Origin of the sequence: Mesorhizobium sp. B2-1-3A, from assembly GCF_006442655.1 — a bacterium.
GTDB lineage: Bacteria > Pseudomonadota > Alphaproteobacteria > Rhizobiales > Rhizobiaceae > Mesorhizobium.
The window spans coordinates 517,226-574,896 of sequence record NZ_VFWK01000006.1 but is presented as its reverse complement, the minus strand read 5'-3'; the positions used below and the strand labels follow the sequence as shown (position 1 = coordinate 574,896).

Below are 57,671 nucleotides of genomic sequence, written 5' to 3'. Positions count from 1 at the left end.
CGCGCCACCGACTGCGAGCAAGACGTCGCTTTCCGCGCCAGAGCCGTCAAAGCCTGCCGCGGAAACGGCAAAGCCGCTCCCGGCCGACAAGATCGCGAACGCCCCGGAACCGGCAAAGCCGGTTCCGCCCGCGCAGCCGCAAGCCAGCGTAGCGCCGGCTGAAAATCAGCCGGCGGCGGAGGGGCCTCAGAAGCCACAGCCGGCCAAGCCCGCGGAAGCGCCCTCGCCGGCCGAGGCCCCGCCGAAGCCGCCGGCAATGGCGGCGCAACCGCAAACAGAAGCGAGCACGCCGTCGGCCGAAAACCAGACAGATGCCAAGCCGGTGCAAGCGCCGGAGCCGGCGAAGCCCACAGCCCCGCAAGCAGCGAAGCCCCTGGAGCCTTCGGCAACGAACGCGCAGCCAGAGACATCGCCGGCAATCCAGCCGGATACGATGGCCAGCAACAGCCAAATGTCGGCCCCAGCATCCGAGACGACAGCTCCAACGCCGCCAACCGAAAAGGTCGCAGCGCCGCCGCCGGCCCAGCCAGAGGCCGTGCAGATCCAAAAGCCCGAGTCACAGATCAGCCAGCCGGAAGCACCCAAGGCGGTCGTGCCGGCACCCAAACCCATCGTGAGCCAGACAGACGCCGCGAACCCCGAGGGCCAAAACACCTCGTTGCCGCCAACCAAACAGCCGGACCAAGCTGTCGTCGCGTTGAACGTGCCCAAACCCGCGATCCCCCCGGCCGTCGACGACAGCGCGCAACGAGTCTCCTGGGTTCGCGACTTCAGCGGCGGCGACTGTTTCTATGCGACCATGACATCGTCGGCCGACAAGGCCCCCGCGATCGAAGGATTTGGCACGGCTGTCCAGCCATTCGAACAGATGCTGGGCGCTTTTCAGGCAAAATTCCATGTCGAGCCGGACATCAGCGTCCGCCTCATTGAGCCGAGCCAATGCGAAGTCACCAACTTTCTGCGCTTTCTGGGGCAGACCGCGGCCGACAGACCGCAGCTTGTTCTCGACCGGACATCGGTGCCGAACGGTACGCCGATCCGCGGCACGCTGGTGACCCATGGCGGGCTCATTTCCAGTGTGCTGCTGATCGACCACAAGGGCATGGTGTTCAACCTCGACGACCGCATCGTCGTGCAATCGGACAAGGCTACCTTCAGCATCCCGATTGGGCTGGGCGCCGCCGACAAAGCCGCAGGAAAGGCCGTGCCTCAGATCATAATGGTGATCACGGGCCCGCAGGATATTCAGGCGGCTGCCTTCTCCGCGCCAACGCCAGCCTCGGTGCTGCTGCCCAAAATTCTCGAGGAGATCGAAACCGACGGATCTCAGTTTTCAGCCACTGCCAAGTATTTCCGGCTCGGCGGATAGCATGGGCGCCCGATGGAACTCAGCCGCGCGTGTCTGCCCCCTGCCGGCCTGCCCATAGAGCAGCGTGATCCGGCTCCAACCGTGCCCGCCCTGACGGGCCGCATCAAGCTTGCGATCATGGCTGGAGCGGCACTGCTGGCCGTGCTGGCATCCAGCGAAGCGCGCGCCGAATTCACGGTCTGCAACCAGACGCTCGACGTCGTCAATCTGGCGGTCGGCCAGAAGGTCGACAATGCGGACCAGACCGACGGCTGGTGGACCATCGGCGCAAATCAATGCGTGAATGTCATCCGCGAGGAACTGACGAACCGCTACATCTACATCTACGCAACGGACGTGTTTGGCCATGCGATCCTGACAGGGTCGACGGAAATGTGCATCGAGCGCCGGCGTTTCTCAATCCGCGGCATCGACGACTGTTGGCAGCGTGGCCATATCGCGGCGCAATTTCTCGAGGTCGATACGCTGGAACAGGTGCGATGGACCTTCTTCCTGACCGGAAGCAGTCCGTGACGCACAGTATCGACACCAGCTTCAAGCAGAAGAAGCAGGCGCGCGCCGCGCTGCGCAGGCGCACGCTTTGGCGCAGGCTCATTGCCGGTTTCGCCGTCATGGTCCTGCTGTCCATCGCCGCCGGTTTCTACTTCACCGCGGACTATTGGTCGTTCGGCGACGAAGACGAGGAATTGCACGCGGTCGAAGGTGCGGACGATGTGCCGGCCGATGCCTCCGTCTACGTGCCTGCCATCATCGACTTGGCGGGAGATCCGATGTGGATCACCCTTGCGCCCGATGCCGACACGGCAAGCAAGGGCCATACGGTGGCGCGCCCGGCCGAACTCGACAGTTCCGGCGCCTCACCGCAAATCGAGATCCTCTCCGACGTGATGCTTAGCGCCAGCGAAAAGTTCATGACGACGATCCCGTCGACGCAGGAGGACTTCGCGTTCTTCCAGGCGCAGCGGCGGACTGCTCCGGCATCTCCGGCTGCCGCACCCACTGAGCAGGCCGCTCCACCTGCCCCCGCGGCGGCCCCGGACGACCAGCAGGGCGACCTGAATAATGACCTTCAGGCGGCACCCGACGCGAGCGGGCCCCCAGCCAGTTCGGTGCCCAAGCAGGATGCCGACGACCCGGAGGCCGGCTGGGGAGAGACCGTCAATCAGGGCGAGGCAGCGCTGCCCGCCTTCACGAAGACCCAGATCGAGAACAATACGACCGTCGCAACCGTGACCAGCGAGTACCAGCGCTTCGAGGCGACCGAAGACACGTTCGTAAAGATCCTCAACGACCGCAGCCTGGACAGCGTTGCGCTCGATGCACATTTCTCCGCCGACGACGCCAAGCTGGCGGGCGAAGCGCTGAAGGCGCTCTTCAACCGGGACGGGCTGGAACCGGGTTATGTCGTCGCCATGCGCGGTTTCCGGCCGAACCGCGGGACGACCACGATGTCGCTCATGCAGGTTTCGATCTACGCCAAGAATGTCTTTGTCGGCACGCTGACACGCAACGCCGCGGGCGCCTTCGTGTCGGGTGTCGACCCCTGGGTGCGCGAGGACCTGTTCAACTATTCCGGTACCGATCAAGGCGGGCCCAAGCGGCAATACCGCCTGCTCGACGCGATCTATTCGACGGCCGCGCGCAACAAGGTTCCGACCGGCGTCATCGGCGAAGCGATCATGTACCTGTCACGAGGACAGGACCTCGACGCCTTCGCCAGCGAGGACCAGCGGCTGGTGCTGATCTATTCGCAGACGCCGCGCGGCAAGGACGAGACGTCCGGGCGGGTGCTGTATGTCGGCGTCCAGGGCGGTGAGAAGACCATCGACTGCTTCGTCTTCCAGCAGAGCGACGGCCAGTTCGCCTGCGTCACGGGCAATGACGAGGTGCGCTCGCTGACTGTTGCCAACGGCATGGTCACGCCGGTGAACGGGGTCATGACCTCGACCTTCGGCCCGCGCAAACACCCGATCCTCGGCGTCGTTCGCATCCACAAGGGTGTCGATTGGGCAGCCCCTGTCGGCACGCCGGTCGAGGCGGCCTTCGACGGCGAGATCAGTTTCCAGGGCGATGGCGGCAGCTATGGCAATCTGGTGAAGATCTCGCATGCGAACGGGCGCGAGACGCGCTACGCGCATATGCAAAAATTCGCCATTGCGAGCGGCGCCGGCACCAAGGTGAAGGCCGGCGACGTCATTGGCTATATCGGCACCACCGGGCTTTCGACCGGCCCGCACCTGCATTTCGAGCTCTACCAGAATGGCGAGGCGATCGATCCGCTGGGGACCGCCACCACGGTCGCCACCTATGATGCCGGCAATTCTGGTGACGTCGCCGTTGAAACGTTGACCGAGCGGATCGTTCATGTCGAAAGCGGCGGCAGCGCCCGTGCCAAGAACCCGAACTCCTCGGCGACCGGCGCCGGCCAGTTCATAACCAAGACCTGGATCCGGATGATGAATACCTATCGTCCGGAACTCGCGCGCACGCTGTCGACCGCCGACCTGCTCGCTCTGCGCTACGACGCCACGATCTCGCGTGAGATGGTGCGCAATCTGGCGCGCGAAGGCGAGGCCTATCTGCGGGCACGCGGTCACCAGATCACCGCCGGCCGACTCTATCTCTGTCATTTCCTGGGAATGGAAGGCGCGCATCAGGTGCTGTCGGCGCCAGCTTCGGCGCAACTGAGCGCCGTGCTGGGATCGGCCGTCATCCAGGCCAACCCGTTTCTCACCGGCAAGACAGCCAGCTATGTGGTGGACTGGGCCGAAAGGAAAATGGGCCAAAAGCTGAGCCGTGTCGCCACCGACGCCAACCCGCAGACAACGACAACGGAAATCCGACAGACATCGCCGGAGTTCGAAAAATACAAGCAGGCTGTCACCGCCCTCATAAGTTCGATTGAGAATACGCTTTGAGGCCGCCCGTCATGGCATTGCGGTCCAGATCACAAACGCCCAGCAGGTCGTTGAGAAGTGGCGCAACCGCGGCTGTGCGCCGGGATGATCCTCCGCCACCCCGGCGCAACAACGACTTACTGCCAAAGGCACTGACCTTCGGCGCCGGTGTGACCGTGGGTGGCGCGCTCAACCGATGACCGGTGCGCGCTACTGCGTCTTTATCCGCATTTCCACGCGGCGGTTGACCGGATCGTACGGGTTGGGGCTGCGTGGGTTCTTTTCGCCCATGCCGATCGCGTCGATGCGGGCCGCCTCAATACCCTTGGCCGTCAGGAAGGCTGCCACCGATTGCGCTCGTCGTTGCGACAAGCCTTCGTTGTAATGCACCGTGCCGGTGGCGTCGGTGTAGCCTTCGACGACGAAGCTGAAAGTGCTAAGCCTGCTGTCCTTGAGTGCTTTGGCGAACTCGTCGAGTTCAGCGCGCGCGGTGGTGTCGAGCGCGGCCGAATCCAATCCGAAATTGATCAGCATATCGAGGCTGGATTTTTCGGCCGGCCCTTCCTTTGCCTTGCTCTTGCTTTTGCACTCCTCCTCGGTGCCGACACAAATTCCGCGCGACTTGCCAAGATCGGCCGCGCCGGCAAAAAACTTCACGATGTCTTCTGATTTCTGAACGGGGTCGGCGGAAGCGTGGGTCGAGAAAAACACGACCGCCAACACAAAGGCTGTACTGCCCCACTGCATAGCGGTTACTCCTGTTTGAGCATCCGATTTCGACGACCGTGATGATATCAAATTGCAAGGCGATTGTCTGTCGATAAACGCTGGAGCACTATAGTGCCGACGGGTCCCGCGGCGTCACAGGTTCAGACTTGACCCGCGCCGCGCCTGAGGCTTGAGTGGCCAAGGCTTCTCGATGAAAGCGTGGCAGTCATGGCCAATGGGCTCCGATTCAAGACGGCACGGGATCTTTTCATGGCTTGTCCCGCCATTGCCAGGGACATGGGAACCCTTCCAACCGAACAGAACTCGATCGCGTTTTGCCGCGACCTCCTTGCCGGGCGCGTTCCCGAGGAAGCGATTACCTTTTGTGCCTACCTGCTTCCCGAGCGGGCCGCGGTCTGGTGGGCGCATGAATGCCTGAGCCACCTGACCGAGCTGTTCGATGGGACCGATCAAGAGCTGCTTGCGCATGTTCGCGACTGGGTGGGTGAACCGGACAATCCCCGTTACCGGGCAGCTGTCGGCACAGCTGCGGCGGCACCACCGACAACGCCGGTCGGCTGGATTGCTCTGGCCGCCGGATGGCGTGACAACGGCTCGGCCATGGCCACGACCGAGGTAGCGGCCTTGCAACCGTTTCCTGCCGCCCATGCAGTCAATGCCGGAATACTGGCCGGACTGGCCCGTGTCGCCCTCACGGACCGGTTTGCCGTTCTTTCGGCATTTGTCGACATGGGCATCCAGATGGCCGAGATCGAGGCGTTGCGCCAATCGGCGGATGCCTATTAGGGCCGCCATCCCGACGGAATCGGCTGGAGCCGCCACCTTCCTGCCTATTTGCAGCCGCCCTGCGCCCATTTGGCAAGCGCCACCTTGAAGCGTGTGCCCAGCGGATGTTGCAGGCGCAGCACCGAGACATCGTTGGCGGCAAAATTCTTCGCCTGATCACACAGCCGGGCCTCGTTCCATTCGTGGCAGCCGTCGCAGTGCTTGCCCTCCCAGACCGACTTGTCCAACCCCTCCACGGGGCTGAACAGCGGCTTGCCCTTGATCAGTTCGGCGATGCTCTTGCCGTCGATCGCCGCATCGCCGAAGTCGATCGGATGGTCGAAAAGGATCGGGGCATCCGACGCCAGTTTGGGGATTTTCTGACGCAGCAAATCGAGCGCAAGCTGGTCATCGCCCTGGCTCGCCGCCGCGCCGGTGTTGCGCGCTTCGGAGCCGCTTTCCGCCTGAGGCGCGCTCGCCTCGCCAACGATCAATGGCGCATTGAGATCGACCTTGTGCAGGACAACCTCCGTGGTCAGCGAAACGTTGATCCAGGGGCGCTGCTTGCCGGCGGTTGCCTTGAAGACGTCGCTGGTGACCCTGTTCATGGCCTCGGTGATGGAGACGTTGGATTCGCCGATGTGCTGAAGCAACGCCGCGGTGAAGGGCGAGTGCTCGCCCGACCCGTCATAGGCGAGTTGATTGGGGCTGGCGGCGAAAGCGACGAGCGTGCCGGCGCCTCCATTCTCGATCGGAATCTCGGCCAGGCCGCTGCTCGCGCCGTTGACGCCCGCGGTCTTGGCCAGCGCCTCGGCGAGAGGATTGTCGCGGCAGGCGTCGAGAAACACCAGCCTGATGCTGGTCTCCCGCGACATCTGTCGCAAAACGAAATCAGCCGACACAGCCTCGAAGTCGAGAGAGGTCTCGTCCTCCAGCGCGGCGTCGACCGGAAGCAGGTAGTTCTTGCCGGAAACCTGCAAGCCGTGGCCGGCGTAGAAAAAGAGCGCGATGTCGGCACCACGCACCTGTTTTGCGAACTGGGCAATCGTCGCCTGCGTCTGCAATTTGGTCTCATCGAAGCCGGAAACCACCTCGAAGTCGAGCTTCTTCAAGCGTTCGGCCATGGCCTGGGCGTCGCGCACCGGATTGGCGAGCGCCGCCGCGTGCTGGTACTGGGCGTTGCCCAGGACAAGCGCCACGCGGCGCTCGGCGCTGGCGCCCGTCAAAGTCAACAGCAAGGCGAGCACCGCAAGACAGGCGGCGCGAAAGAAGCCACCGCAAAGGGCCATCGGATCGGACTTCACCGCAACCTCAAAGCTTGGTAGCGGAAAACTCGATCCGCCGATTGAGCGCCTTGTTCTTGGGGGTATCGTTGGCGGCAACCGGCCGCTCCTCGCCATAGCCCGCGGAACTGACCTGGTTGCGTGGGATGCCGGCGGCAACCAACGCATCCGCAACCGCTTGGGCCCGGCGCTCCGACAACAGCTTGTTCGCCTCCGGCGATCCGTCTGAATCGGTATAACCGGAGACCTCGACCTTCAGGCTCGGGCATTTTCCGACGACGCCTTCAACCTCGGTCAGCAAGGGGCGGCTTTTCGCATCGAGCCGCGCACTGGCGGGCCGGAAATAGATGGCGCCGGTGCGCGAGAGCACGGCGAACCTGTTCAGGCATTCCTCGTCGCTGAAGTTCGCCTTGGCGGCATCCGTTGCAACCGGACCCACATCGGCCGAACTCGCCGCGGCGACCTGGGTGGCGGCCGGCTTGCTGCCATCCGCGGTAAAGACGAAATCGAACGATACCGACGCGGTGGGCACGATGTTGGTGACGTTGGCGGCCTGCTGCAGCTTGTCGATGTTCGGCAACAGGCCGAAATCCTCGACATGGACCGCGACCGGAGCTTCCGACGCAACCGACACCATGGTGTCGCTGATCATGGTGACGACGACGCTGGCCTCGAGGTCCTTGTCGACGCCGTGCATATTGAGGCGGAATGGTAGCGTTGCCTTCACCCTGCGCTTCGTCGCGAGGTCGGCGAATGCGGCAGGATCCACCTTCGCCGTAAGCTCGGCGGTCGGGTACTTGAATGTCTCGAAGAACAGGAAGCGCATGCGAACGTTGCGCAGATCGACACCGGTATCGACCGAATTGAGATCGAACGTGACCTTGGCATCACCCGCCGAGCTAAGCGAGCCGGTGATGTTCCTGATCTTGTTGGTCTCGACGATCGTGTTCTTCTTGACCGACTGGTAGGTGATCACCGAAGCGGTGGGATCGAGCGTCCAGTTCGGCGCGGCTCCCGCTTGCGATCCGAACAGCAGCAGCCCGGAGAAAGCGACGATCAGGCCAAGAGCCCTTATGGTGAGGTTGCCAAACCCCGTTTTCCACCGGAATGCGACGACTTCGAACATGGAACGCCCCTGCCCAGGACAACCGTATCGACACGACACCAAGCGGGAGCATAGAGCACTTGCGACTGGTTGGCGAGCAGTTGCTGAAGTCCGAAGAATGCCGAAGCTTTGCGCTCCTGTCTCTCTGCTTGGCCACATCACAAACTCCAACCCGGCAAGCTCATCACCAGCTGTGGCCTCCGGCTGAGCCACCGCCGCTACCGCCGCTGCCGCTGCCGCCAAGAGCCGGAATGACAGGTGGCTTTTCAGGTTCAGAGGCTTCCTCTGCCGGTGCTACCACTTTCTTGGCGTTCACCTTGTTGACGATCCCCTTCTTGCGCTTGGCTACTTTTGTCGGAGGCGTCGTCCGAACGACCTTCCGATGCTTTGTTGGCTCTGGCGTTGGCTCAATTTTGGGTGGGAGCGAGTTGCAGCCCACGAGCCCGGTCAGTATGCTGGTCAGAACCAATCCGATAAATGCCTGCTTCGCTGCCCTGCCCACCATTGCCTCCTCGCTGATTAGAACAAATCCCGACGCGGATTGGCTTGCTCCCAGACCGTCCTAGCCACCTTGACGAGTTGGTCGTCCAGCGAGCCGTTCACCGCGATCTTCGACTTGAGTTCGCCGCGCAATTGCTTGAGCGCCAACGTTTTTGCTTTCGTGCCGAATTTTGCCAGGCTGGTAGGGGCGCCCGGGAGTTCCTTGCGAAGATCAAGTGCGACCGCGAAGGCCAGATAACGCACCGCTATCGCCTGGTCGGCCTTGTCGCCCTTCTGCATTTCGAGCGCGGCGCGATCATATGCGCCGGATTGATCGCCGCGAGCGGTGGCCAGCTCGAACAGTCTTTGCGCTTCATCGAGGTTTTGTCCCACGCCAACACCATCGCGATACATGCGGGCGAGGCTAGCCGGAGCGTAAGGTTGGCCGAGATCCATGGCCCTCTGGAAAAGCCCTTGCGCCTGCCTGGGATCCTTGTCGACGCCCACGCCGGCCAAGTAGTTACGGCCGAGCAGGTTCATCGAATACATGTCCTGTCGCTCCACACCAGCCTTCAGAAAGGCCACGGCACGGGCCGGATCGGCGGGCACGCCATTGAGACCCTCAGTGAAAATCGCGGCCAACTCGTTCATGGCATAGGTGTGCCCAAGCGCAGCCGCTTTAAGCAGCAGGTCGAGACCCTTGCCGGTATCAGGCTTGACCTCATAGCCATTGAACAAGGCGCGCCCCCAGGCCATCATCCCGTAGGGATCGCCCTTGTCGGATGCCGCCGCGTAGAAGGTATTGGCCTGCTTGCGGTCGATGGGCATTCCCGTTCCCGTCGCGTTGAGGTAGCCGAGCTCGAACACGGCGCGAACGTGGCCTTTGTCGGCTGCCACCTGGATCGCTTTCTTGGCGTCCTCGACCTTGCCGGCCGCAAGCAGTGCCCGGCCCAGTTCGTAACGGAAGCGGGCGACATCGGGATAGGCCTTCACCGCCGCCTCGCAGGCCTTGACCGCCTCGGCGCCGATTTCGTTCGGCAGCAGGCCGGGAACCACGCCTTGCAGATCGAGAGGCTCGCCGGCGGCCTGGTCGCATGGATCGACGCTTGGCGACAGTTTCATCGTGGCAGGCTTTGAGGAGCTGCTGTCGGCCCGGATCTCGAAGCCGACCTCGATAGGACCGGCGGCACCGATCTGGGGCTCGTAGCGCAGCTGGTCGACCTCATCCGCCATCAGGCTCGACTCTGGCGACAGGGCACGATCCGGCAGGGACAGGGTTCCCGTTGCCGGATAGCTCGCGAGTTTCAGGCTGACCGCGGGATCCCGAGTCGGGAAGTCCAGCTTCAGCGGAACCGGGCCGACACCGACCGGAACGCTGATCTCACGGTCTTCGATCGCCTCGGCGGCGCCGGTGATGTGGATGCCCCGCTCCAGCACCTCCTGCTTCTGCTCCGTCTCGAGCGAGGCCACAATCTGTTCGCCTTCAGCGCCCTGACCGTCCTTGACGCGGAACACCATGATGCCCTGGGCCTGGCCGCCCCAATTGTCATGCGTGGCGTAGGCCAGCATGTCGACCTCTTCGGGCGCACCGACGCCCTTGGGTACATCCATCTTCAGGCGCGGCAGGTCCTTGCCCTCGATCTGTTCGCCGACCGCGACCGCCTTGCCGTCCAGCAGCAGGCGCCCAAGCGCGGGTGGCCTTTCGATGCTGACGGTGATCGATCCGCCATCGACATCGACCGGTTCCGGCAGGTCCAGGGCAACAGGTCCGATACCCGAGGGCACGACTTTTTCAAGGACCGGCGGCAGCGAAGGCCGGCTGGCGCGGCGCATCAGGACAACCTCGTCGATGAGCGACGAATTTTCCCAGGGAACCTGCTTGCCGTCGGTGGCTTCGACCACATCGCGGCGCACCGCGGCCATGACCGTGCGTATCTCCTGGTTCGGCGCCAGCGCGCGACGCGAGAATGCGGATGAAAACGGGCTGAGGTCTCCCGCTCCATCATAAGCGACCGCTCCCGGCTCGGTGGCAAAGGCAATCAGCGTGTTGAGCGAGCTTTTGACCTGCGCAAGACCGGTGTTGCCCGCAGTGATCAGCTGGTCCCTCAACCAATAATCCTTGCGCGGAAACGGGTTGTTGCGACAGGCATCGAGGATGATCACCTGGATCTTCGATTTCGCGCGCAATTGCTGCAGGACATCGTTCAGCTTGACCGCCTGGACCTCTATGTCGGCCGCATTCTTCAGCGAAGCATCGACGGGGATCAGGAAATTCTCGCCGCCGATCTGAAAGCCATGGCCGGAATAGTAGACGACGGACAGATCGGCCCCATCCGCCGCCGCGAGGTAGTTGCGGAACTGCTCCTCGAACTGCAACTTTGTGAGATCCTTGGCGACGAACACTTCGAAGCCGGCCAGCCGAAACGTCTTGGATACGTCCTCGGCATCCTTGTCGGGATTCTTGAGAGCAGGGATTTCCCGGTACTGGGAATTGCCGATCACCAGGGCGACCCTTCGATCGGCCGACGCATCGAAACTCGTAAGGGCCGCGACAAGGAAGATCGCGATCAATCCGCAAAGCCGGAGCATGGCAACTGCCTCAACCGCCGCGACCTGACGACCACAAGCTCCCAAGATTGTGGCATCAAGATCTGTTGAAGAACTCACAATCGGCCGCGACAGGAACGGAAACAAGACCGAAACCCATCGCGGAAGCTGGCACCTTCCTCATTCGAATGTGTAAACTACCTCACAGCCGAACCGTCCGCAATGAGTGTCGAACCGTCCGGCCAGCTGTTCGGCTCCGGGGCACACCTTTTTTTGAAACAGAAGGATACGGCTGGTAATCGTGTAGCAGCCACCTGCTACCAACGAAGTGAATTTCGGCGCTACCTATTGTGAATGGCGCATCTGGCGATGGCAGTGTAGGGTTCGCCGCACATAAGAATGACCGTACCTGCGGCACCGCCAAGCTGACGAATCTGGGAGGATTCATGGTCGAGATCATCTCCAAGCGGGACGGCCCGCGTCGTGAGGATGTTCAGGTCAAGCGGCTGATCGAGCAGAACCGCTCGACGATCGTTCGACTTGCCGACCAGATCAGCGGCGGCGGCTATTCGGCTTCCAGGAAGCCACGCCAGCAACCCAAGGCCGAGGGCCTGATCATCCACGTTGGCGGCAGCGCGGCCACCGTGACCGAGGCCAAGCCGTCCATCCGCGTCACCATGAATGGCCGTGTGATCTCCAAGGATCAGAATACCGGCCGCCAGCTTCATCATATCGGCGATATCCGCAATCGTGATGGAGAGCAGATCTTCGTTCTGGGAACAAAGCAGAACGGCTTTTTCTCGCCGGTCGACGAAGCCATCGGTGAGGCGCTCACCGAGTTGGACGGGTCCCGGCTGACCGCGACTTACACCGAGGAGCAGCTTGCAGCCGACATCGGCGCGAAACTCGGCATCGACTGACGGCAGGCTGTTGGGCGTCGCTGAGCATGCCCAGTCCGCGACAGCATACAGAAATGGCATACCTCAAAAGGTACTGTGATGACTGAATGAGACACGCGAGCGGCCCCGATCAGATGAAGACAAAGGCTATTCCGTCGCGTGCGTCGATGGCCACCGGACAGTTGGTTCTGGACAACATCGACTATGACGAGCGCGCCACCATGCGCGCTTGGGAAAGTTTTCTGGCTGACGCGCCGAAGTGCGCCCGCGATCCGGTCCATGTCCGCTCGCTGATCCACGATTCCTGGTACCGCAGCGCCACCGGCGGCATCAACGCTCAAGGCATCGAGGCGCCGCTCAACAGCGACCGTGACGAGATCGAATATCTGACCCGCGCCAACGCCGAGCTGCTTTCGGCGGCGCGGCGATCGTTTGCGTCCCTTGGTCCGTTGCTGGAGGGGACGGGAGCCATGCTGGTGCTCGCCGACAGCGACGGCGTGCTCATCGACGCGATCGGTGACAAGAAGACCCTGCATAACGGCCAGGACATTCATCTGGGCATCGGTGGCAAATGGAACGAGGATGCCGTTGGAACCAACGGCATCGGCACCGCGCTGTGGACTGGAGAGCCGATTTTCGTCCATGCCGCCGAACATTTCTGCGCTGGCATCAAGTCCTGGACCTGCGCCGGCGCGCCGATCCGCGATCCCCTGGACGGCAAGATCATCGGCGTTGTCGACCTGTCGGGCTATTCGCCGATCTTCCGGCCGCACAACACCGCGCTGGTCGCGGCCACCGCCAGACAGATCGAAAAGGCCCTGGCCGAACAACAGCAGGAACAGCGCACGCGCCTGCTCGAAGCCTTCATTTCCTCGGCACCCAGCTACCGCCGCAAAGATGGGTTGGTGATCGTCGATCATCGCGGCCGCGCGATCTTCTGCAACAACGTGCCTAATGGCGACACAACAGAGATGATGGACGGCCCGATGGAACCGGGGCGTGGCCGATGGCTGATGAACCTGCCGGCCTCCGGCTCCGACACCGATCTCGCCAACGCGCTGCCGGCGCATCTGCGATCCTGCCATGTCACGCCGCTGAAGCTTGACGGCGATCTTCGCGGCGCGGCTCTGGTGTTTCCATCGGTGCCGGCCGTCTCGACCATGACGGTGATCCGCCGAGAGGAAAACAAGCACCTGCGGACAGCCGCGGCGATGATCGTCGGCGAAAGCGAAAAATTGCTGGCTGCCGTCGATGTCGCCTCCCGGGTGGCCGGCTCGAACGGTGTCACCTCGTTGCTGATAGAAGGCGAAACGGGCGTCGGAAAAGAACTGTTTGCCCGGCTTGTCCATGCCGGCAGCCGACGCACCGAAAACGATCCTTTCATTGCCATGAACTGTGGCGCGATCACCAAGGAACTGTTCGGCAGCGAATTGTTCGGCCACGTCGGCGGCGCCTTCACCGGAGCTTCGCGCGAAGGCAAGCCGGGCATCTTCGAACTCGCCAATGGCGGCGTGCTCAGCCTTGACGAAATCGGTGAGTTGCCGCTCGAAATCCAGCCCTTCCTGTTGCGTGTCCTGGAGGAGCGTGTCGTCCACCGCATCGGCGATTCAAGAGGCCGGCCGGTGGATGTGCGGCTGGTCGCCTCGACCAACCGCGACCTCAAGCAGGAAGTGGCGGCCGGGCGCTTCCGCAGCGATCTCTATTACCGCATCGGGGCTGTCTCGATCCATGTCCCGGCGTTGCGTGAACGCGGCGACGACGTGCTGCTGCTGGTCGAGCATTTCAACCGGAAGATCGCGAAGCTGGCCGGCAACGACCCGCTGGAGTTTTCAAACGACGCCCTCGACGCGCTGCTGGCCTATCGCTGGCCGGGAAATGTGCGCGAATTGAAGAACCTGGTCGAGCGCCTGCATATACTGGCGCGCGGCGGCACGATCGACCTCCAGGACCTTCCCGGGGAAATCAGCGCGGGCAATCGCGACACCATGGCCATGCACGGCGACCATCCCGCGACCATGCTCGAAGCGCCCGTATGCACCTTCGAGGATGCCGAACGCCAGGCGATCAAGAATGCGCTTGTCGCGGAGAGCGGCAATCTCAGCAAGGTCGCGCTGAGGCTCGGCATTTCGCGGCCGACGCTCTATCGCAAGCTCGGCCAGTACGGCATCCGGCGCGGGTTCCTCTGACACGCAGCAAAAAAGAACCCCACGGCATTCGCGCCATGGGGTTGGGGGAATTGCGGCCGATGGATCGGACTGGCGACCGGCCTACGCCTGCATTCCGGCCGGGCGTCAGGGAACGATGACGCCACGCCCGGTGAACCGCCGGTTCTTGAAATCGTCGAGTGCGGTGTTGATGCTGGCGAGATTGTATTCGGTGTAGTGCATCTTGACCTTGCCGTCGGCGTTGAGTTCCATCAGTTCGACAAGCTCGGTGAAATTGCCGACCAGGCTGCCGCCGATGTTGATCTCCTCGATGACGAGATGCGCGGTCGGCACATTGATGTTGCCGCCATAGCCGACGACGAACAATTGCCCGCCCTTGCGCACCATCTTCCAGCAGATGTTCTCGACGCCGAGTTCGCCGACGAAGTCGATGACCACATGCGCGCCGCCGCCGGTGATCTGGCTGACCTCCTCGACGACGTTCGGCCCGCCATCAAGGATGAAGTCGGCACCCAGATCCTTGGCCAGCACCCGCGCAGCCGGTTCGCGATCGACGGCGATGATGCGGCAACCAGAGATCGCGTGCAGCGATTGCAACGCGATGTGGCCGAGCCCGCCTATGCCGAGCAGTACGCAATAACTCCCCGGCCGCAGCAGCTTGGCGGCGCGTTTGGCGGCGCGGTAGGCGGTGATGCCGGCATCGGCCAGCGGCGCCACCTCGATCGGCGTGATGTTGGCGTTGAGCTTGATCAGCGAGCGTTCGCTGGTGATGAAGTATTCTGCGAAGCCGCCATTCATGCCAAGGCCGGGGAACTGGCCGTTGTCGCAATACATGTCCTCGCCATGGCGGCAGTTGAGGCAGATGCCGCATGAGCGGAAGGGATGGCAGATCACCGCGTCGCCGCGCTTGACCGATTTGACGCCGCTGCCGACCTCTTCGACCCAGCCGGCATTTTCGTGACCCATGATGTAGGGCAAAAGCGTGCCCTCGGGATCCATGGTCGGCTTCCAAACGCCCTCGATGATGTGCAGGTCAGTGCGACAGAGGCCGGCAGCGCCGACCCGTACGATCACCTCGTCGGGTGCGGTGATTGTCGGCGCCTTGACCTCCTCGATCTTGAGCTGGACGTTCATCTTCGGGTCGTATTCGTAGAGTCTGGCAGCTTTCATGGTCGTATCCTTCAACGTCGGGATTGTCTGGATTGCTTCAGGCGCGGCCGAGTTTTTCCGAGCCGCCGCCGCGCGCCGGACCAGCCGTCGGATCCTCATCCTCGGCGAGGTCGCCAATCAGCGTTTCGGTGGTCAGGATCAGCGTCGCCACCGACGCCGCGTTGGCGAGCGCGGTGTAGGTGACACGAACCGGATCGATGATCCCTGCCTCGAACATGTTCTGGTAGGCGCCGGTCGATGCGTTGTAGCCATAGCCGCCGTTGATGCGGGTGACCTCGACCACCACGGCTTCGGGGTCGGCGCCGGCATTTGCGGCGATGCGCCAGAGCGGTCGCGTCAGGACCGAGCGCACTAGGCGCACGCCCTCGGCGACGTCGCCGTCGACCCCGGCCGCCACCTTGTCGAGCAACGGGGCGATCTGTGCGAGTGCCGAGCCGCCGCCGGCGACCACGCCCTCTTCGGATGCGGCGCGCACCGCGTTCAAGGAATCCTCGATCAGCTGGATGGTCCGCTTCTGCTCGACCGGCGTGACGCCGCCGGCATAGAGGATCGCGGTGCCACCCGAGAGCTTGGCCAGGCGTTCGCGCAGCTTGTCCTGGTCGATGTTCGGCTGCGAGGCCTCATACTGCCGCTGAACCTGGGCGCGGCGCGAGGCGATCGCCGCATGGTCGCCGCCGCCGCGAATGATCGAGGTGTAGGACGAACTGGTCTTCACCCGGTCGGCGGTGCCGAGATCCTCGGCGGTGACATCCTCGAGCCGGCCGCCAAGATCGCGCGCGATCACCTTGCCGCCGGTGATGATGGCCAGATCCTCCATCATCGCCTTGCGCCAATGGCCGTATTCCGGCGGATGAACGACGAGGTATCGTCCCGGCCCCTGCTTGCCGAGCAGCGTCACCACCACTTCCGGCGACATCTCCTCGGATACGATCAGCAACGGCCGGCCATTCTCGTCGGCAATGCGGCGAACCGCATCGAGCTGTCCCGGCTCCTTGATCTTGAGGTCGGTCATCAGGATGTAGGGCCGTTCGAGAACCGCCTCCATCTTCTCCTGGTCGGTCACCATGTGATGCGAGAGATAGCCGCGTTCGAAGGACATGCCCTCGACGACGTCGAGCGTGGTCTCGGTGGTGACGCTGAAATCGGTGGTGATGACCCCTTCGGCACCCACGCGCTGATGCGCCTCCGCCACCAGGGCGCCAAGCTTTGCGTTGGTCGCCGCGATGTTGGCGACCGACGCCAGGATGCCATTGCCCTTGGCGGGTTTGGCGGAAGTCTTGAGCGCGGCCACGACCGCCGCCACGGCAAGGTCGATGCCCTTGCACAGATCGACGGATTTCACCCCGCGCTCGTTCGCTTCGACACCGCCCTGGATCAGCGCGTTGGCGAGCACGATGGCCGTCGTGGTGCCATCGCCGGCGACCTCGTTGGTCTGCATCGATACTTCGCGGACGACTTGCGCGCCCATGTTTTCGAAGCGGTCGTGCAGCTCGATCTCGGAGGCGATGCTGACACCGTCGCGGGTCACCATCGGCGTACCGATCGGCCGGTCGATCATGGCGTTCATGCCTTTAGGGCCGAGCGTCGGCTCGACGGCGGCGGCGAGCCGGAAGACGCCACGGGCGAGAGCGCGGCGAGCTTCGGATTTATGAAGCATTATCTTGGGCATGGTTCCTCCTTCCGCCTTACGGGCGGGTTGTTGGTTAGGGGCCTCGTGCAAGGGAGGCCGTTGCTGTCGGTTCTGCTTCAGGCGGTTGGTGCGACTCGCACCGGCACGCGGTCCATGATGAAATCGACCAACGTCGGTTCGCCGTCGACCACATCCAGTTCCTTGTATCTGGTCTGCTTGAGTCCCCGGCACAGCGCGCCGTTGAATTCCATGTTGATGCGCACGCCGCGCAATTCGGCGAGGTAGGCGCTGAGTGCGGCAGGCGGTACGGGTTGCCCTTCCCAGGTCACGAAGACGGGTTCGTCCGCCCTGCGGCCCGGAAAACGCTCGAGCAGGGCCGCCCGGTATCTCGGCTTCTGTTTGGCTGCCTCGCCCGGCTCGAAACGCGCGACGTCATATGCCGGCAGGTCCATGCCGAGGATTTCGCGATCGGTGAGACCGTGCGCCTTGAGGCCGCGCAAAAGTGCCTCCTGTCGCCGCTTGAAGGCCTTCATCGCGAAGGTTTCGCGCAAGGCGCCGAGATCCTGATCCTCGGCAAGCACGGCGAAGATGTCGCCGAACGCCTTGCCGGCCTCCATGCCGCGATTGACCTCTTCGGCAAACATGTGATCGTGCAGCTTGACGCGATAGGCCGGTGACCAGGAGAGCTGGTCGAGCGCCTTGCGCACGCCATCCAGCATCAGGAACGCGAAGTTGGGCGAGCACCAGTAGGTCGGCAGCCGGAAATCTATCTCCACGCTGCCATCGCCTTTCACCTCGCCCCGCTCGACGAAACCCATCTCGGTGACGGGCTCATCGAGTTCAGGGTCATTGACCTCACCAAGGCGCCGCCAGAGTTCCTTCTGGCGATCGCCGGAAACGGTGGCGGTTGCCATGGCCCCTACTCCGCCGCGATGCTGAAGGGCGCGTTGGCGAGCGCCTTCTTCTTGGCTTCGATATCGATGTTGTAGAGGCGCGCCGCATTGAGGCCGAGGATCTTCTCCTTGATCTCGTCGGTCAGTTGCACACCCCGCTCGGCGGCGATGTCCTGCGGGATCTGGTAGGCCCAGAATTTCTCGACCAGCCAGCGCGGCGTCCAGATCGCGTAGTCTGAACCGAACAGGATCTTCTCCGGCCCAAGCCAGAACAGAAGCTCGGCGATGACCTCGCCGAAATAGCGCGGGCGAGCGTGGATAAAGGGCAGTGCCACCGCCAAGCCGCCATAGACGTTGGTTTCCTGCGTCGCGATCCAGCAGAAATCGTCGAGGCGCGGCAGGCCGCAGTGCTCGATGATCCAGTTGAGGCCCTGGAAATCCGTCGCCGCGTGGTCGACGTCATGCACGTCGAACGCATCCTTCGAGAGCGGCAGGATCGTCGGGCCCTTGTGGACGTGAATGTTCCTGATGCCGAGCTTGTCGCAGAGCTCGAAGCATTTGTAGGCATCGGGATCGGTGAGTTTCCAGCCCTTGGAGGCGCCGTTCCACTCGGCCGTGTACATCTTCACGCCCTTGACGTTGTAGGTCTCCTTGAGGAAGTGGATGTATTCCAGCGCCTTCTCGCCATCGCGCGGATCGAAGGCGCCGTTCACGATGAAACGCTCGGGATAGCGCTTGGCCACCTCGGCATTGCGCTCGATCGTGTTGAAGCCGTTCTTGTAGAAGTCCTTGAGATAGGTCGACTGGACGATCGCCACATCGTCGGGACCGTCAATGAACAGGTCGCGATAGAGGTCGTCGGCGCTGTACTTCTCGAACTTGCTCTTCTCCCACAGCTGTTCCTTGGGGCTCAGGCCCGTGTGGTAGGCATAGAAGCACTCGATGAACTGCTTGCCGTGGATGTTCTTCTGGTTTTCCGGGCTGCCGTCCCAGAAATGGGTGTGGCCGTCGACTATGAAGATGTCCTTGCCTTCCGGTGTTCTGTACATGTTTTCCTCCACGCGAATGGGTTGCTTTGAATGGCTGCGGATCAGATTGTGATTGCGACCTTGAGGACGCCGTCGCGCTGGTTTGCGAACAGCTCATAAGCGTCCTCGATCTGGTCGAGTTTGAAGCGGTGCGTGACCAGGCCGCCGAGATCGACCCGGCCTGCCGAGATCACTCCCAGCATTCTGCGCATCCGCTCCTTGCCTCCGGGGCAAAGGGACGTCCGGATGGATTTGTCGCCCAGGCCCGCGGCAAATGCATCGAGCGGAATCTTGAGATCGGAGGAGTAGACGCCGAGGCTGGACAGCACGCCGCCCGGACGCAAGACACGCAGGGCGGACTCGAACGTTGCCTGTGTGCCCAATGCTTCGATCGCGACATCGACGCCGCGCCCGTCCGTCAACCTCATAATGGCGTCGACGGGGTTCTCCTTCTTGAAGTCGACGACGATATCAGCGCCCATCCGGCGGGCCATTTCCAGGCGAGCCGGCACAGTGTCGACGGCGATGATCGTGGTTGCGCCCATGAGCTTTGCGCCAGCGGTCGCGCAGAGACCGATCGGTCCCTGGGCAAATACCGCGACGGTGTCGCCAATCCGGATGCCCCCGGTTTCGGCACCGGCGAAGCCGGTCGACATGATATCCGGGCACATCAGCACCTGCTCGTCGGTGACACCGTCGTCAACCGGCGCCAGATTGGCCATTGCGTCCGGCACGCGGACATATTCGGCCTGGCAGCCGTCAATGGTATTGCCGAACTTCCAGCCGCCGATCGCCTGCCAGCCGTGCTTGGTGCCGGCACCATCCTGAGAACCACAACCGCACAGGCAGGCATGGCTCCAGCCGGAAGGGGTGATCGCGCCGGCGATGACACGCTGACCCTCCTTGAAGCCGCTGACGCCTGATCCGAGCTTCTCGATGATGCCAACGGGCTCGTGGCCAATTGTCAGACCTTTGGCGACCGGATATTCGCCTTTGAGGATATGGACATCGGTTCCGCAAATGGTCGTGGTGGTTACGCGAATAAGCGCGTCCTGAGGGCCGATATCGGGAATTGGCTTGTCCTCAAGGACAATGCGCCCTTTCTCGACAAACACCGCGGCTTTCATTTTCGAAGACATTCGTATTTCCTCTGTGGTCCGGCAACTCTCAATCACCTTGCGTAGGCCAGTGCCGGAAAAGCATCCGCTTTTCCGGCACTGGCCTTGGCGGCTATTCGATGTATTCGAACATCTCGTCCATGTTGCCGAACAGGATCACGGTGTTGTCGTCGACACGAACCATGCGGCCGTAATGGGTGGAGGTGTTGACCTCGAAGGTCTCGGCCGACATCTCGCGGCCGAGATATTCGCCGATCGCGTCCATCTTGAAGATCAGCTTGCCGTCGCCGTCGATGCGGATCAGTGCCGGCTGATAGGTGATGGTCACCCCAGGCTTCTGGCCCATGAATTCGGCGATGGCACGTGCCTCGACCGAGTCGTTCATGGTGACGCCGCACTGATGCGAAATCGTCTGCTCGAAGGTGATGTCCTTCATCGCCTTGAAGATGTTGGAATGCGTTGCGTCGCGTGCAGATAGTGACATGACGATTTTCTCCTGTTTCAGCGCTTGAGGCCGAGTTCGCCGAGGATCTGGCCAATCCGTTCCTCGGATTTGGCACGGACATCGACGAATGCGACGGGCTTGGAATGCGGCATCGACCAGATCGGCTGCAGGCCGGTGGCTGCCTTGTCGGCGAGTGCGCCGTGCTTCTTGACCCAGCCCTGGAAGAGCTTCTTGTTCGCCGCGCCGTATTTCTCGTCGTTGGCGAGCATGTGGATCAGGTCGATCGTGTTGGCGAGGTTGCGCTCGTAGTCCGCCTCGGCCGCCGAGATCACCGCTGGCGTGATGAAGTCGTGGTTGGCGGCGGCGATCTGCATCAGGAAACCGGAGCGGAACGCCTCGCCGACCAGCGGCTCGAAGACGATATTGATGGCGAAATACTGCTCGAGATAATCGGTCGCGCCCATGATGGTCTCGACCGCTTCGCGTGTGCCCTGCCAGTTCTTGTCCTCGAGCCAGGCCTTCTTGCCGAGTTCGTCGTCCCAGCCCGGCAGGTCCATGCCGATCTCGGCAAGGTAGAGCGTGATGTCCTGGGCAAGCCGCAGCTTGTAGGACGAGTTGGTCAGCGTCGCGTTGTTGATCATCTGGGTGTAGCCGTAACGCTGCGCCTGCATCAGCGAGGTGCCGAGCCCGAATTCGGCATGTTTCCATGCGCCGAGCTGCGTCTGCAGGATCTTGACCCAGGCCTTGTCGAAGGTCTTCGGCGCACCAGACTTGCGGGCATTGTTGATGACGCTCTGCACCATCGTCTCGATCTTCGACTGGCGCTGATAGTGCGTGCGCTCCCACTCCTGGTCGGGGGCGCGGAAGGCATGCCAGTTGGAGCTCTGGGCGGCGGTGTTCTGCTTGACATAGGCGCCCTTGCCGTCGGCGAAGGAGATGATCCAGTCCTGGATCAGGTAGCGTTCCGGATCGGGCTGAACGTCGACCGTCATGTCCTCGTAGTGTGTGGCACGCTGGCCTTTCGGCTCGAAGTACCGGTATTTCCGGCTGTCGGAGTCGGCGAAGATCGCGGCACCAGCGGCTCCGGAACCGACTGAACTCGAGGTTGCAGGCATAGTCTCTCTCCCTTGTTGCAGTTGTGGTTGGCTTGGCACGTCCGCCCTCAATGGGCCGGCGTTGCGCCTGCCGATGTGGTGAACTTGTCGAAGAAGATCCGCTCGGTCTCGAAGCCGTTCATGAACAGCACCGGCTGCAGCGCATCGATCATCGGCGGCGGGCCACAGGCATGGACATCGCCCTGCCCGTCGACCGCCAGTTGCTTGAGCTTGGCATCGACACTCTGGTGCACAAAGCCACGCTCGCCTTGCCATTCGGCGTCGTCATTGGCGTGCGACAGCACGGGAATGAAGGTGACGTCGGAATGATTGCCGACCAGCTCGGCGATCCTGTCGAGATAGAACAGGTCGTTGCGGGTGCGGGCGCCGTAGAAGAAATAGACCGGACGTTTCTCGCCGCTCTTCAGGTGGTCGTTGAGGATCGACCAGATCGGCGACATGCCCGATCCGGCCCCGACCAGGATCAGCGGTCCTTGCCGTTCGTCGCGGCGGAAGCAGGTTCCGTAGGGTCCGACGACGGTGACTTCGGCTCCGGCCCTGATGCCTCCGGAATCGAGTTCTCCCGAGAACTTTCCTTCGGGGTATTTTTTGATGATGAAGGAGAGTTTTTGGGTTTGGTCCGGCGTATTTGCCATGGAGAACGAGCGCGTAATCGTCTCCCCTTTTTGCGTGGTAACCGTGATGTCGACATATTGTCCCGCCCAAAACTTCATCGGCGAGCCGAGTTCGATCTCGATGCCGCGAATGTCGTGGGTCAGCTGCTCGATGCGAGCAATCCGGCCCTTGTACGTTTTCACGGCGATCGCCTTCGCCAGAATCTCCTCGTCGTAGTTGAGAAGCTCGACTTCCAGGTCGGAGTAGGCGATGCAACGGCACAACAGGACGTGCCCGCTTTCCTTCTCCATGTCGTTCAGGGCGAAGGTCGAGTATTTCAGCATGTCGACTTCGCCTTCGAGCAGCACGCTCTTGCAGGCCGAGCACTGCCCTTCCTTGCAGCCGTGCGGCAGCGCGATGCCCTGACGAAACGCGGCGTTGAGCACCGTTTCGCCATTCTCGACATCGAACTCGACACCGACTGGGCTGAGCCTGACCGTGTGGGTTTCCGACATACGGACCTCCAGTGAAAGCAAGGGGCGGGACGAACCCGCCCCCTGGCCTGATCAGTTGCAGGGATTGATGGTGAAGCCGGCCCGGTATTCGGCCAGATGCTTCTCACGATCCGCGGGCGACATGGCACGCAGGGCGTTGAGCGGCGATCCGAGCGTGTTGCCGCGCACATCGTCAAGCGTCCACATCTCCTTGTCGTCGAAGCGCAGATGCGGTTGCGGAACCAGCGTCTTGCCGTCGGAGCGGACGAAGTTCAGGTCCTTGATGGCATCGGCAAGGTCCCAGCCGTCATAGAGCGTCTCCCACTCGCGCTTGCCGCTGAAACGGCCCATCGCGGGCGTCGGACGGCCCTCATACTCGTCGTTGAAGGCGACCATCGTGGTCCAGCGGTCGAGCTCGTGAGCGAATGTGTAGAGTTCGCCGTTGATCTCGCCGACCACCATGTCCTCGCGGATCAGGCAGGGGACGAGGCAAGACCAGCAGCGGTGCGGATAGACGTAGCCGACGTCGCTGTTGAACAGCAGCACCTTCTCGCCCTTGTGGCTGAGCTTGGCGTACCATTTCCAGAAGTCGCCGAACTCGGCGTACCAGCCCGGATACTTGTGCTCGAACCACTCGAAGTCCTTGTCGGTCTGGGCCTCGATGCGCCAGAAATTGACCGGCCAGCCGACCGCGAAGAACTGCCCGACCTTGTGGACGTAGTTCTTCTTGGTGATGCGCTCCCAAGCCGCCTGGACGTCGTCGTGATGAACCTTGATGCCGTATTTCTCGAGCGGCAGCATGTAGGTGCGATAGTAGTCCTCATAGATCCAGCGGTGCCACATTTCCGCGTAGGACTCCTTGTTCTTGTCGCGGTTGGTGGTGCCGTATTCGATGAAGGTGCCGATGGCGGCATCGACGATCGCGTGGTTCTGCCAGAAGGCGTAGCGCAGGTCGCGTTCAAGCAGCAGATGGTTCTCCGGCTCCTTGAGCGCGGCCATCAGCAGCGAATGGCCATTGCCGATATGCCGGCTCTCGTCCGACTGCACCGACAGGAAGACGGTCGGCAGCGCATAGTCACCGTTGCGGGCGGCCTCCGAAGGCATGGCGACGAACAGTGTGTTGGTGAAGGCGGTCTCGGCCACCACGGTCAGGTACATGCAGGCGGCGGTCATCGTGTCGCCGGTGATGAAGCCTTCAGCGAACTGCCGGCCGATGGTGGTGGCGTAGCACTTTCCGAAGGCTTCCTCGGTGATGTCGAAGCCGGCCGGATCGATGTAGTTCTCCATGTACCATTTCTTCAGATTCATCTGGATCGTCGAGTGGCGGAACTCGTCGATCATCTGCATGGTGAAGCCGGTTCTGAGTTCCTCGCCGGGCGCGATGCGGGCAACCATCGCCATCGAGCGGGCGGCGGAGATTTCCGGGAAGGGAATGATGGCCAGGAAGAGCTTCATCCACTCGACCCAGCGCGGTTCGACGTTGCGGAACATGTCGCCGCGCAATGCCGCGTCGAGCGCGCCATAGACGCGATTGTCCTTCTCTTCCTGCATCGGGAAATAGGACCGCAAAACCTGTTTCATCGGGTCGCGCGGCGTCTTGTTGATCTTGTAGTCGGTCGGAAACGTCATCGCTTCCTGCACATAGGAAGGATTCCAGCCGAGGTCGGCAATCTTCTTGGTCGCCTCGCCGACGGAGATTCCGCGCTGCGAGGTAATCTTGTTGAGCGTCAGAGACGTCATGGTCATAAGCCTCCACCAGGTTTGAGCCGCGGGTCCCTTGACCCCGGCATGAAGCGGCACAAAACGCCGCCAGTGAGAGTGCGAACGGCATGACAAAGGGTTGCGCATCAAGGCGCGACTCATGGTCCGGCCATTCAAGTGGATCGCGGCAAAGGTTCTTGAGGCGCTTGGCAGAAACCCGCGGCGCCAACCGCATATGCGATGGGCGTATCGAAGCGGAATGTGTCTCTGCTTCCTCCGTTCCTTCGTTCTTTTGGCACCGCGCCAAGCGCGATGGGCTTCTTATGACAATGAGCAAAGCAAGCAGCGTGCCAGTTCCAGAATAGCACTCATGCCCAGGGCTAAAAACAAGATCGCCACCCCTCCGGCGCAAAACCCCGCATCCGAATGTAACGTTTCTTTACATCCGTAACTTACGCCTGTAATATTTGATATATATTCGCACTTGCAACATATTTAGTTAGCAATTGCAGCAAATATCAAAATCCATATCGCCTGTTTAATTCTTCGTCTTTCTCTACTATTTGAAAGCCACGGCCCATCAACGGGCTTCGCGCTGGAGAAAGACCATGCCGAACGATGAAGACAGAAGCGGGCCGCCCGGACCAATGTCCCGCCATGCCGACGGCGTCGCCGGCGAACTTGTCAAGCTGATGCCTCGCGACCTGGTCTTCGTCATGCGTTTCATGGGCGAGAGCCAGCATCGCCTGCAGGCCCATTTCCAGGACTTCATCCGGGCCGAGCTCACCGCCGGCGGCGTCACCACGGAGACGCATCCGATGATTCATCTGTTCATAGAAAGCCATGCGATCCTGTTGCGGGACTTCGTGTTTTCAGGTGTTTCGCTGACGCGTCAGTTCCGTGTCGAGGAGATCGAGCGCCTGACAGGCGACACGACGTCGATGATCCGCGTCGACATCTGGGACCAGCTCAAAAGCCACATCGAAACGGCCGAAAAGCAGTTCCAGTCGCAGGCCGGCACGCTGCCCAAATTGCTCTCGGCCTTCGAAAAACCACCCGGGCCTTTGGGGAGCGAAAAATGACCAAGGGATCCCAAACGGCCAGGCGCGACGCGCTGCTTGCGCGGCGACTCGATCTTGTCGCCAACGTCTCGGCTCTCACCGCGGAAGCGTTGCGGCTCAACCAGAAGCGCGCCGGCATCGAAATGGACGTGCTGCGCCTGGAGCTGGAAATCGGCAGAAGCGGGGCCAGCGCGCAACTGGTGCGGGACTTGCATGATGCAGAGCAGAGCGCGGCGGCAATCATGCAGGCATGCGCGGCGTGCGAGCAACGCATTGTCGCGGCCGAAGGTGATGTGGATGACGTTGATCACCGGCTTGCCGCAACGACGAACAAGGACTGATGGGAGAGAAAGCATGAACCAGCAGACGATGCAGAACCTGACCCTGTTCGACCTCTTGGCGCGCACCTGGCAACGACCGTCGGCGATCGCAGATCTGCGCTTCAGCGCCGACGGTTCTGCTGTCGCTTTCACTTCGGTGGACGGAACCGTCGCCATTGCCGCGGTCGCGGACAACGAGCCGCCGGAAGCGCGGATCCGAGTGAGTAACGATCTCGGCCAGACGACGATCCGCCCCAGGGAGAAGCCCGCAGTGCCATTGATTGCCACGGCGGCATTCGCCGAGGGCGATGTCCCGCTCACCACCCATCCGCATTCCGGCTTTCTGGTTGGCGCGGCCAGTGGCGAGGTGCTGCATCTGACCGCCGGCGGTGAAGTCGCGAACCCTCTGGTCAGGATAGACGGGCCGATCGTCGCGATCGACCACGGCGCGAGGGCCGGCACGACAGCCGTCAGCAACGGGCATGACGTCTTCCTCTCGCAGAGCGGAAGCGGCGCCACGCGACTGGAACGCGATGAGACATCGTCGACAGATTCCCTTGCCTTCTCGCCAGGCGGCCGGCGCCTCGCCTTGGGCCTTGGCCAGGGGCTGTCGATCTGGGCGATCGAAGGCGACGCGGCCTTGATCCGCGATGTTTCCCTCCCGGCACGCCCGGTGTCGATCCGATGGAGTCATGACGGCACGTGGCTGGCCTGCGGGCTGGAGACAGGTGGCCTTGGCCTGGTCAGCGTCGCCGATGGCCAAGCTGACATCGTCGAGGGGTTCCCCTCGCCTGTTCGGACCGTGTGCTGGAGTTCGCCGGCAAATGCGCTGTTTGCCTCGGGCGCGTTCCGGATCGCTGGCTGGTCGATGACCGCCCCGCCGGTTGGCGGCGAAACCTCGGGTGCGTTGGAAACGGGTCGCGCCGGGCTGGTTCTGGTCGAGGTGGTGGCGGCGCACCCGGAAAAGAAGCTGATCGCGGCAGGCTACGCCAATGGCCGCGTCACCGTCGCCCAGGTCGGCATGCGTGACGAGCTCCTCGTCAGGCCGCTGGGCAGCGCGGTAACCGCGCTTGCCTGGTCGGGCGATGGACGGAATCTGGCGATGGGCGCCGTCGATGGCACCGCCGCGATCGTCACCTTCCCCGCGCAGATGTTCAAATAGCGGACGCTGTCCGCATGACACAGGAGGATGAAATGCAGACCGAACTCACCGCAGAGGACAAAAGCAAGGACGAATTTTTCGAACGGCTTGCCGATCTGTCGGAAGAAATGGTGGCCAAGCACGGCAAGGATTTCAGCATGGGCGCGCTCGTCCTGGCCGCCCGCTGGATCGCCGAGAACCGCGTCGGCAAGCTAAAGACCAACTAGAGCAATTCCAGGAAAAGTGTGTAACGGTTTTCCGTCCGGAATTGCGTTAAAACAAAGAGTTAGAGCGGTTCTGCGATTCCGTGAAACGCTGAACCGCTCTAGAGCAATTGCAGGAAAGTGTGAAACGGCTTTCCCGGAGGAATTGCGTAAAAACCAATAGTTGGAGCAGTTCGCCGTTTCCATGAAATGGCGAACTGCTCCAGCCTGGGAAAGTGAAGGTCAGGGCGGTGATGTCGACCAGTCCCGCATGATCGGACGGCTTGCCGAAGGCGCATGGTTTTCGAGCGCGGTTTTTGCAGGCTTCAAGTTTCATCCCTGTTTGGGATGCGGCCCGGCGGGCCAAGCAATTGAGCGACCCAGCGCGTCGATGGCGATTGCATGCAATAGGTGAGCACTGCGATGGTGATGGGAACGCCTATGAACGCACCGAACACACCCCACAGAAAAGACCAAAAGAATACCGAGAACAAGACCACAAAAGGCGATACCGCCAATGCGTAGCCAGCCACCCGCGGCTCGATGTAGCTGCCGATCGCGAACTGGATAACATTGAGACCGGCGAAGATCGTTATGGCGGCCTGCGGTGAGCCGAATTGCGCCAGGGCATAAAGCGTGGGCAAGGACGTCGCAACAAGCGGGCCTATGAATGGAATGTAGTTCAGCGTGAAGGCGATGACACCCCATTCGGCTGCAAATCTCAGGCCGAAGGCGGCTGACAGCGCCCAAACCATCGAGCCCGTTGCAAGGCTCATCAGCGTCCTGACCAGCATATAGCGGCGCAACTTCGATGCCGTCTGGACACTTCCATCGATCAGCACGCTCGCGGTGCCGGGGTCTAACGCCGCACGGGCATTGTCAGCGATCGTCTTGGTGTCAAGCAGGCCCAGCAAGACATAGACGACAACCACGATCCAGAACGAGATCATCGTGTTCAGCCGCGCCGTCACGCCTTGCGCTATCCGCACGAGCCAACCCACGTTGAAATGCTCGGCCCATATCCCGGCCACAACGATACCGTGGCCCTCAAGCCAATCGGCAAGCTGGCCGTAAAGCAACTGGAAGCGGGCGCTGTCGGCAATGACCGATCGACCTATGCGGCTAAATCCCCAGGTCGCGGCCGATGCAAACACGAAAAAGCCAAGGACGACGACACAGACGACAACCGCCAGAGCGAGCAGCTTTGGAAGAAATCGCTGCAAATTCTGTTGCAATGGCCATACGAGCGCTATCAGGAACAGAGCACAGGCGACGGGCGCCAGAACCGAGGCCGCGGTGTAGAGCGCTGTCACCACGGCGATTATCGCCAGGATCCAGATAGGTGCGACAAGCGCTCGTTCTGTCATGATATGATTTCGGACCTCGCGTGCAGCGATCGCATCGCAGACACTTCTAGAACATCGCTGGAAACAGGCAGACTTTCGGAGCAACGACACAAGACAGCACTATCATACCATGACATTTGCTGCCGAAAGCCTGCAATAGCGTTGTTCGGACCAATTCCGACGGGTCGAAATCGCGGCAGTATCAGTTGCCGCCATGCGCGGAGGAGAAGAGGGGCAGGATGCGACGATGCTCCGGCCCCAGTTCCACCGAGCGTTCAGCAACGCTTCGTGACAGGCCGTCCGTTGCGGTCGCGTATCTTGTGGCCCCACCGGTCGCGAGCCCAGCATTCGCGAGGTGCCGTGGCGGCGCCGACGACGGCACCCGTGCCTCCGCCGATTGCCGCGCCCACGAGCGCCCCACGACTACCATTGGCAAGGCCGCCTATGACCGCACCAGTGCCTGCGCCGGCCAAGGCCGTGCCTGCGGTCCGCTGTTCAGTAGCCGTGCATCCTGACGCCAGTACGGCCAACACAGCAGCAAAAGCAATCTTGCGCATTCTCTATTCTCCGAACGATTTCATAGCTCTGAATTAGAGCTATCATCTTGAATTATTTATTATTTCAACAGGAGGCACATGAGCGGGAAATCCAAAAAATGTGTCCTCCGTCTCTGATTCATCTGGCTCCAGCTCAAGCCCGAAACGATGGGATCGTGGGCACGCCAGAGGCCGCCCGATGATGACGCGCGCACTTATGGGTTGACAGGATGCCGCCGCGGCCTCTTGGGCACGGGGAGTGTCGAGGTGGGGCCATGTTCCCACCTCGACCGGCTCAACAACGTCCGCGCCTTGGTCCTTGACGGTCAATAATCGACGGCGTCGCGGATGATCGGACAGGTCATGCAGTGACCGCCGCCACGTCCACGCCCGAGTTCGGCGCCGGTGATGGTGATGACCTCGATGCCTTCCTTGCGAAGCAGCGTGTTGGTGTAGGTATTGCGGTCATAGGCGAACACCACGCCTGGCGAGGCACAGACAAGGTTGGCGCCACTGTCCCACTGGGTGCGCTCACGCATGTAATCGTTGCCGCCGGTTTGAACGACGCGCATCTTCTTGAGACCAAGCGCATCGCGCACCGTCTCGACGAAACTGCCCTTGTCCTTGTGGAGTTCGACGCCGCCCTTCCCGTCGGGGCGATAGGAGAATGCATCGATGCCATCGACGATGTCCGGATACAGCAGGACGCAGTCACGATCGGCAAAGGTGAACACCGTGTCGAGGTGCATCGCCGCGCGCAGCTTGGGCATTGCCGCCACGATCACACGCTCGGCAGCTCCTTTCTCGAACAGGGCCGCCGCCACCTGGCTGATGGCCTGGCGCGAGGTGCGCTCGCTCATGCCGATAAGCACGTTGCCCTTGCCGATCGGCATGACGTCTCCGCCCTCGAATGTGGCAAGTCCCCAGTCCTGGGTCGGGTCACCCCACCAGACATTGACCTTGCCGGCGAAGTCGGGGTGGAACTTGTATATCGAAGTGGTGAGGATGGTCTCCTCGTGGCGCGCGGGCCAGTACAGGGCGTTCAGCGTCACACCGCCATAGATCCAGCAGGTGGTATCGCGGGTGTAGAGCGTGTTCGGCAGCGGGGGCAGCAGATATTCGTTGACGCCGGCCGCGTCACGGATCAGCGCCAGTTGTTCGCCGCCGATGTTTTCCGGGAATTCGAAGGTCGACAACCCGCCGATCAGCGTCTCGGCAAGGTCGCGATTGGAGAGGCCCTCGAGATAGGAACGGACCTCGTCGATCAGGCCGAGGCCGACCTGGTTCGGGACGACCTGCTGATCGAGGATCCACTTCTTGGCTTCCGGAATGGCGACCGTCTCGGCCAGCAGATTATGCATCTCGACCACCTCGACGCCCCTGTCGCGCATCTTGGTCATGAAGTCGAAATGATCGCGCTTGGCATTGTCCACCCAGAGCACGTCGTCGAAGAGGAGAGCGTCACAATTGCTGGGTGTCAGTCGCTGGTGGGCCCGGCCGGGGGCGCACACCATGACCTTGCGCAACTGCCCAACCTCGGAATGAACGCCGAATGGAGTATTGTTTGTCATGACCTTCCTGCCTTCTGTTCAAGGTGCGATGGCGCCTGTCAGCAGCCCGTAGGCTCCGATCAGGCCAGCGATGAGCGTCACGGCGAACACGAAAAGTTCGGCGAGCGTGAACAGCTGCAATTTCTGCTCGCGCCGCGCCCAGACATAGAGGATGGTTCCAGGCACGAAGAGGACGGCGACAAGCAGCACGTATTTGAGCCCGGCGGCGACGAACATGAAGATCGTGTATATCGCCGCGATCCAGGCGAAGATCTGGTCGCGGCCGCGCTGATCCGGCGTCTTTTCATAGCCAACGCCGCTGCGGGCGAGCAGGATGCCGTAGCCGGCCACCAGCAGGTAGGGCAGCAGCGCGGTGACGCTCGTCATGTCAAGCATGAAGTTGAACGCATCCCGGGACCAGTAGGTGGAGATCACGAAGAGCGACACGACGATGTTGGTCAGCCAGAGTGCGTTGGCGGGAACCCTGTTGCCATTCTGCGCCGCGAAGAGCTTTGGCATGTCCTGCGACTTTGCCGCCGCGAACAGCACCTCGGCGCAGATGAGGGACCAGGCCAGATAGGCGCCGAGCACCGAGACCAGAACGCCGATCGAGATGAAGACCGCACCCCAGTGACCGACGACCGCCTCGAGAACGCCGGCCATCGACGGCTGCTGGACACCGGCGATGGCTGATTGCGGCAGTGCCGCGTAGGGCAGCAGCGTGACCGCCACCATCAGGCCGGTGACGCCGACGAAGCCGAGGATCGTCGCCGTGCCGACGTCCGAACGCACCTTGGCAAAGCGGGAATAGACGCTGGCGCCCTCGATGCCAAGGAAGACGAAGACCGTGATCAGCATCGTGTCGCGCACCTGGGCGATCAGGGACTTCGGCGGCATGTCCAGCCCGCCGAAGAAATTCTCGCGGAACTGCCCGAAATGGAAGAAGAAGATCAGGAGCAGGATGAAGACCAGGATCGGCACGATCTTGGCGATCGTCACAATGGTGTTGATGAAGGTCGCCTGCTCGACGCCGCGAAGGATCATGAAGTGGAAAGCCCAGATGCCGATCAGCGACACGATGATCGCGATGGCGCTGCTGCCGTCTCCAAATATCCCGGGAAAGAACCGCCCAAGCGTCGAGCCGATGAGCACCCAATAGAAGACGTTGCCCAGGCAACTGCCAAGCCAGTAGCCGAAGGCGGACAGGAAGCCCATGTAGTTGCCGAAGCCGGCCTTGGCATAGGCGAAGACGCCTGAGTCGATGTCCGGCCTCTTCTCGGCCAACGCCTGGAACACCCGCGCCAGCATGTACATGCCGGTTCCCGCAATGGCCCAGGCGATGATCGCGCCGAACGGACCTGTCGCGGTCGCGAACCGACCAGGCAGATTGAAAATGCCCGCGCCGACCATCGATCCCACAACCATGCTGGTCAGCGCAAACAGCGAAAGCTTCTGATTATCGTTTGAAGCCATAGACCTCTCTCCTGGCTGCGCGAACCAGAGTTCGCGATCGGACGCCTCGCCGACACGTCTCGATCCAGCAAGGTTATGTATGATCAGAAGCAGTAAATCCGGACGTCGGCAACCGGTTACACGAGCCACGGGAAAGGTTTGGGACGTCAGGTATACTGGCGGGATTTTATGCCAATCACATGGGCGTCAGACTCGGGCTAGGTTGCGGGCGTGACAAAGAGGCCTCCTGAACGGTCCATCGGCAAAGGAATTGTTGATCCATTCGATGAACTCAGCCGTTCAGCAGAAATTCTCGATATGGACCCTGACGGCCATGGTCGTCGGTTCGATGGTCGGCGCGGGCATCTTCTCGTTGCCACAGGCCTTCGGCCGCGAAACCGGCCCGTTCGGGGCCATGATCGCCTGGGCCATTGCCGGCGTCGGCATGCTGATGCTGGCGTTCGTCTTCCAGACCTTGTCGCTTCGCAAACCAGATCTCGACGCGGGCGTATACGCCTATGCCAAGGCCGGCTTTGGCAACTATCTCGGCTTCCTCTCGGCCCTCGGCTACTGGTCTGCCGCTGTTCTCGGCAACGTCTCTTATTTCGTGCTGATAAAGTCGACGCTAGGGCTTTTCTTTCCTGTGTTTGGCGACGGCAATACCGTCACGGCGATCGTCATTTCCTCGATGCTTCTGTGGATCGTGCATTCGCTGGTCCTGCGCGGCGTCAAGGAAGCGGCGGCGATCAATACCGTCGTTACCTACGCCAAGATCATTCCGATCTTTCTCTTTATCGTTTTCGTCATCTACGGCTTCAGGGCCGATATCTTCACAGCCAATTTCTGGGGCGGGGAAGAAGTCAGCGTTGGCGCCATCGCGAGCCAGGTTCGCGGGACGATGCTGGTGACCGTATTCGTCTTTGTCGGAATCGAAGGCGCGAGCGTCTATTCGCGTTACGCACGCAACCGCGGGGATGTTGGGGTCGCGACGCTTCTTGGTTTCCTCGGCGTGCTGTGTCTGCTCGTGCTGGTGACCATCCTGTCCTACGGGATCATGCTTCGTCCCGAGCTGACAGCGCTGCGCAATCCATCCATGGCCGGCGTATTGGAGGCGGTGGTCGGACCATGGGGCGCCAAGTTCGTCAGCTTCGGCCTGCTGATCTCCGTTGCCGGCGCCTATCTATCCTGGGTGCTGCTGGCCGCCGAAATCCTGTTCACCGCATCACATCACCAGACCATGCCGCGTTTTCTTGCACACAAGAACAAGCATGGCGTGCCGTCGAGCGCGCTCTGGCTGACCAACACGGTCGTGCAGGTCTTCCTGATCCTCACGCTCTTTGCTCAACAGGCCTTCAGGCTCGCGCTTGAGCTGACGAGTTCCATGATCCTCATCCCTTACCTTCTCGTCGCCGCCTACGGGTTCAAGCTTGCATGGAGTGGTGAGAGCTACGAGAACGACCCAGCGGCGCGGCGCGTCGATTTCGCAAGGGCAGCAATAGCATTGGTGTATACCGCCGGTCTCATATACGCCGCCAGCGCCAAGCACCTGCTGCTCTCGGCCGCCATCTACGGACCGGGTACGATCCTCTTTATCATGGCTCGCAAGGAACGCGGGCAGAGGATATTTACTCCGGTCGAGATGGGGATGTTCGCCGTCGCCGCGCTTGGCGCGGTCGCGGCAATCTACGGCATCCTTGCCGGCCTCATCGCGGTCTAGGGCGTTTCACCGTTTCACGGAAACGGTAAAACGCTCCATCTCTTTGTTTCAACGCAATTCCCCAGGGAAAGCGCTACGCGCTTTTCCCGGGGAAACCGATCACACTTTTGCTGGAATCTCTCTAGGGTCCAAAGCTGTTTCGCAGCAGAAGACCGCTCAACGTGTGTGCCCTGCTCTCGGCATGACCGATGTGCTGCAAGGTCGCGGCCTGAGCACCTCGCCAGCCTTCCGCGCGTGCCTCCTTTGGCGTGATGCCGAATTCCTTCCTGAACATCCGGCTGTATGCCGATGGATCCGTGAAGCCCCATTCCCCGGCAACGGTGGAGATCGGTCGTCCATCCAGGCTGTCAGCAAGTATATCGCGTGTCTTGATGAGACGTTTGTGGCGAATATAATTCGAAACACCTCCAGCGGATTCAAATATCCGGTAGAGGCGGGAGCGGGACACGCCGAGGTCGCGGCAAAGCCTGTCGGGTGTCAAGTTCCGATCGCTCAGGTTTTTTGCAATGATCTTGGCGGCGCGCTCGACGATCACTGCGTCTATCACACGCTGTGCCTCGGTGACGCGCTCATGCGATGGCAACAGGCACGCGGCCAGCAGATTGGTGGTCGCGGTGGCAATGTGCGGTATGTCCACCGCTTTCAGATCGGGAAGCGAGCGGTACAAGAGCAGCACATAGTCCGCCAAGAAGCGTTTCGACTCCTCGCGAATTTCGATCCTGGATGATTGGATGAATGGCAGATCGCGGGGCAAGAAAAGCGCAAGGAGGGCATCATCCTCCATCATGCATTCGTAGGGCTCTGCGAAAGATTGCAGGGTCGTTTTCACGACCTGCCAATTTCCAGGATGCCTGCCCTTGGATAGGGGCAGGCTCAAATACCAATTGTCTACCGAGGGGTTTTTCAAGTGCCGCCAGCGCCAGCGACAGAGGTAGGCATTACCGGGCAATTCGAGGAACATGACACCCAACGTTCCCAAATCCCACACTGTTTCATGTGCTGGAAACGAATGGCTCTGGTCTTGCAGAAGTTCAGCGTCGGCAACACCTTGATGCCAGCTTCGAAACAGGTCGAATTGCTCGGCGGGTGGTGCCGAGGAAGTGTCCATGTCGACGACGCATTGCAGGGGCTCGTCATCTGCTTTTCCGGATCGCCCGGCGGCATCATCCTTGGCATCCATGACAACTCTCCGTCTTATTGCTGCAACACGGATCACGTCTTCTTCATAATAGCCTAGCCGCCTCAAGCAGACCAGTTGCCGGGGGCTAATGTAGCGCCTGCCAGTTTCGCAGCATCGAAATCACACTAACCAATCGTTAAGCTGTTATCCGGCCTTTCTGATTGATCTGCTGGCTGATCCGCGGACCGATCCTGATCGCGTGCATCGAAGCCGCCGAGGCGGTTGTATCGCACCCGGCGCTTTCACATGAGTTGCGGGGGCTGTCCTTTCAGTATGCAAAGCATCCCAATCATAGACCACCAGTCCATTTTTCTTGTCTGAGGCTGTACTCCCTGAAACGTCCGGTGGACTAATGCCCGAACACCATGCGCTCAACGGGGATCGGCAGAGATGATCTGGCCGCCCTTGTAGGCGTCACCGCGAGATCCGCAGCATGATCCTGATCGGCAAGGGACACAGCCATGGCGAATGAACCCAGCGAGGGCCTCGGTCGTCGGGACTTCATGATCGCATCGGTCGCCACGATCGGCGCTGCCGCTGCGCTCATGGCCGGACCGGCGCAGGCACAAACGGGCTCGGCACCTGCGACTGCGTCCCCCGCCAGCACGTCGGGAACCGTCTACACCGGCGATGTCATCGACGGAAAGAAGGTCATCAGTTCGCTTGACATCTCTGATCTGGAACCAGGCAAGCACAGCTTTTATTTCCAGGGCGTCCAAATGCCGACCGGCCAGCACTGGTACGTCTCGGTGATGGTCGCCAAGGGGGCCGCGCCGGGCAAACGCCTGGGACTGATGTGCGGCGTGCATGGCGATGAAATGAGCCCTATTCACACCGTGCAATCCGTCATGCGTGAGCTCGATCCGGCCGCGATGTCGGGATCCGTGGTGGCGGCATTCGACATTTCGCGCCCCGCAATGGAGGGCATGGAACGGAGATGGCCGAGTTCGGGGCGCGGGATCGACCTGATCGACATCAACCGGCTGTTCCCTGGCAATGAAGGCGCGCCCGACGCGCCGTCGCGCCACGCCGGCCTCGTATTCAACCGGCTTCTGCGGCCAAACCTCGACTACGGGATCGATTTCCATACAGCAGCCACGGGCATGGACGCGACGGCCTTCCACCTTGCTCGCATGGAATTCCCCGAAGTGCGGGCGATGGCGGAGCTCTATCCGGTCGACCAGATTTTCGACAATTTGGGTGAGCATGGCCTTCTTGCCAATGCCCTCATCGATGCCGGCATTCCGGCCTTCACGCCCGAAATCGGCAAGCCGCGGGTCTTCGATCACGATAAGATCGCCCTGTTCGTCGAAGGGACGATGAACGTCATCAAGCATCACGGAATAATTTCAGGCCCTATCGGCAAAACCAGCAAGGATACGAACGTTTTCGTCGCGGACGGCATGTTTCCCGTGATCGCGACGCATGGCGGTTTCGTCGAATTGTTGGTCGAACTCAATGAAACCGTTCGGCCCGGACAGAAAGTTGCCGTCCAGAGGAACACCTTCGGTGAAATCGTCGCGGAATATTCCGTGTCTCTCGGCGGCGAAGTCGGCGCTAGGCGCACCGATGCAACAGCCGAGCCGGGAAATCCGATCGTATTCCTCATCTTCGACAGCGCCAATCCTGTCGGCGGAGACGTGCTGGTCGAGTGACGGGATCTGAAACAACAAGAACAGCGACACGAAGCGCCGCCCGGCAGGTGCCAGTGTCGCTCAACCGAAAGCAAAAGACATGCTGCGGCTAGGCTCCAAGTACGGTCACCTCGTTCACAGTTCCGGTTGCGGCTGCTTCAACCCCGACCTTCAAAAGGCTTCCCGTCGCCTGGAAGCCTTTTCGCGGCGCAGTTTTCTTTCCGGTCTTGGGGCCACGACCATTGCCGGCGTGCTGGCCAAGCCTGTGTTCGCGCAGACGGCCGCGCCTCCCTCCAAGATCCTGTTTCGCGAGGTTCGGCTTTTCGACGGCAAATCGGGCACGGTGAAGGATGGCGCTCAAATCCTGGTGGAGAACAACAGGATTTCCGGCATCGATATGACGAACGCGCCTGCGCCGAGCGACGCAAGGGTGGTCGGCTGCCGCAATGGCGTGCTTATGCCGGGTCTGATTGATGCCCACTGGCATACGATTTTCGCGGCGGTTCCCCTGAACATTCTGCTGAATGGCGATCCTGGCATCATCTTCGCCGCATCCACGGCCGAGGCGGATCGCACCTTGATGCGCGGGTTCACCACCGTTCGCGATTTGGGAGGCCCGTCCTTCTCGTTCAAGCAGGCCATAGATGCCGAAATGATTCCCGGTCCGCGCATTTTCCCGGCTGGCGCGATGATCACGACTTCCGGAGGGCATGGCGATCTTCGACTGCCAAGCGAGATTCCGCGTGACGGCGGCAAGCTCAGCAAAGGCGAATTGCTGGGCGGATCGGCCATCGTCGACGGTATCGATGACCTGAAGATGCGCATACGAGAACAGCTTCTCCAGGGCGCATCGCAGATCAAGCTGGTGGGCGGTGGCGGCGTGTCGTCGCCGCGCAGTCCTCTGGACATGGTCACCTTCAGTGAAGATGAGCTTCGGGCCGGCGTCGAGGTCGCGCAGGATTGGAATACCTACGTCACCGTACACGCCTATACCCCCCGCGCCGTGCAGCGTGCGCTGGCCGCTGGCGTGACCTGCGTCGAACACGGCCATTTGATGGACGAGGAAACGGCAAGGATGATCGCGGAGAAGGGCGTGTGGCTCAGCATGCAGCCCTTCCTGACGATGGAAGATGCCGCATCGGCAAGCGGACCAGGCGTCGAGCGCGCCAAGCAGCTCTTCGCCGGAACGCCAAGGGTATACGATTTTGTCCGCAAGTACGGCATCAAGACAGGGTGGGGTTCCGACGTGCTGTTCTCGCCCGAACTGGGGCCACGCCAGAATGTCATGCTCACGCATCTGGCCAATTGGTACAAGAATGCCGAGGTCCTGCAGATAGCGACATCGGTCAATGCCGAGTTGCTTGGCCTCTCCAATCTCCGCAATCCATATCCTGGCAAGATCGGTGTCATCGAGGAGGGTGCGTTTGCGGACCTGCTCGTGGTCGATGGCAACCCGGTCGACGACATCAGGCTGCTTGAAGACCCGCAGAAGAACTTCACGGTGATCGTGAAGGACGGTCGACTGCACAAGAACATCCTGTGAGCAGCGGCGGAACCGCATATGCTGCACTCACCGCGCGGCGTCCAGTCAATCCATCCTGACTTCATGGCCTTGACGAACAAGCGATCGCTGAGGGCCTCGTCCCCGGCTGGCCGTGATGTCAGGCATCGGCGCCGCCAATGATGGCCGATCTGATAGCAGCGCATTCGATCATGCTGAAGCTGGCGCTATCGCTGCTGCTTGGACTTATGATCGGCGTGGAGCGCCAATACAAGCAGCGCCATACCGGGCTCGTGACCCATGCCCTGGTTGCGCTGGGCGCCGCGTCTTATGCATCCTTGCCCGGCGCGCTTGGTCTGGAACTGGATCTGCGCATGGGATCTCAGGTGGTGACGGGCATCGGCTTTCTGGGTGCCGGCCTGATCATGAGGGATGGCACCAGCATAAAGGGGCTGAGCACGGCCGCTACAGTCTGGAGCACTGGAGCCGTGGGGGTGTTTGTCGGCTACGGCTTCTTGCTGCTCGCGGCAGAGACAACCTTGTTCGTGATCTTGTCGAATATTTTCCTTCCCCGGCTTGCTCTTCACGTGGCGGGATACTCTGCCCTGCCCGCGGATAGCGAGAGAATTTATCTTATAAAAATACAGTGCGACCTGCAAAAATCGGATGTCGTGAAGTCTTCAGTCATTCAGGCGGTAGCAATGAAAAACCTTAGACTTATGTCCATGGATAGCGACACCAATGAGGATAAAGGTCTTTCGGAAATACACGTCTCCGTTGCCCCTGAAAAAGGAGAAGAAAAATCTATTGACGCCCTGATCGGGTTCTTGGCCATGAAAGAAATTGTTCATTTCGTCGGGCGCGAGACCGACATCTAGAACGCGCGCGGAGCGGGAAGATGACAGGAAATCCAGACCAATCCCCTGCGACGGCATCCGAAAGAGCCGAAACCGAGCAAGGCAAATGGCGCAGGTTTCTGCTGTTTGGGGTCCTCTTGCTGGCGGGCGGAGTATTTTCCGTCGCGGTTCCGGCCGTTTCCAATTTCGCGTCCAGTGTCGTGTTCGCCGTCGCCCTGATCGGGGTTGGCGTCACCAAGGTTATACAGTCCCTTTGGATCAAAAGCTGGACCGGTTTCGTATGGCAGGAGCTGACCGGTTTCTTCGAGCTCATTGGCGGTATCATGATTTACTTCAATCCTGTAAAGGCTTCAGCCGCGATATCGCTGTTCATAGCTTTCGTATTATTCGTCCACGGAATTCTTCAAATAATAATAGCAATCGAGGTCAGGAAGGCGAGCCGATGGTATTGGTTCGTCATTTCCGGTGCCGTTGCCGTACTGGCAAGTCTATCCATTATTCTGAAGTGGCCAATGGTCCGAGAGATGCCAACCGGCCTTGTGGCCGGCTTCTCCCTGATGATTGCTGGACTGGCGTATCTCGTCATTGCGCTGAGCGTGCGCAAGACGAAGATTTTGTCTTGAGAACTGGATGCGAGGATCCGCTATGGGAAGCAGTTTCGATTTTCGACCCGCGGTCGTGGCGGCCGCATTCCTGGTCGGAGTGGCCGGCTTCACGGGTACGGCGCATGCGCAGACCGTGCAGCCGGCGGCGGCAGTGCCGGTGGTGGTGGAAAAAGTTCTGTCCGGCCCGGCAAGCCCGCCGCTGACGTATAATGCGCAGGTCGAGGCGATCGAGGCGGTCGACATACAAGCACGCGTCTCCGGCCTGTTGAAGGCGGTCAAGTTCTCGGAAGGCCAGGGCGTGAAGGAAGGCGACCTGCTTTTCGAAATCGAGCCGGATCAGCTGTCGGCGGCACTGATGTCCGCGCAGGCGCAGGTGGCCAGGACGGAAGCCACGCGCAACGCCGCACAACAAAGCCTGTCACGCGCCAGGGACCTGTTCAACCGCAGGACCATTCCGCAGGCCACGTTGGATGACGCGCAGGCTGCATTCGACGTCGCCGCAGCGGACGTCCAAAGCGCCAATGCAGCCCTCAACACGGCCGAACTCAATCTTTCCTACGCCCAGATCAAGTCGCCCATTGACGGGACCATCGGCCGCTCGCTGGCGACGCCCGGAAATCTCGTAGGGCCTGGCTCCGGACCGTTGGCGCGCATCGTGCAACTCGACCCTGTCCGCGTCGCATTCTCGATCGCCGACAGCACCTTGGTCGACATCAGGCAGAAACTCGCTGGCGGGCAGAGCATCGATCGGAACCAGTTCCACCTGAGCCTGTCGCTCGCCAACGGCACGCAATACGCTTCGCCGGGGCGGGTGCAGTTCATCGACAACGAGGTCGACCTGCAGACCGGGACCGTGGCCGTCCGCGCGCTGTTTCCCAACCCCGACCACATATTGACGCCTGGCCAGTTCGTCCGGCTCACCGTCGTCGACGAGGCGGCCAAGGATTTGCCACTGGTGCCGATGGCGTCCGTTCTTCAGGACCGCCAGGGCAAGTTCGTCTTCGTGCTCAACAACAATACCGTGACCAGGCAGGTGATCACGACCGGCGCGCGCATCGACAATCGGTGGGCGGTGACTAGCGGATTGAAGGGCGGCGAAACAATCGTCATCGAGGGGTTGCAACGCATCTCCGATGGTCAGCAGGTCACACCACGCGAAGCGGAGCGCGCGCCATGATCTCCGATCTCTTCATCCACCGCACAAGGCTTGCGATCGTCATCTCGATCCTCATTTCGATCGCTGGTGCGATCGCGGTGTTTTCCCTGCCGATACAGCAATATCCGCAGATTACGCCTCCGACGGTCACCGTGTCGGCTTCCTACCCGGGAGCAAGCGCGGAAGTGATCGCCGACGTGGTCGGCGGCCCTCTCGAGACGGCCATCAACGGCGTGGATCACATGATGTACATGTCGTCCACCAGTTCCAACGCCGGCCAGTACACGCTGTCGGTGACCTTCGAAGTTGGAACCGATCCAGAGTCGGCGCAGATCAACGTGCAGAACCGCGCCCAGCTGGCGATTTCGCGCCTGCCGGCGGCAGTCGCCCAGCAAGGGGTGTCCGTGCGTGCGCGCTCGCCGGATTTCGTTCTGGGCATCGCTTTCTATTCTCCGGACGACAGTCTCGATGCTCTGGCGATCACGAATTTCATCACCACTACGGTCGCTGACGCGATATCGCGCGTGCCGGGCGTGGGCGAAGCTTCCGTTGCCGGAGCCTCGGAATACTCAATGCGGGTGTGGCTCAATCCGCAGCGCATGGACGCGCTCGGGTTGACGCCCGATGACGTTTCCGCCGCCATCCAACGACAGAACATCCAGGCCACGCTCGGGCAGGCCGGCGCGCCGCCGCAGGCACAAGGCTCGGAACTGCAATACACGCTGGTCGCGCAGGGGCGGCTGAGGAGTGCCGAGGACTTCGGCGACATCGTCGTGCGCACAGGGCCCTCGGGGGCCAAGGTCTACCTGCGCGACATAGCCCGGCTCGAACTTGGAGCGCTAAGCTACGCTTCGAGTGCCAGCTTCGCCGGACACGCGTCGGCGATGATGCAGGTCAATCAGTCTCCCGGCGCCAACGCTATCCAGACCGCAACGGCGGTCCGCGCCGAACTGGAGCGCCTTTCGTCACGCTTCCCGAAGGGCATGCAATATCACATCGTCTACGATGCGACCCGCTTCGTGAATGCCAGCATCTCGCTGACGACCAGAACCCTGCTTGAAGCATTCCTGATCGTGCTCGCCGTCACCTATGTGTTCCTGCAGGATTGGCGCGCCACATTCATCTCGGCACTTGCCATTCCCGTCTCCATGCTGGGCGCCGTGGCGGTGCTGTTTGCCGCCGGCTATTCGCTGAACATGATTTCCCTTCTGGCACTGGTGCTGGCGATCGGCCTGGTGGTGGACGATGCCATCCTCGTTGTCGAAAACGTCAAGCATGTGCTGGACGATACGCCTGACATCGGGGTCGCCGACGCCACGCGCAAGGCGATGCATCAGATCACCGGGCCGATCATTTCCACGACCCTGGTGCTGCTTGCCGTGGTGACGCCGACGGCGTTTCTCGGCGGCATAGGCGGCCAGCTCTACCGACAGTTCGCTGTGACTTTGTCTTCGGCGCTGGTGATCTCCTCTTTCGTCGGCTTGACCTTGAGTCCCGCGCTGGCCGCACTGCTTCTGCGGCGCGATGTGGGCTATTTCAAACGTGGCCCGCTGGCCTGGTTCACGGGATTCATGAACAAGACGCGCGACGGCTATGGACGGCTCGTCGGGTTTCTGGTGGGGCATTGGTATGTACCGCTGGCGGGACTGCTTGCCTGTTTTGTCGCCGCCTATCTGATCTTCATCGCACTACCGTCGACTTTCCTGCCCGACGAGGACCAGGGCGCGCTGTTCGTCGACATCCAGTTGCCGAATGCCGCATCGCTCGATCGAACGAAGGCCATCGTGGAGGATGTGCGCAAGATTCTCGCCGACACTGGCGGCGTGCAGGACGTCATAACGGTTGCGGGGTTCAGCATCCTTCAGTCGACGAGTTCGCCGAGCGGCGCAATGGCGGTAGCGGCGCTGAAGCCGTGGGATGAGCGCACGTCCAAGGAGCTGCAGCTTGCCGGCATCCTGCAGGCGCTGCGGATGAAGTTTTCCCAAATCCCGGGCGCGAACGTCGCCGTCTTCGCTCCGCCGGCGATTGCCGGCATCGGCTCGGTCGGTGGCCTGGACTTCCGCCTGCAGGCGCTTGAAGGACAGCCGCCGCAAGAGATCGCCCAGGTCGTCGGCGCCCTGCTCGGCGCCTTCAATCACCTGCCGGAGCTCGGCGGCGCCGCCACCACCTTCAGCGCGAATGTCCCGCAGGTCTATGTCGACGTCGACAGGACGCGCGCCGAGGCGCTTGGGGTAAGCGTGTCGGACGTCTATTCCGCCATCGGCGCGGCCTTCGGATCGCGCTATGTGAATGATTTCACGCTCAATGGCCGCGTGTTCCAGGTCAATCTGCAGGCGGATGCAGATTTCCGCGCCCATGCGGAGGACATCTTCAAGCTGCACGTGCGCAGCCGGAACGGCACCATGGTGCCATTGAATAATCTGGCGTCGTTGACGACCATCCTGTCGCCGTTCGCCATTCAGCGTTACAATCTGTCGGTTGCCGCGCCTATAAACGCCATTACGGCGCCTGGAAGCAGCAGCGGCGCGGCCATGGATGCCATGGAGAAGACGACCGCCCAGGTGTTGCCGAACGGCTATGGCTTCGAGTGGTCGGGACTGTCGTTCCAGGAGCGCCGCGGCAGTGGCCAGGAGGGGCTGGTCTTCGCGCTGGCGTTCCTGTTCGCCTATCTCTTCCTTGTCGCTCAGTATGAGAGCTGGTCGCTTCCGTTGGTCGTCATTCTTTCGCTCGGAGCCGCTCTCTTTGGCGCCGTGGCGGCGTTGAGGGCCTTTGGATTGCAGAACAGCCTCTACGTGCAGATCGCCATTGTGCTGCTGATCGGGCTGGCGGCGAAAAATGCCATCCTGATCGTCGAATTCGCCAAGGAGCGGCGTGCTGAAGGCCTCAGCATAATGCAGGCCGCGCGGACCGGGGCCGAGCAGCGCTTCAGGGCCGTCATGATGACAGCGGTCTCCTTCATTCTCGGAATCATTCCCCTTGTCGTGTCGACAGGCGCCGGCGCAGGTGCGCGGCGGGCTGTTGGCGTTACAATCTTTGGAGGCATGATCGCAGCCACGACGATCGGCTTGTTGATCGTTCCTGGGATCTACTTTCTTGTCCAGACAGCAACCGAACGCCTGTCACTGAGGGCGTCACGAGATCATGCTCAACAAAATTCGATCAATCCACGCCAGTGAATGTGTCGGTAGACGGTCTGCAGGAAGAACCAGCGCCAACGGTTTGACGTGATCTAAAACGGGTTAGGCCGTGGTCGCACAAGCCTGCCTAAATTCGCCACGCGCTGGGCTTCTTCGATCTCCGCTCCCGGCACAACAGGCGAAGGTCCCCACCAGCAATTCGTAACAGCCCGCCGACCACAGTCTTCCTGGCCGCCAAACATGGACAAATAGTCCAGATCCTTGGCCTGGCGTCCCTAAAGCACCAAGGCACCTTGCCAGCTTGTTGACATCGCAGCGGCCTGTGAACTGATGGTTCTCACAATACTTTCGTGGCGAGAACGAACATGTTCAGAAATTCCCTGGCGGCTCTGGCAGTCGCGATCAGCCTTACGGTGCCGACCGCGGTTCCCTCATTCGCGGAGGTGGCGGCGTTCAACATGCCGGTCGGCTCCAGCCTCAACAACGGCAGAGCGATCACGTGTGGCCAAGGTCAGAGGCTGCTCCAGAATCGTGGCTTCCGAGATGTCCGCCGCGTGAGCTGCCGCGGGCCATTTTTCAAGTATCATACACGCCGTGCCGGCGGCCGATTTGAAGTGACGCTTAATTCCCGAACGGCTCGCGTCGTGGATATACGCCGTGTCCGTTGGTGAGTGGCGTCGCATTCAAGGAAGTCGGGAAGCCATAGACAATGACGAACCCGTCGACCGCTGAACAGCCGGCGCGATCCGCTTCCGCCAATTCGGCCATAGGAGTGGTGTTTATCCTTGCGGGTTTCTTCGTCCTGGCCGACGTGACGCTTGCCACCACCATAAGTACCCTTCTTCTTGGCGTCATCGTCATATGCGCGGGGTTCGTTGAGATCGCCATGGCCGTATGGGCCGGAGGATGGCGTGGTTTTCTGTGGCAGACGTTTCTCGGCATCCTGTACGTCATTTTCGGATGTGTGCTGATCGGCATACCCGCTCTTGGATCTGCGATCCTCACGTGGATTTTGGGGGTCGCGCTTTTGATTTCAGGGATTGGAAGAATATTGTTGGGAAACCGCTACTTGCGTAGCGGCAGGCGGCTGATGTTTGTGTCCGGCTTGTTCGGCCTGGCCGCGGGCCTCCTGATACTGCTTGGATGGCCGTCAACCGGAATTTGGGTGATAGGGGCACTTTTGGGTATCGACCTCGTAGCCCACGGACTCGGGTGGCTGGCGGCTGGTGGCCGACCGGCGGTCTCGGCATAAGCGTGGTTGATTTGGCACTGTCGCAGCCAAGCGATGCATGGGCGCCACGGCACGGCTGCTTGCACGGTCTCTCCTGACGCGATAATGGGGCGTTGACTGTGAATTGATTTCGACGTTCCGAACTGTATCTTGAGATACTCGAGTGTTCTCCGCCGAACACCTCCTCTATTCGACAAAGTAAAACTGGCAACACAGGCATGGTAGCATTCGTTGCAACGCGGCTATCTGCCGACCTCCTGGTGAGGTTCTTGCGCTCGCTTTCCGCCGGAGGCGTTGTCCTAGGCACCTTGTTCTTCGTGGCCTCGCTAACCCCTACGCTCGTTCCCCGAACTTATGTGACACAAGGTATTCTCTCCGGCGCCTGTTTTGCAGCCGGATATGGGATTGGGGTCGCCTGGCGGTGGCTCTGGCAATACATGCAACTGCCGGAACCCAATGGCCGCGTCCAGAGATGGCTCAAGATCGCCTCGGCGCTGGTTTGCACCGTCATCGCCTTGTCCTTCCTATGGCGAACGACCGAGTGGCAGAACTCGATCCGCGGGCTGATGGGGCTCGAACCGGTGACCAGCGCCCACCCGTTCGAAGTCTGCGTGATCGCGGTCATCGCCTTTGTGGCACTCATTGTGTTGGCCCGCCTCTTCAAGGCTGTCTTGCGCTTCACGTCGAACGCCGTCGGCCGTTTCGTGCCGCCGCGGATCTCGCAGGTGATCGGCTTCACCGTGAGCGCCCTATTGTTCTGGACGATCGCGAACGGCCTTCTCATCCGCACAGCGCTGCATCTTCTCGACTCGTCCTTTGCAGCGTTCGACGCGCTCATCGAACCCGACCGGGTGCGCCCAACCTCCCCGCTCAAGACAGGCAGCGCGGCCTCATTGGTCGCTTGGGAGAAACTTGGACGAGCGGGCCGCGAATTCGTCGCGACCGGCCCCAGCGCGGCAGAAATCCAGGCCTTTACCCAAGCACCTGCGCTCGAGCCGATCAGGGTCTATGTCGGGCTTGGGGCAAGCGATACTGTCGAACAGCGCGCGAAGCTGGCCCTCGACGAACTGATACGCGTTGGCGGTTTTGACCGCTCGGTGCTGATTGTCATCACGCCGACGGGGACCGGCTGGGTCGATCCCTCGGCGATGGACGCGGTTGAATACCTGCACCATGGCGACGTGGCGAGCGTCGCCATGCAATATTCCTATCTATCGAGCCCGCTCTCGCTGCTCGTACAGCCGGGCTATGGCGCGGAGGCTTCGAGGGCGCTGTTCGCCGCCGTCTACGGTTATTGGACGACCCTGCCGAAGGACCACCGGCCGAAACTGTACCTGCACGGACTAAGTCTTGGGGCGATGAATTCCGAACGTTCGGCTGAGCTCTTCGAGATACTCGGCGATCCGATCCAAGGTGCCTTGTGGAGCGGGCCGCCTTTCGAAAGCAGGATTTGGCGGCGGGCCACCGATGCGCGAAACCCCGGGTCGCCTGCCTGGCTGCCGCAGTTCGGAGACGGCTCGGTTGTCCGCTTCATGAACCAGCATGGCGGGACGGTCGCGCCGGGTACACGATGGGGGCCCATGCGCATCGTCTACCTGCAGTATGCAAGCGATGCGATCACCTTCTTCGACTATCGGGATCTTTACCGGCGCCCCGACTGGATGAGCACACCGCGCGGTCCTGATGTGTCACCGCAATTGCGGTGGTATCCGGTGGTGACGATGCTGCAACTGGCGCTCGATATGGGCATGGCAACCTCGACGCCGATGGGTTACGGGCATGTCTACGCGCCCGAGCACTATGTCGACGCCTGGTTTGCCGTGACGGATCCCAAGGGTTGGACCGCCGACCGGATAGAACAGTTGAAACGACACCTCGCGCAGCGCAGTGGAAGATAGCCGCACCAGTGCGGCAGAGCGCCCCGCAACCGCGTCCAAAACGCTCATCAGACATGCCGTGCGAAAAGCCGCCCATCAGGAAAATCGCCGAGCCCGATGTAAAAATGGGACTGACGGCACATTGCCTGGATTTACGGCTCAATCCTTCGGCGTCTCGGCTGTGTAAGAAACCTCGACTGCGTAGAGTCTCACCCTAGGGGGTTCATATGTCCGACCTGATCGTCATCGTATATCCGACCGAGACCAAGGCTGAAGAAGTGCGCCAGCTCCTTCTGACATTGCAGAAGGAATACATCATCAAGCTGGGTGACGCGGTTATCCCGACCAAAACCGAAGCAGGCACGATCAAGCTCAACCAGCTGATGAATACGACCGCCACGGGCGCGATCTCCGGCAGCTTCTGGGGAATGCTCGTCGGTCTCCTCTTCCTGAATCCGCTGGTCGGCCTTGCCGTCGGCGCCGCATCAGGGGCCCTTGGCGGCGCCCTGACCGATGTTGGCATCAACGATGCGTTCATGCGCGATCTGTCGACCAGCATCCAGCCCGGCAACGCCGCGCTTTTCGTCCTCGTCCAGGAAATGACGGCAGACAAGGTGCTCAAGGAAATCCAGGGTTTCGGTGGGGTGGTGCTCAAGACATCCCTGGACGAAACCAAGGAGCAAGTCCTGCGCGACGCACTTCAGCGTGCGTCGGCGGCGGCCGGCCAGGAATCCGGCTCAAGCACCTGATGGCCCGCAGCGTCGTAATTTTTCCAGGGTGCGGCCTCCGGCTTCCCTGCGTGTCGGGCCGCATTGATTTGACATGTCCGGTCCTGAAATAGCGATCCTGCTTCTATTCGAGGCGGTTTGCGGAGCCGCCGGCGCCATGGCCGTGGCCCGGCTGTGGCGCGGGATCGGTTTTGGATGGAAATCCATCGCCGCCATCGGCGCGCTTGGAGGCTTGATTCTGACACTTCTTGCCACGCTGTTTCCAGGCCTGGCGCGCTTCGTCGGCTATATGGGAGGTGCTTTTGACGCCCTGTCACGTGGCTCCGGCGGGTTCACATTTGAAATATTGATCGGTGTGGGTGTTGCCGGACTTCTGGGCGGCATCATTGCAATCTGCATTGCCCGGCTTGCCCGGGGCACGAATGGTTCTCCTCGATAGAGCCGCGATACAGAAGCTCGACGCTGGTCGACGGCATTGGCCTCGCCGTATCGGCCCCAACGGCAGCGTCGGGCAATGGGCGAACCAGCCTGCGATTGCCAAATGGGGACGCTTCTCCAACTGGCCGCGTGCCGAGTTGAGGTACGATCGCTCCGGAGCGGTCCAGCGATTGGCAGGATCGCTGAACCACCCTAACCATCTGTTCTTGGGCAACCCCGAACGAAAATCGCCGCTCAAGGCGTCCCGTTGTTTCGACGGGCGATCTTCAGAATCAAGAGAATGACGCCGATAATAAGAATAAGGCATCCGCCCAACAGGGTTGAGGTCGAGCCATAGCGGTAACCAGATGCAAGAATGAGAAATCCCACAACCAGGAAACCGATAGCGGTCAATTTGTTGACCAGCAGAGACCCTGAATTTACAGCCATAGTCACCTCCATAGAAACAATGAAAGAAATTGGACACTCGTCATCTGCGTTCTTGACCAGATCCTTCGAGCTTATCTCGACACATTGCCACCATCCAAAACCGGCCGAGATTGTCCAGTGCTCAACCCCTCAAGAATTCTGACCGGCAGGTGGATCGCCAGGGCGGCATTTTCGAATACGGCCTGTCCCGCCTCCGCAACCTTGCCGTTGGCAGTTGCGTCTTCGTCGGTCATCAGGCGGCGCAGGAGACGGTCAGAGCCCAGCAGTTTGATCAGCGTGCCCGAACTCGCGAAGCCGCTGTGGCCGCCACCATCGACGTCGGAGATGTCGATCACCTGAACATTTTTCTTCTGGAGAAGCGGAATGTTGAAGCCGCTTCCGATCCTGTGGCCGCCGCCAGTCAGGCGCCTTGAAATATTCAATGCCCGGTCGCGACGCGAAACGATGACGGTAAACGGCTGCGGAAGCACGGGGATATCATCGACCTGACTGCTGAAGACATCCGGATCGATGTCTGGGGCGGCCATCATGACGCCACGTATCCTTGGGAAAATACGGCTCTCGCCTCTCAATGCCAGGGTTCGCAGCGCCTCCATCACGACATATGAGCCCATTGAATGGCCGACGATGACGATCCCGCTCGCATTGGACCGCGCTGCGATTTCGATCGTTTCGGCAAGGCCGTTCCTGGCCAGCAGAGCGCTGTCCCGATCAAAGAGGTAACCGCTGAAGGATGCGGCGGACGCCCACGAAAAATGCAGCGGCACGGAGGAGATATTGTAGTCGTGAACGATCTGGGCGTTGCGAAACAAGCCCTCCGCAAAGTTGTTGTTATAGCCGTGAACAAAGATGAATATTTCCCGCTGTGATGGCGGGCGCTCTGCCAGTCGCGCGTTCAACAGGGACAGGAATGACTTGCTATCGGCAATGGGGGTGAGATTGCGTGCCGAGAAATGGCGCGCCGGATCAGGGATATCAGATGAAGTCTCGACCGAACCGGGTCTATGGGCCGCCGGCACGAGAACGTTCACCTGCGAAAAATTCAACGCCAAGGAGCGATCACGAGAGTAAGGCGGTTCGGGTGTAGCGGACGCTGCACGCGTAGTCGCTACAAGGAAGGGGATCGTCGACAGGTACCGCGCATCGGACTGAGTGGGAGAGGCAAGGCCAGTGACGGCCCTTGGACCGGCGCAACCCTGCAGAAGCGCCGCCAACAAGATGAGCGGAACAAGCCGTATCGCGGTTTTCTTCATGCGGCTGACGGCACCGACCATGTGGCTGTCCCGAGACTCGTTTCAAGTTGCGCGCGCGGCGATGACAGACAAACACATGATAGCCGTGCCACTAGTGAAGGATAGAGCACTGAGTTCTTGATGAAGTCGTCATTGCCTATACCTTTTCCTGCGCGACCAGCCCAGGCCAGCATTAGGGCTCTCCGCGCGAAGAGAGTCTATTTCCCCAGGCTTACGAGCGTCTGGCCGTCCTTGCCGAGAAGCCGCAATTGCCCTGTCGATGCGACCTCGAAGCGACGAACCGCTTCGAGGGCGGCCAGAAGATTGCGCTCCTGGTCCATGAGCGGTTGATCGCACATCATCATGGATGCGCCCGTCTCTGAAATCGTCAAACCTTCCCCATTCAAGGTGAATTTGCCGAGAAATCGGTTGCACGAGCCATTCCCGTGGATGCTTCGGTCCTGATCGAAGGCAAGGGTGGGCTGTGATCCCGCGACAATGGCCGATCCAGCTATCATTTCGACAGGCCAATCCCCGTGAAGCAGGTCTGCCGGTTCGCCGGCGCATCCTGCCAACTTGCGGTCATCCATCATCACGGTCGCGGTTTTCGGATATGGCATTCCCGTCATCGTGTCGGCGCACACCGCTTCGGCAATCGTCAGCGTGAAGTGTCGGCCATCAACAGTCGCGGTGTATACATCGGTACCGTTCGTTGTTGTGGGCTGCGGTACCGGTTCAATCGTGAAGGTCTCTCCCTCCAGGGCACGAAAGGAAATCGCCTTGTCGGATACCACGACGTGCCAACCGGGTTCGTTGCCGCGCGCTGTCAAGGTGGCAGCCTCGGCACTTCCTGGGGTTGCAAGACAGAAGGCCAAAAATGGAGCGGCGATCCTGAACAGGGAGCACGATTTTCTGGACAGAATTGCTGCCTCCCATGATCGCCAGCCGACCATATTTCTCTGAATACGGATCGGCACCAGCCGAATGACGGTCAAATCACCAGGTTGTTCAAACCGAATGTCCCATGTCCGATCGAGAGTCCACGCCACCGACCGGAGAACAAAGCCCGGAACAGAAAAAATGGACGGGATGCCTAGAGTTGGGATGGTCAGCGCATTCGGAGGCAGAAAACGGCGACTGTCTGTGAGATGGTTTTCCCGGAGCCAACAGTCTCAACGATCCGAGACATGACTTTGCGTCCTCTCTGTGAGCCACGAGAAATTCACATGTTGCTCGATCAGCCTCATTGCGGAGCGCAAGAAATAAACGCCGGATCCACGTTTGGGATTCACAGCATATTCCAAAAAAACGCAGTGCTGGCTTAGAGTTACTTCGATCCGATCTCATCCGCGACGGCAGGTTGACGATCCAATTTATTGTTGGTTTTCCTTTGTGGGAAGTCGGCCTGTCGCGCAATGAACTGCCCAGATCATGGCAGCTCTCATGCGTGACAGGAGTTTTGTCATGGACGCAAGAGTAAGCGCAGCCGGCATTCCCAGCGATCCGTACGCTGCCGAGCCACTGAGATGCGCCATCGACCAGAGCACCGCGTCGGTGCCTCCAGCCGAACAGTTCGACTTCTTCCGGACCTGGTACGCCGGGGTTGCCGAGATGCAGCTTCTTCGTGCCGAACAGCCCCTGTTCCCGGCCCATCATCAGGTGTGGCAATTGGGGGATCTGGCACTGGGCACCATCGAAGTTCCCGGTTCCGGCTACGACATCCGATGGGAACATCGCAAACGGCCGCTGCTGGACCATTGGGTCCTGTCCGCGCCGGTTGCACGATCCCGCGGCGGGAAGATGCCCCCTGGAAAGCCTCGCCTGCGGTGCCTGGCCCTGCCCGATGTCGCGGTGACCCATGATGACCTGACCGTCACGCTCTTCCTGCCGCGCACATGGCCGGCGACCCGCTCGTCAAAAATCGAAGCGAGCGACGCGACATTGGCCTTCCTGGCCCACTACGCGATCCTGCTCTACCGCTCTCTCCCCAATCTGAGGGAAGGAGACCTGCCGCACGTCGTCACGGCGACCGCCAATCTCTTCGCGGCGGCACTGACGCCCTCAAAGGATCATCTCGCGGCCGCGCAAGGACCAGTAGACGCCGTCACCATCGCGCGTATCGCCAAAACCATCGTGGAAAGGCTGACCGACCCCGATCTGACGCCCGCCAAGCTCTGCCGTGCGGCCGGCATCTCACGCTCGCGCCTCTATCGGATTTTCGAGCCGGCGGGCGGCGTGGCCAATTATGTGCGCCGCAAGCGGCTGCTCAAGACACGCGATGCCCTGGCCAACAGTTCGGACAGGCGCACGATCTCCAGCATTGCCGAGGCATGGGGCTTCACCGATCCTTCCACCTACAGCCGGATGTTCAAATTGGAGTTCGGCGTGTCTCCCAAGGAGGCGCGCGAGCTCGGATGGCAAGGCATCAAGCACTCCACCTGGCTGAGCATCGACCAGCCGCTCGATGGTGTCGGCACCCTGGGCACCCTTCTCATCAACAATTCCCTAGGGCTGTCACTTTCTTCCAAGCGATGAGTTGTCTCATGCAGGCACGCACTATCAGCGGAAGCGCCAGGATCGGCACCACGGAGCCTCTGAGGTGCGTCGTCGACATCGACACCTCTTCGGCGCCGCCCGCTGAACAGTTCGACCTCTATCGAAGCTGGCACGCCAACATCGCCGACATCGAATTGCTTCGGGACGAGTTCGGTTCGTTCGCCGCGCGCGAGCGGGTGTGGCAGCTGGGCGGCCTCGTCCTGGCCTGCATCGAATATCCCGGAACCGGCTATCATCGCCGCTGGAGCAGCAAGAAGAATCCGGTCTTCGATCACTGGCTTCTCTGCGTGCCGCAAACAATCCCTTCAGGCGGCGGGCAGCCGCGGACAGGACCGTTGCGCTGGCAGTGCCTGGCGACACCGCATCAGGGTCAGGGCGAGGATGATGGCGTGATTTGCCTGTTCCTTCCGCGAGACTTCGCGTTCTCGCAGCCCTTCACGCTCGACATCCGCCAGGAGATGGCGGCGTTCGTCGCCGATTACATCCTGCTGCTTTATCATTCCCTTCCAAACCGCACGGAGAACGATGTTCCCTATATCGCGGCGGCGACCACCAGCCTGCTCGCCGCCTGCATCTCCCCGTCCCGGGATCACTTCTTCGAGGCCCAGGAACCGATCGATGCCGTCATCATGGCCCGCGCCAACAAGCTCATTGCCGCCAGGCTTGCCGATCGGGACCTGACGCCGGAAAGGCTCTGCCAGGAGCTCTCGATCTCACGCTCGCGCCTCTATCGGATTTTCGAACCGGCTGGCGGCGTCTCACACTACATCCGGCGCCAAAGGTTGCTGAGGACAAGGGACGTCCTGGGCGACAGCACGGACGGACGGCCGATCTCCAGCATCGCGGAGGAATGGGGCTTTGTAGACCCTTCCACGTACAGCCGAACATTCAGGAGAGAGTTTGGAATCTCACCCAAGGAGGCACGCGAGGCCGGCTGGCTGGGCATCAAGCATCCGCCCCTGGCCGAGCGAACCGGCGACGACAGACCTTCCTTAAACAGCCTTCTGGCAAGCAACTATCTGCTTGGCCGCCAACTGTAGAACACGTAGTTAGTGAGTTCGGCTGACGTGACCGGATCGAGGATAGGAGATTCATTTGGCAAATTCTTTAGACAGACGGTCCGTCATTGTTGGAGGCATATCATTTCTGGCGCTGTTTGGTCGCGCGGAGGCCTCCCAGAAGAATTGGTATATCGGGAGGATTCCAGACAAGCCGTTTGACGTGCCTCTCGTCGACAAGGGAAATATTCCCCAGCAGTTCCGTCGGCAAATGGTGCCTTACTTGGGCAAGGAACCTGCCGGAACAATCCTTATCAACAAGCAAGAGCGCTTCCTGTATTATGTCGAAGATGCCGGCAGGGCGATCCGCTTTGGGATTGCGGTCGGTCGGGACGGACAGAGATGGAGCGGAGAGGCGATAGTCGGACGAAGAGCCAAATGGCCAACCTGGACTCCCACCGCCAACATGCGACGCCGCAATCCGAGCTTGCCGCAGCGCGTCCCCGGAGGCCCAAACAATCCTCTCGGGGCACGGGCGCTGTATCTGTATCGCAATGGCCAGGACACGCTTTACCGCATCCATGGGACCAATGAGCCGTGGAGTATCGGCAAAGCCGCATCGTCCGGTTGCATCCGGATGTTGAACGAGCACATTTTTGAACTCTACGGGACAGTACGCAACGGCGCCCGCGTTATCGTTCTCTAGCAGGCAGTTGAAAGACTGTTTTGCTGACGGAACGTATCAGAATCAGGCCGAGCGTAGATCGGACTCAAACGGGTATCCCCGATCCTTTTCCACGGCCTGTTAGCGCTTATCCGAATGGCGACTTGGAATTCCGAAGACCACGCCCACGTTGCCGCCATGCCTCGGCCGGTGTTCGTGGTTCGATTGCATTTGGCCGCAGCAAAAAAGATCCCTTCGCAAAGCCGGCGATGCAACGCGCGACCGAACGGGGCGGTCTTTGCATTTCAATTCTCCTTACAGGGAGATAGATGCTCAACCGCCGACGCATTCGGACGGCACAGCTCGGCCAACGCCCCACGACAGGCGTCCCTGTATGATGGTGATCGTCCATCGGCCGTTCGAATAGGTCGTTCCTTCCGGCCCCATCGAGGGCAGATCAACCTCGGCCGCGTCGTTGACGGACACGGAAGCGCGATCACCGAGGAGACGCACTGCCAGACGCGTGCCGTCCTGGCATGTGTAGTTGCTGACCGGATAGGGGTTGCCCGCGCCAATCGACGCGCCTGACGCGGAATGCCCGAAGCTTGCAATCATCAGGGTGCTCATTGCCGCGATCGACAGGTTTCTCAGCACGATAGTCTCTCCCAAACTGGCGCATCAGCGCAATCGGCCAATATGGCGGAGACATTCCGTAGGATGTCACCCGTGCGGACATGTGTAAACTGATCAGCAAGGCCCGTTCAATCATGCATCTTCTCGGAAATGCTCTTTGAGCAGGCGGGCGCTTCCGGCCGACTCACGCCAACGGCGTTGTTGGCCTTTGCCTGGGTCGGTACTTGCTCCGGTACCAGCTTGGATTCAGCCGTTGCAACAAATCCAATCGGGCTCGCCAGAACCAGCGAGCCCGCAGGACGCTCAGAAGGGCGAGATGCACTGCCGGCGCGGGCCATTGTTAGGCTGCCAGCTATTGTCCGAGACTCGATAGGAGCGATAACGCTGCGAGCACCAGTTCACATGGTTGTTCCACGCGTTGTGATTGTGCTGGCGAGCAGCCGAGACCGCCATCCCGCCGAGCAGCATTCCGCCAATCACGCCCGCCGCGACGGCCCCACTATTGTTCCTCGAATGACGGTGGTGGTGACGGGAGGGCCGATGATGAGGAGGCCTGTGGTGCGGTGGCCGTACTCCGTGTCCCGGTCTATGGCGGGGGGGCCTCCTCAGATCGACGTTCGTGACCGTATCGGAGACTGACGGCCTCAACGCTCCGACGGGCATTGCCCATGTGGGTGCCGCCATGCTTGCGACGAGCGCGGCGATGATGATGCGCTTCATATGCCTCTCCGTTAGCTGCGTCCGCCGCCGTACAACCTGCCGCCGCGGATGGAGTCAAATCGAAGCAACCTTACGCCAGCACGTCGTCTTGTTGGAATATGCCGTGAATCCCAAACGTGGATAGGACGTTTATTTTTGCACTGCCTCCGTTAACCGCGTCCGCTGACCGCACTTCCTCGATGCCCGCGACAGGCCTCCCGCCCTCTCTCGTCGAGACGAAAATCACCCGTTGGACAGCGCCCCACCCCACGAAAAGTCACAATCTAGAGCCGCTTCCCGGCGGCCGCGGGAAATGACGACAAAGGCGAGCCTGATGGTATGCGCGCCGCTTTCAAATGCGCCGCCATACAATCAACGTATAGGGCACTTTTGACGAAATTTGACCGGAAATCGCCGGCGCACGACCCTCGAATCAATGTAGCGTAAACACCGAATAAGTCGGACGGTATATTGTATTTTTTTGATTTCGATATTGGTTTCTTTGACATCGAACAATCATCTCTTTCGATGCACCTGAATTACAGATCATACAAAAATCCAAGTTACAATTTTGCAATCTTTCCAAAAATAAGCCGACAGCATCTTTATATACATATGCTCTCAGTCTTCGGAAAAATGACAAAACTTTCATGCAACGGAAATGGCGCTGTAATGTGTGCCCCTCTAGTCCTCCTCCCCAGGACGCTCATCTGGAGCGCATCCTTACAAGAGGATCCCAACTCATGACTATCGCCCACAATTCATATTCCAGCACGCGTCGGCGCCTGACAGCGGCCGTGGCGTCACTGGCAGTCGTCGGCGCTGTCGGCGCCACCGCGGTTTTCTCCGGAACGGTTCCCGTTCTGGCGGGTGCCGTGCATGTCGATGCGCCACAGTCGACGGGCTTTGCCGACATCGTCGAACGCGTCTCGCCCGCGGTCGTCAGCGTCAAAGTCAAGTCGACGATCCAGCCTGCGGCCGATGAAGGCTCCGACGACCAGGATGGCTTCGACAACCTCCCCGACAACCCGCAACAACACGACTTCAAGCGTGGCAATGGCAAGCCGCGCCCGGTCGCGCAAGGCTCGGGCTTCTTCATCTCCGAGGACGGCTACCTCGTCACCAACAATCACGTCGTCTCGGAAGGCTCCTCCTTCACGGTTGTCACCAGCGACGGCAAGGAACTCGACGCCAAGCTGGTCGGCACCGATCCGCGCACCGACCTTGCGGTGCTGAAAGTCGACGGCGGCGACAAGTTCACCTATGTCGACTTCGCCGACGATTCCAAGGTTCGCATCGGTGACTGGGTGGTGGCCGTTGGCAATCCGTTTGGCCTTGGCGGCACCGTCACTTCCGGTATTGTCTCGGCCCGCGGCCGGGACATCGGCGCTGGCCCCTATGACGATTTCATCCAGATCGACGCTCCGGTCAATCACGGCAATTCGGGCGGCCCGACCTTCAACCTCAACGGTGAGGTGATCGGCGTCAATACAGCCATTTTCTCGCCATCGGGCGGCAGCGTCGGCATTGGCTTCGACATTCCGGCGTCAACCGCCAAGCAAGTCGTCGATGACCTTATGAAGGACGGTTCCATCAAGCGCGGCTGGCTCGGCGTTGAAATCCAGCCGGTCACCGCCGAGATCGCCGACTCGCTCGGCCTGAAATCGGACAAGGGCACGCTGGTGTCGAACGCCCAGGACGCTGGTCCCGGCGGGAAGGCTGGCATCGTCGCCGGTGACGTTATCACGCAGGTCAACGGCAAGAACGTGGACTCGCCGAAAGAACTCGCCCGCACGATCGGCGCCTATGCGCCGGGCAAATCGGTCGACGTCACAGTCTGGCGCGACGGCAAGAGCCAGACGATCAAGGTCGATCTGGGTACGCTGCCGTCCGGCGACAAGCAGGGCTCAAGCGATGACGGCAAACAGGCCGCGCCCGCCAAGACCGACGCATTGGCCGATCTCGGGCTGACCGTCACCAAGTCGGACAACGGCAAGGGCCTTGTGGTCACCGATGTCGATCCCAACAGCGATGCCGCCGACCACGGCATCCAGCCCGGCGACGTCATCACCACGATCAACTCGGCCAAGGTGAGCACCGCCGGCGACGTCACCAAAGCCATGTCGGATGCCGCCAAGGCAGGACGCAAGGCCGTGCTTATGCAGATCACACGTGACGACGCCAACCGCTTCGTCGCTGTACCGGTCAGCAAGGGCTGAGAACGTCCCCCGAGACCAAACCTGGCTTTCGGGGGCCGCTTCAGAACGCTGAGGGCATCGCTGGCGTACTCGGGGTGTGCGGCGCTTTCAGCTAACGAGCTTCCTCGCAGCGAAGTCTGCCGCCAAGCCGCTGCGGGGAACAAG

49 protein-coding genes (1 of these 49 cut by a window edge) are annotated in these 57,671 nt (G+C 61.1%); 25 read left to right on the top strand and 24 right to left on the bottom strand.

The window, feature by feature from the left end:
• The 3 genes in view from FJ977_RS26905 to FJ977_RS26895 are tightly spaced (at most 12 nt apart) and all read left to right on the top strand, a layout consistent with a single transcriptional unit that may run on beyond the window.
• Positions 1 to 1,369, top strand: partial view of a serine/threonine-protein kinase gene (locus FJ977_RS26905; protein WP_140775173.1) — the 3' portion only. The gene continues 1,202 nt to the left of window position 1, outside the view; only the last 1,369 of its 2,571 coding nucleotides appear in the window; the start codon falls outside the window, past its left edge; the stop codon is at positions 1,367 to 1,369.
• A gap of 12 nt (positions 1,370 to 1,381) precedes the next feature.
• Positions 1,382 to 1,882: a DUF1036 domain-containing protein gene (locus FJ977_RS26900; protein ID WP_246683346.1), complete on the top strand. Its 501-nt coding sequence runs from the start codon at positions 1,382 to 1,384 to the stop codon at positions 1,880 to 1,882.
• Positions 1,879 to 4,287 (top strand): M23 family metallopeptidase, encoded by a 2,409-nt coding sequence (locus FJ977_RS26895; RefSeq protein ID WP_140775172.1) that lies wholly within the window; start codon positions 1,879 to 1,881, stop codon positions 4,285 to 4,287. The genes FJ977_RS26900 and FJ977_RS26895 overlap by 4 nt, the downstream gene beginning before the upstream one ends.
• Positions 4,288 to 4,476: 189 nt before the next feature.
• On the opposite strand, the gene FJ977_RS26890 is transcribed toward FJ977_RS26895, so the two are convergent.
• Positions 4,477 to 5,013 (bottom strand): OmpA family protein, encoded by a 537-nt coding sequence (locus FJ977_RS26890; protein ID WP_140775171.1) that lies wholly within the window; start codon positions 5,011 to 5,013, stop codon positions 4,477 to 4,479.
• Between the two features lie 189 nt (positions 5,014 to 5,202).
• Here FJ977_RS26890 and FJ977_RS26885 point away from each other — a divergent pair, with 189 nt between their 5' ends.
• Complete coding sequence (locus FJ977_RS26885; protein WP_181180083.1) at positions 5,203 to 5,781, top strand: hypothetical protein; 579 nt, start codon at positions 5,203 to 5,205, stop codon at positions 5,779 to 5,781.
• A gap of 44 nt (positions 5,782 to 5,825) precedes the next feature.
• Here FJ977_RS26885 and FJ977_RS26880 read toward each other — a convergent pair whose 3' ends face one another.
• The 4 genes from FJ977_RS26880 to FJ977_RS26865 form a co-directional block, all read right to left on the bottom strand.
• Positions 5,826 to 7,064 (bottom strand): caspase domain-containing protein, encoded by a 1,239-nt coding sequence (locus FJ977_RS26880; protein WP_246683345.1) that lies wholly within the window; start codon positions 7,062 to 7,064, stop codon positions 5,826 to 5,828.
• Positions 7,065 to 7,071: 7 nt separating this feature from the next.
• On the bottom strand, positions 7,072 to 8,169 hold the full coding sequence (locus tag FJ977_RS26875; protein WP_140775169.1) for an OmpA family protein: 1,098 nt from the start codon (positions 8,167 to 8,169) through the stop codon (positions 7,072 to 7,074).
• A 163-nt stretch (positions 8,170 to 8,332) separates the two neighbouring features.
• Entirely contained in the window at positions 8,333 to 8,653 is a 321-nt protein-coding gene (locus FJ977_RS26870) for a hypothetical protein (protein ID WP_140775168.1), read from the bottom strand.
• Between the two features lie 14 nt (positions 8,654 to 8,667).
• A complete protein-coding gene (locus tag FJ977_RS26865; protein WP_140775167.1) occupies positions 8,668 to 11,217 on the bottom strand; it encodes a caspase family protein in 2,550 nt (849 codons plus the stop codon).
• Positions 11,218 to 11,621: 404 nt separating this feature from the next.
• Here FJ977_RS26865 and FJ977_RS26860 point away from each other — a divergent pair, with 404 nt between their 5' ends.
• Entirely contained in the window at positions 11,622 to 12,095 is a 474-nt protein-coding gene (locus FJ977_RS26860; RefSeq protein ID WP_140775166.1) for a hypothetical protein, read from the top strand.
• A gap of 86 nt (positions 12,096 to 12,181) precedes the next feature.
• Positions 12,182 to 14,260, top strand: coding sequence for a sigma-54-dependent Fis family transcriptional regulator (locus FJ977_RS26855; RefSeq protein ID WP_140775165.1), 2,079 nt, complete (start codon positions 12,182 to 12,184; stop codon positions 14,258 to 14,260).
• Between the two features lie 105 nt (positions 14,261 to 14,365).
• Here FJ977_RS26855 and FJ977_RS26850 read toward each other — a convergent pair whose 3' ends face one another.
• From FJ977_RS26850 to FJ977_RS26810, 9 genes are all read right to left on the bottom strand, one after another.
• Positions 14,366 to 15,409 carry an NAD(P)-dependent alcohol dehydrogenase gene (locus tag FJ977_RS26850; protein ID WP_027045789.1) on the bottom strand — a complete coding sequence of 348 codons (1,044 nt, stop codon included), beginning with the start codon at positions 15,407 to 15,409 and terminating at the stop codon, positions 14,366 to 14,368.
• A gap of 37 nt (positions 15,410 to 15,446) precedes the next feature.
• Positions 15,447 to 17,078, bottom strand: a complete 1,632-nt coding sequence (locus FJ977_RS26845) for a molecular chaperone GroEL (protein ID WP_140775164.1) — start codon at positions 17,076 to 17,078, stop codon at positions 15,447 to 15,449.
• 77 nt (positions 17,079 to 17,155) lie between these two features.
• Positions 17,156 to 17,953, bottom strand: a complete 798-nt coding sequence (locus tag FJ977_RS26840; RefSeq protein ID WP_140775163.1) for an iron-sulfur cluster assembly protein — start codon at positions 17,951 to 17,953, stop codon at positions 17,156 to 17,158.
• Positions 17,954 to 17,958: 5 nt separating this feature from the next.
• The gene (locus tag FJ977_RS26835) at positions 17,959 to 18,981 is read right to left on the bottom strand and encodes an amidohydrolase family protein (RefSeq protein ID WP_140775162.1); all 1,023 of its coding nucleotides are present in this window, start codon (positions 18,979 to 18,981) and stop codon (positions 17,959 to 17,961) included.
• A gap of 41 nt (positions 18,982 to 19,022) precedes the next feature.
• On the bottom strand, positions 19,023 to 20,099 hold the full coding sequence (locus FJ977_RS26830; protein WP_140775161.1) for an NAD(P)-dependent alcohol dehydrogenase: 1,077 nt from the start codon (positions 20,097 to 20,099) through the stop codon (positions 19,023 to 19,025).
• 91 nt (positions 20,100 to 20,190) lie between these two features.
• Positions 20,191 to 20,562 carry an MmoB/DmpM family protein gene (locus tag FJ977_RS26825; RefSeq protein WP_056565037.1) on the bottom strand — a complete coding sequence of 124 codons (372 nt, stop codon included), beginning with the start codon at positions 20,560 to 20,562 and terminating at the stop codon, positions 20,191 to 20,193.
• Between the two features lie 17 nt (positions 20,563 to 20,579).
• Entirely contained in the window at positions 20,580 to 21,638 is a 1,059-nt protein-coding gene (locus FJ977_RS26820; protein WP_140775160.1) for an aromatic/alkene monooxygenase hydroxylase subunit beta, read from the bottom strand.
• A gap of 47 nt (positions 21,639 to 21,685) precedes the next feature.
• Positions 21,686 to 22,747, bottom strand: a complete 1,062-nt coding sequence (locus tag FJ977_RS26815) for a 2Fe-2S iron-sulfur cluster binding domain-containing protein (RefSeq protein WP_140775159.1) — start codon at positions 22,745 to 22,747, stop codon at positions 21,686 to 21,688.
• Between the two features lie 51 nt (positions 22,748 to 22,798).
• Entirely contained in the window at positions 22,799 to 24,466 is a 1,668-nt protein-coding gene (locus FJ977_RS26810) for an aromatic/alkene/methane monooxygenase hydroxylase/oxygenase subunit alpha (protein ID WP_056565045.1), read from the bottom strand.
• A 569-nt stretch (positions 24,467 to 25,035) separates the two neighbouring features.
• Here FJ977_RS26810 and FJ977_RS26805 point away from each other — a divergent pair.
• The 4 genes from FJ977_RS26805 to FJ977_RS35960 are packed head-to-tail and all read left to right on the top strand — an operon-like array spanning position 25,036 to position 27,176.
• On the top strand, positions 25,036 to 25,509 hold the full coding sequence (locus tag FJ977_RS26805; RefSeq protein WP_140775158.1) for a hypothetical protein: 474 nt from the start codon (positions 25,036 to 25,038) through the stop codon (positions 25,507 to 25,509).
• On the top strand, positions 25,506 to 25,829 hold the full coding sequence (locus tag FJ977_RS26800; RefSeq protein WP_140775157.1) for a hypothetical protein: 324 nt from the start codon (positions 25,506 to 25,508) through the stop codon (positions 25,827 to 25,829). The genes FJ977_RS26805 and FJ977_RS26800 overlap by 4 nt, the downstream gene beginning before the upstream one ends.
• Positions 25,830 to 25,842: 13 nt before the next feature.
• Complete coding sequence (locus tag FJ977_RS26795; protein ID WP_140775156.1) at positions 25,843 to 26,970, top strand: WD40 repeat domain-containing protein; 1,128 nt, start codon at positions 25,843 to 25,845, stop codon at positions 26,968 to 26,970.
• 32 nt (positions 26,971 to 27,002) lie between these two features.
• The gene (locus FJ977_RS35960; RefSeq protein WP_172351756.1) at positions 27,003 to 27,176 is read left to right on the top strand and encodes a hypothetical protein; all 174 of its coding nucleotides are present in this window, start codon (positions 27,003 to 27,005) and stop codon (positions 27,174 to 27,176) included.
• 302 nt (positions 27,177 to 27,478) lie between these two features.
• Here the strand turns inward: FJ977_RS35960 and FJ977_RS26790 are convergent, their stop codons facing one another.
• From FJ977_RS26790 to FJ977_RS26775, 4 genes are all read right to left on the bottom strand, one after another.
• A complete protein-coding gene (locus tag FJ977_RS26790) occupies positions 27,479 to 28,519 on the bottom strand; it encodes an AI-2E family transporter (RefSeq protein ID WP_140775246.1) in 1,041 nt (346 codons plus the stop codon).
• A gap of 254 nt (positions 28,520 to 28,773) precedes the next feature.
• Positions 28,774 to 29,055 (bottom strand): YMGG-like glycine zipper-containing protein, encoded by a 282-nt coding sequence (locus tag FJ977_RS26785; protein WP_140775155.1) that lies wholly within the window; start codon positions 29,053 to 29,055, stop codon positions 28,774 to 28,776.
• Between the two features lie 305 nt (positions 29,056 to 29,360).
• A complete protein-coding gene (locus FJ977_RS26780; protein ID WP_140775154.1) occupies positions 29,361 to 30,605 on the bottom strand; it encodes an arginine deiminase in 1,245 nt (414 codons plus the stop codon).
• An 18-nt stretch (positions 30,606 to 30,623) separates the two neighbouring features.
• Positions 30,624 to 32,057: a basic amino acid/polyamine antiporter gene (locus FJ977_RS26775; protein ID WP_140775153.1), complete on the bottom strand. Its 1,434-nt coding sequence runs from the start codon at positions 32,055 to 32,057 to the stop codon at positions 30,624 to 30,626.
• Positions 32,058 to 32,322: 265 nt separating this feature from the next.
• Between FJ977_RS26775 and FJ977_RS26770 the strand changes: the two genes are divergently transcribed.
• Positions 32,323 to 33,753 (top strand): basic amino acid/polyamine antiporter, encoded by a 1,431-nt coding sequence (locus FJ977_RS26770; protein ID WP_140775152.1) that lies wholly within the window; start codon positions 32,323 to 32,325, stop codon positions 33,751 to 33,753.
• Between the two features lie 121 nt (positions 33,754 to 33,874).
• On the opposite strand, the gene FJ977_RS26765 is transcribed toward FJ977_RS26770, so the two are convergent.
• Entirely contained in the window at positions 33,875 to 34,933 is a 1,059-nt protein-coding gene (locus FJ977_RS26765; protein ID WP_140775151.1) for a helix-turn-helix domain-containing protein, read from the bottom strand.
• A 461-nt stretch (positions 34,934 to 35,394) separates the two neighbouring features.
• On the opposite strand from FJ977_RS26765, the gene FJ977_RS26760 reads away from it, so the two are divergent.
• The 10 genes from FJ977_RS26760 (at position 35,395) to FJ977_RS26710 (ending at position 48,098) form a co-directional block, all read left to right on the top strand.
• On the top strand, positions 35,395 to 36,588 hold the full coding sequence (locus FJ977_RS26760; RefSeq protein ID WP_140775150.1) for a succinylglutamate desuccinylase/aspartoacylase family protein: 1,194 nt from the start codon (positions 35,395 to 35,397) through the stop codon (positions 36,586 to 36,588).
• Between the two features lie 79 nt (positions 36,589 to 36,667).
• Positions 36,668 to 38,110: an amidohydrolase family protein gene (locus FJ977_RS26755; protein ID WP_140775149.1), complete on the top strand. Its 1,443-nt coding sequence runs from the start codon at positions 36,668 to 36,670 to the stop codon at positions 38,108 to 38,110.
• A 137-nt stretch (positions 38,111 to 38,247) separates the two neighbouring features.
• Complete coding sequence (locus tag FJ977_RS26750) at positions 38,248 to 38,946, top strand: MgtC/SapB family protein (protein WP_246683344.1); 699 nt, start codon at positions 38,248 to 38,250, stop codon at positions 38,944 to 38,946.
• A gap of 20 nt (positions 38,947 to 38,966) precedes the next feature.
• Complete coding sequence (locus tag FJ977_RS26745) at positions 38,967 to 39,548, top strand: HdeD family acid-resistance protein (protein WP_140775148.1); 582 nt, start codon at positions 38,967 to 38,969, stop codon at positions 39,546 to 39,548.
• 22 nt (positions 39,549 to 39,570) lie between these two features.
• Positions 39,571 to 40,707 carry an efflux RND transporter periplasmic adaptor subunit gene (locus tag FJ977_RS26740; protein WP_140775147.1) on the top strand — a complete coding sequence of 379 codons (1,137 nt, stop codon included), beginning with the start codon at positions 39,571 to 39,573 and terminating at the stop codon, positions 40,705 to 40,707.
• Positions 40,704 to 43,862: an efflux RND transporter permease subunit gene (locus FJ977_RS26735; protein ID WP_140775146.1), complete on the top strand. Its 3,159-nt coding sequence runs from the start codon at positions 40,704 to 40,706 to the stop codon at positions 43,860 to 43,862. Before FJ977_RS26740 ends, FJ977_RS26735 begins: the two co-directional genes overlap by 4 nt.
• 670 nt (positions 43,863 to 44,532) lie before the next feature.
• On the top strand, positions 44,533 to 45,075 hold the full coding sequence (locus FJ977_RS26725; protein ID WP_140775144.1) for a DUF308 domain-containing protein: 543 nt from the start codon (positions 44,533 to 44,535) through the stop codon (positions 45,073 to 45,075).
• Positions 45,076 to 45,272: 197 nt separating this feature from the next.
• Positions 45,273 to 46,952, top strand: a complete 1,680-nt coding sequence (locus FJ977_RS26720) for an alpha/beta-hydrolase family protein (RefSeq protein ID WP_140775143.1) — start codon at positions 45,273 to 45,275, stop codon at positions 46,950 to 46,952.
• Between the two features lie 206 nt (positions 46,953 to 47,158).
• On the top strand, positions 47,159 to 47,680 hold the full coding sequence (locus tag FJ977_RS26715) for a DUF1269 domain-containing protein (protein WP_140775142.1): 522 nt from the start codon (positions 47,159 to 47,161) through the stop codon (positions 47,678 to 47,680).
• Between the two features lie 73 nt (positions 47,681 to 47,753).
• Complete coding sequence (locus FJ977_RS26710) at positions 47,754 to 48,098, top strand: hypothetical protein (RefSeq protein ID WP_140775141.1); 345 nt, start codon at positions 47,754 to 47,756, stop codon at positions 48,096 to 48,098.
• Between the two features lie 233 nt (positions 48,099 to 48,331).
• Here FJ977_RS26710 and FJ977_RS26705 read toward each other — a convergent pair whose 3' ends face one another.
• From FJ977_RS26705 to FJ977_RS26695, 3 genes are all read right to left on the bottom strand, one after another.
• A complete protein-coding gene (locus FJ977_RS26705) occupies positions 48,332 to 48,526 on the bottom strand; it encodes a hypothetical protein (protein ID WP_140775140.1) in 195 nt (64 codons plus the stop codon).
• Positions 48,527 to 48,597: 71 nt separating this feature from the next.
• Positions 48,598 to 49,800 (bottom strand): alpha/beta hydrolase, encoded by a 1,203-nt coding sequence (locus FJ977_RS26700; protein ID WP_246683343.1) that lies wholly within the window; start codon positions 49,798 to 49,800, stop codon positions 48,598 to 48,600.
• A 176-nt stretch (positions 49,801 to 49,976) separates the two neighbouring features.
• Positions 49,977 to 50,753, bottom strand: a complete 777-nt coding sequence (locus tag FJ977_RS26695; protein WP_140775139.1) for an META domain-containing protein — start codon at positions 50,751 to 50,753, stop codon at positions 49,977 to 49,979.
• 469 nt (positions 50,754 to 51,222) lie between these two features.
• Between FJ977_RS26695 and FJ977_RS26690 the strand changes: the two genes are divergently transcribed.
• From FJ977_RS26690 to FJ977_RS26680, 3 genes are read left to right on the top strand one after another with little or no spacing between them, the layout of a single operon-like run.
• Positions 51,223 to 52,293: a helix-turn-helix domain-containing protein gene (locus FJ977_RS26690; protein ID WP_140775132.1), complete on the top strand. Its 1,071-nt coding sequence runs from the start codon at positions 51,223 to 51,225 to the stop codon at positions 52,291 to 52,293.
• Positions 52,294 to 52,301: 8 nt separating this feature from the next.
• Complete coding sequence (locus tag FJ977_RS26685; protein WP_181180082.1) at positions 52,302 to 53,354, top strand: helix-turn-helix domain-containing protein; 1,053 nt, start codon at positions 52,302 to 52,304, stop codon at positions 53,352 to 53,354.
• Positions 53,355 to 53,409: 55 nt separating this feature from the next.
• The gene (locus FJ977_RS26680) at positions 53,410 to 54,018 is read left to right on the top strand and encodes a L,D-transpeptidase (RefSeq protein WP_140775136.1); all 609 of its coding nucleotides are present in this window, start codon (positions 53,410 to 53,412) and stop codon (positions 54,016 to 54,018) included.
• Positions 54,019 to 54,309: 291 nt separating this feature from the next.
• Here the strand turns inward: FJ977_RS26680 and FJ977_RS26675 are convergent, their stop codons facing one another.
• Positions 54,310 to 54,630 carry a hypothetical protein gene (locus FJ977_RS26675; protein WP_246683342.1) on the bottom strand — a complete coding sequence of 107 codons (321 nt, stop codon included), beginning with the start codon at positions 54,628 to 54,630 and terminating at the stop codon, positions 54,310 to 54,312.
• Between the two features lie 282 nt (positions 54,631 to 54,912).
• Positions 54,913 to 55,062: a BA14K family protein gene (locus FJ977_RS36800; RefSeq protein ID WP_348643232.1), complete on the bottom strand. Its 150-nt coding sequence runs from the start codon at positions 55,060 to 55,062 to the stop codon at positions 54,913 to 54,915.
• 989 nt (positions 55,063 to 56,051) lie between these two features.
• On the opposite strand from FJ977_RS36800, the gene FJ977_RS26665 reads away from it, so the two are divergent.
• Positions 56,052 to 57,527 carry a Do family serine endopeptidase gene (locus tag FJ977_RS26665; RefSeq protein ID WP_140775134.1) on the top strand — a complete coding sequence of 492 codons (1,476 nt, stop codon included), beginning with the start codon at positions 56,052 to 56,054 and terminating at the stop codon, positions 57,525 to 57,527.
• Positions 57,528 to 57,671 lie beyond the last annotated feature (144 nt).

Excerpts from the sequence above, each read along its gene's own strand:
- FJ977_RS26900 (WP_246683346.1), top strand. The coding sequence starts at position 1,382 with ATGGAACTCAGCCGCGCGTGTCTGCCCCCTGCCGGCCTGCCCATAGAG.
- FJ977_RS26890 (WP_140775171.1), bottom strand. The coding sequence starts at position 5,013 with ATGCAGTGGGGCAGTACAGCCTTTGTGTTGGCGGTCGTGTTTTTCTCG.
- FJ977_RS26885 (WP_181180083.1), top strand. The coding sequence starts at position 5,203 with ATGGCCAATGGGCTCCGATTCAAGACGGCACGGGATCTTTTCATGGCT.
- FJ977_RS26875 (WP_140775169.1), bottom strand. The coding sequence starts at position 8,169 with ATGTTCGAAGTCGTCGCATTCCGGTGGAAAACGGGGTTTGGCAACCTC.
- FJ977_RS26870 (WP_140775168.1), bottom strand. The coding sequence starts at position 8,653 with ATGGTGGGCAGGGCAGCGAAGCAGGCATTTATCGGATTGGTTCTGACC.
- FJ977_RS26865 (WP_140775167.1), bottom strand. The coding sequence starts at position 11,217 with ATGCTCCGGCTTTGCGGATTGATCGCGATCTTCCTTGTCGCGGCCCTT.
- FJ977_RS26860 (WP_140775166.1), top strand. The coding sequence starts at position 11,622 with ATGGTCGAGATCATCTCCAAGCGGGACGGCCCGCGTCGTGAGGATGTT.
- FJ977_RS26855 (WP_140775165.1), top strand. The coding sequence starts at position 12,182 with ATGAGACACGCGAGCGGCCCCGATCAGATGAAGACAAAGGCTATTCCG.
- FJ977_RS26850 (WP_027045789.1), bottom strand. The coding sequence starts at position 15,409 with ATGAAAGCTGCCAGACTCTACGAATACGACCCGAAGATGAACGTCCAG.
- FJ977_RS26845 (WP_140775164.1), bottom strand. The coding sequence starts at position 17,078 with ATGCCCAAGATAATGCTTCATAAATCCGAAGCTCGCCGCGCTCTCGCC.
- FJ977_RS26840 (WP_140775163.1), bottom strand. The coding sequence starts at position 17,953 with ATGGCAACCGCCACCGTTTCCGGCGATCGCCAGAAGGAACTCTGGCGG.
- FJ977_RS26835 (WP_140775162.1), bottom strand. The coding sequence starts at position 18,981 with ATGTACAGAACACCGGAAGGCAAGGACATCTTCATAGTCGACGGCCAC.
- FJ977_RS26830 (WP_140775161.1), bottom strand. The coding sequence starts at position 20,099 with ATGTCTTCGAAAATGAAAGCCGCGGTGTTTGTCGAGAAAGGGCGCATT.
- FJ977_RS26825 (WP_056565037.1), bottom strand. The coding sequence starts at position 20,562 with ATGTCACTATCTGCACGCGACGCAACGCATTCCAACATCTTCAAGGCG.
- FJ977_RS26820 (WP_140775160.1), bottom strand. The coding sequence starts at position 21,638 with ATGCCTGCAACCTCGAGTTCAGTCGGTTCCGGAGCCGCTGGTGCCGCG.
- FJ977_RS26815 (WP_140775159.1), bottom strand. The coding sequence starts at position 22,747 with ATGTCGGAAACCCACACGGTCAGGCTCAGCCCAGTCGGTGTCGAGTTC.
- FJ977_RS26810 (WP_056565045.1), bottom strand. The coding sequence starts at position 24,466 with ATGACGTCTCTGACGCTCAACAAGATTACCTCGCAGCGCGGAATCTCC.
- FJ977_RS26805 (WP_140775158.1), top strand. The coding sequence starts at position 25,036 with ATGCCGAACGATGAAGACAGAAGCGGGCCGCCCGGACCAATGTCCCGC.
- FJ977_RS26800 (WP_140775157.1), top strand. The coding sequence starts at position 25,506 with ATGACCAAGGGATCCCAAACGGCCAGGCGCGACGCGCTGCTTGCGCGG.
- FJ977_RS26795 (WP_140775156.1), top strand. The coding sequence starts at position 25,843 with ATGAACCAGCAGACGATGCAGAACCTGACCCTGTTCGACCTCTTGGCG.
- FJ977_RS35960 (WP_172351756.1), top strand. The coding sequence starts at position 27,003 with ATGCAGACCGAACTCACCGCAGAGGACAAAAGCAAGGACGAATTTTTC.
- FJ977_RS26790 (WP_140775246.1), bottom strand. The coding sequence starts at position 28,519 with ATGACAGAACGAGCGCTTGTCGCACCTATCTGGATCCTGGCGATAATC.
- FJ977_RS26785 (WP_140775155.1), bottom strand. The coding sequence starts at position 29,055 with ATGCGCAAGATTGCTTTTGCTGCTGTGTTGGCCGTACTGGCGTCAGGA.
- FJ977_RS26780 (WP_140775154.1), bottom strand. The coding sequence starts at position 30,605 with ATGACAAACAATACTCCATTCGGCGTTCATTCCGAGGTTGGGCAGTTG.
- FJ977_RS26775 (WP_140775153.1), bottom strand. The coding sequence starts at position 32,057 with ATGGCTTCAAACGATAATCAGAAGCTTTCGCTGTTTGCGCTGACCAGC.
- FJ977_RS26770 (WP_140775152.1), top strand. The coding sequence starts at position 32,323 with ATGAACTCAGCCGTTCAGCAGAAATTCTCGATATGGACCCTGACGGCC.
- FJ977_RS26765 (WP_140775151.1), bottom strand. The coding sequence starts at position 34,933 with ATGGATGCCAAGGATGATGCCGCCGGGCGATCCGGAAAAGCAGATGAC.
- FJ977_RS26760 (WP_140775150.1), top strand. The coding sequence starts at position 35,395 with ATGGCGAATGAACCCAGCGAGGGCCTCGGTCGTCGGGACTTCATGATC.
- FJ977_RS26755 (WP_140775149.1), top strand. The coding sequence starts at position 36,668 with ATGCTGCGGCTAGGCTCCAAGTACGGTCACCTCGTTCACAGTTCCGGT.
- FJ977_RS26750 (WP_246683344.1), top strand. The coding sequence starts at position 38,248 with ATGATGGCCGATCTGATAGCAGCGCATTCGATCATGCTGAAGCTGGCG.
- FJ977_RS26745 (WP_140775148.1), top strand. The coding sequence starts at position 38,967 with ATGACAGGAAATCCAGACCAATCCCCTGCGACGGCATCCGAAAGAGCC.
- FJ977_RS26740 (WP_140775147.1), top strand. The coding sequence starts at position 39,571 with ATGGGAAGCAGTTTCGATTTTCGACCCGCGGTCGTGGCGGCCGCATTC.
- FJ977_RS26735 (WP_140775146.1), top strand. The coding sequence starts at position 40,704 with ATGATCTCCGATCTCTTCATCCACCGCACAAGGCTTGCGATCGTCATC.
- FJ977_RS26725 (WP_140775144.1), top strand. The coding sequence starts at position 44,533 with ATGACGAACCCGTCGACCGCTGAACAGCCGGCGCGATCCGCTTCCGCC.
- FJ977_RS26720 (WP_140775143.1), top strand. The coding sequence starts at position 45,273 with ATGGTAGCATTCGTTGCAACGCGGCTATCTGCCGACCTCCTGGTGAGG.
- FJ977_RS26715 (WP_140775142.1), top strand. The coding sequence starts at position 47,159 with ATGTCCGACCTGATCGTCATCGTATATCCGACCGAGACCAAGGCTGAA.
- FJ977_RS26710 (WP_140775141.1), top strand. The coding sequence starts at position 47,754 with ATGTCCGGTCCTGAAATAGCGATCCTGCTTCTATTCGAGGCGGTTTGC.
- FJ977_RS26705 (WP_140775140.1), bottom strand. The coding sequence starts at position 48,526 with ATGGCTGTAAATTCAGGGTCTCTGCTGGTCAACAAATTGACCGCTATC.
- FJ977_RS26700 (WP_246683343.1), bottom strand. The coding sequence starts at position 49,800 with ATGGTCGGTGCCGTCAGCCGCATGAAGAAAACCGCGATACGGCTTGTT.
- FJ977_RS26690 (WP_140775132.1), top strand. The coding sequence starts at position 51,223 with ATGGACGCAAGAGTAAGCGCAGCCGGCATTCCCAGCGATCCGTACGCT.
- FJ977_RS26685 (WP_181180082.1), top strand. The coding sequence starts at position 52,302 with ATGCAGGCACGCACTATCAGCGGAAGCGCCAGGATCGGCACCACGGAG.
- FJ977_RS36800 (WP_348643232.1), bottom strand. The coding sequence starts at position 55,062 with ATGGCGGTCTCGGCTGCTCGCCAGCACAATCACAACGCGTGGAACAAC.
- FJ977_RS26665 (WP_140775134.1), top strand. The coding sequence starts at position 56,052 with ATGACTATCGCCCACAATTCATATTCCAGCACGCGTCGGCGCCTGACA.